The sequence below is a fragment of the Indioceanicola profundi genome (genome assembly GCF_003568845.1).
Lineage (GTDB): Bacteria > Pseudomonadota > Alphaproteobacteria > Azospirillales > Azospirillaceae > Indioceanicola > Indioceanicola profundi.
This window is the reverse complement of record NZ_CP030126.1, coordinates 2,521,978-2,578,373: the sequence shown is the minus strand read 5'-3', so window position 1 is coordinate 2,578,373 and position 56,396 is coordinate 2,521,978. Positions and strand designations below refer to the sequence as shown.

At 68.3% G+C, this 56,396-nt stretch carries 51 protein-coding genes (2 of these 51 only partly in view); 32 read left to right on the top strand and 19 right to left on the bottom strand.

Annotation, left to right across the window (positions count from 1 at the left end; all coding sequences use genetic code 11):
• The 15 genes from DOL89_RS12295 to DOL89_RS12225 form a co-directional block, all read left to right on the top strand.
• A protein-coding gene (locus DOL89_RS12295; RefSeq protein ID WP_119679423.1) for a TRAP transporter substrate-binding protein crosses the window boundary here: on the top strand, positions 1–895 show its 3' portion. 92 nt of this gene lie to the left of the window's left edge; only the last 895 of its 987 coding nucleotides appear in the window; its start codon lies off the left edge, out of view; its stop codon occupies positions 893–895.
• Positions 896–981: 86 nt separating this feature from the next.
• A complete protein-coding gene (locus DOL89_RS12290; RefSeq protein ID WP_225889782.1) occupies positions 982–1,620 on the top strand; it encodes a TRAP transporter small permease in 639 nt (212 codons plus the stop codon).
• Entirely contained in the window at positions 1,617–2,900 is a 1,284-nt protein-coding gene (locus DOL89_RS12285) for a TRAP transporter large permease (protein ID WP_205574575.1), read from the top strand. Before DOL89_RS12290 ends, DOL89_RS12285 begins: the two co-directional genes overlap by 4 nt.
• 13 nt (positions 2,901–2,913) lie before the next feature.
• The gene (locus DOL89_RS12280) at positions 2,914–3,696 is read left to right on the top strand and encodes an enoyl-CoA hydratase/isomerase family protein (RefSeq protein WP_119679422.1); all 783 of its coding nucleotides are present in this window, start codon (positions 2,914–2,916) and stop codon (positions 3,694–3,696) included.
• Between the two features lie 43 nt (positions 3,697–3,739).
• A complete protein-coding gene (locus DOL89_RS12275) occupies positions 3,740–4,954 on the top strand; it encodes a CaiB/BaiF CoA transferase family protein (RefSeq protein WP_225889781.1) in 1,215 nt (404 codons plus the stop codon).
• Complete coding sequence (locus DOL89_RS12270; RefSeq protein ID WP_119679420.1) at positions 4,951–5,694, top strand: 2-keto-4-pentenoate hydratase; 744 nt, start codon at positions 4,951–4,953, stop codon at positions 5,692–5,694. The genes DOL89_RS12275 and DOL89_RS12270 overlap by 4 nt, the downstream gene beginning before the upstream one ends.
• A 147-nt stretch (positions 5,695–5,841) precedes the next feature.
• The gene (locus DOL89_RS12265; protein ID WP_119679419.1) at positions 5,842–6,846 is read left to right on the top strand and encodes an LLM class flavin-dependent oxidoreductase; all 1,005 of its coding nucleotides are present in this window, start codon (positions 5,842–5,844) and stop codon (positions 6,844–6,846) included.
• Between the two features lie 204 nt (positions 6,847–7,050).
• Entirely contained in the window at positions 7,051–7,422 is a 372-nt protein-coding gene (locus DOL89_RS12260; protein WP_119679418.1) for a YciI family protein, read from the top strand.
• Positions 7,419–8,669, top strand: coding sequence for an RNA polymerase sigma factor (locus DOL89_RS12255; RefSeq protein WP_119679417.1), 1,251 nt, complete (start codon positions 7,419–7,421; stop codon positions 8,667–8,669). The genes DOL89_RS12260 and DOL89_RS12255 overlap by 4 nt, the downstream gene beginning before the upstream one ends.
• 109 nt (positions 8,670–8,778) lie before the next feature.
• Positions 8,779–9,207: a VOC family protein gene (locus tag DOL89_RS12250; RefSeq protein ID WP_119679416.1), complete on the top strand. Its 429-nt coding sequence runs from the start codon at positions 8,779–8,781 to the stop codon at positions 9,205–9,207.
• A gap of 38 nt (positions 9,208–9,245) precedes the next feature.
• Positions 9,246–9,767 carry an SRPBCC family protein gene (locus DOL89_RS12245; protein WP_119679415.1) on the top strand — a complete coding sequence of 174 codons (522 nt, stop codon included), beginning with the start codon at positions 9,246–9,248 and terminating at the stop codon, positions 9,765–9,767.
• 64 nt (positions 9,768–9,831) lie between these two features.
• The gene (locus tag DOL89_RS12240) at positions 9,832–10,752 is read left to right on the top strand and encodes a LysR family transcriptional regulator (RefSeq protein WP_119679414.1); all 921 of its coding nucleotides are present in this window, start codon (positions 9,832–9,834) and stop codon (positions 10,750–10,752) included.
• Positions 10,753–10,874: 122 nt separating this feature from the next.
• The gene (locus tag DOL89_RS12235; protein WP_119679413.1) at positions 10,875–11,717 is read left to right on the top strand and encodes an SDR family NAD(P)-dependent oxidoreductase; all 843 of its coding nucleotides are present in this window, start codon (positions 10,875–10,877) and stop codon (positions 11,715–11,717) included.
• A 13-nt stretch (positions 11,718–11,730) separates the two neighbouring features.
• Complete coding sequence (locus DOL89_RS12230) at positions 11,731–12,054, top strand: Atu4866 domain-containing protein (RefSeq protein WP_119679412.1); 324 nt, start codon at positions 11,731–11,733, stop codon at positions 12,052–12,054.
• A 103-nt stretch (positions 12,055–12,157) separates the two neighbouring features.
• On the top strand, positions 12,158–13,003 hold the full coding sequence (locus DOL89_RS12225) for an oxidoreductase (protein WP_119679411.1): 846 nt from the start codon (positions 12,158–12,160) through the stop codon (positions 13,001–13,003).
• A 12-nt stretch (positions 13,004–13,015) separates the two neighbouring features.
• Here DOL89_RS12225 and DOL89_RS12220 read toward each other — a convergent pair whose 3' ends face one another.
• Complete coding sequence (locus tag DOL89_RS12220; protein WP_119679410.1) at positions 13,016–13,909, bottom strand: LysR family transcriptional regulator; 894 nt, start codon at positions 13,907–13,909, stop codon at positions 13,016–13,018.
• 96 nt (positions 13,910–14,005) lie between these two features.
• On the opposite strand from DOL89_RS12220, the gene DOL89_RS12215 reads away from it, so the two are divergent.
• Positions 14,006–14,971, top strand: a complete 966-nt coding sequence (locus DOL89_RS12215) for an SDR family oxidoreductase (protein WP_119679409.1) — start codon at positions 14,006–14,008, stop codon at positions 14,969–14,971.
• Between the two features lie 3 nt (positions 14,972–14,974).
• On the opposite strand, the gene DOL89_RS12210 is transcribed toward DOL89_RS12215, so the two are convergent.
• On the bottom strand, positions 14,975–15,991 hold the full coding sequence (locus DOL89_RS12210; RefSeq protein WP_119679408.1) for an alpha/beta fold hydrolase: 1,017 nt from the start codon (positions 15,989–15,991) through the stop codon (positions 14,975–14,977).
• Between the two features lie 144 nt (positions 15,992–16,135).
• On the opposite strand from DOL89_RS12210, the gene DOL89_RS12205 reads away from it, so the two are divergent.
• From DOL89_RS12205 to DOL89_RS12185, 5 genes are all read left to right on the top strand, one after another.
• Positions 16,136–16,693, top strand: a complete 558-nt coding sequence (locus tag DOL89_RS12205; RefSeq protein ID WP_119679407.1) for an NADPH-dependent FMN reductase — start codon at positions 16,136–16,138, stop codon at positions 16,691–16,693.
• A gap of 287 nt (positions 16,694–16,980) precedes the next feature.
• A complete protein-coding gene (locus DOL89_RS12200) occupies positions 16,981–17,997 on the top strand; it encodes an alpha/beta hydrolase (protein ID WP_119679406.1) in 1,017 nt (338 codons plus the stop codon).
• 89 nt (positions 17,998–18,086) lie between these two features.
• Positions 18,087–18,371 carry a hypothetical protein gene (locus tag DOL89_RS12195; RefSeq protein WP_119679405.1) on the top strand — a complete coding sequence of 95 codons (285 nt, stop codon included), beginning with the start codon at positions 18,087–18,089 and terminating at the stop codon, positions 18,369–18,371.
• An 83-nt stretch (positions 18,372–18,454) separates the two neighbouring features.
• Positions 18,455–18,874, top strand: a complete 420-nt coding sequence (locus DOL89_RS12190) for an organic hydroperoxide resistance protein (RefSeq protein WP_119679404.1) — start codon at positions 18,455–18,457, stop codon at positions 18,872–18,874.
• An 89-nt stretch (positions 18,875–18,963) separates the two neighbouring features.
• Positions 18,964–19,443, top strand: coding sequence for a MarR family winged helix-turn-helix transcriptional regulator (locus DOL89_RS12185; RefSeq protein ID WP_225889780.1), 480 nt, complete (start codon positions 18,964–18,966; stop codon positions 19,441–19,443).
• A gap of 9 nt (positions 19,444–19,452) precedes the next feature.
• On the opposite strand, the gene DOL89_RS12180 is transcribed toward DOL89_RS12185, so the two are convergent.
• Positions 19,453–20,352 (bottom strand): LysR family transcriptional regulator, encoded by a 900-nt coding sequence (locus DOL89_RS12180; RefSeq protein ID WP_119679403.1) that lies wholly within the window; start codon positions 20,350–20,352, stop codon positions 19,453–19,455.
• 105 nt (positions 20,353–20,457) lie between these two features.
• Here DOL89_RS12180 and DOL89_RS12175 point away from each other — a divergent pair, with 105 nt between their 5' ends.
• The 4 genes from DOL89_RS12175 to DOL89_RS12160 all read left to right on the top strand — a co-directional run bounded on the left by DOL89_RS12175 (position 20,458) and on the right by DOL89_RS12160 (position 26,713).
• Positions 20,458–21,633 (top strand): MFS transporter, encoded by a 1,176-nt coding sequence (locus DOL89_RS12175; RefSeq protein ID WP_119679402.1) that lies wholly within the window; start codon positions 20,458–20,460, stop codon positions 21,631–21,633.
• Positions 21,634–21,705: 72 nt separating this feature from the next.
• The gene (locus DOL89_RS12170) at positions 21,706–22,533 is read left to right on the top strand and encodes an aldo/keto reductase (protein ID WP_119679401.1); all 828 of its coding nucleotides are present in this window, start codon (positions 21,706–21,708) and stop codon (positions 22,531–22,533) included.
• Between the two features lie 288 nt (positions 22,534–22,821).
• On the top strand, positions 22,822–25,716 hold the full coding sequence (locus DOL89_RS12165) for a hybrid sensor histidine kinase/response regulator (RefSeq protein WP_119679400.1): 2,895 nt from the start codon (positions 22,822–22,824) through the stop codon (positions 25,714–25,716).
• Between the two features lie 103 nt (positions 25,717–25,819).
• Positions 25,820–26,713 carry a DUF2971 domain-containing protein gene (locus DOL89_RS12160; RefSeq protein WP_162937482.1) on the top strand — a complete coding sequence of 298 codons (894 nt, stop codon included), beginning with the start codon at positions 25,820–25,822 and terminating at the stop codon, positions 26,711–26,713.
• Here DOL89_RS12160 and DOL89_RS12155 read toward each other — a convergent pair.
• The 6 genes from DOL89_RS12155 to DOL89_RS12130 form a co-directional block, all read right to left on the bottom strand.
• On the bottom strand, positions 26,678–27,844 hold the full coding sequence (locus DOL89_RS12155; RefSeq protein ID WP_119679398.1) for a patatin-like phospholipase family protein: 1,167 nt from the start codon (positions 27,842–27,844) through the stop codon (positions 26,678–26,680). The two genes, DOL89_RS12160 and DOL89_RS12155, sit on opposite strands and share 36 nt — an antisense overlap.
• The gene (locus DOL89_RS12150) at positions 27,837–28,361 is read right to left on the bottom strand and encodes a DUF1440 domain-containing protein (protein WP_119679397.1); all 525 of its coding nucleotides are present in this window, start codon (positions 28,359–28,361) and stop codon (positions 27,837–27,839) included. Before DOL89_RS12150 ends, DOL89_RS12155 begins: the two co-directional genes overlap by 8 nt.
• A gap of 61 nt (positions 28,362–28,422) precedes the next feature.
• Positions 28,423–29,505 (bottom strand): PAS domain-containing sensor histidine kinase, encoded by a 1,083-nt coding sequence (locus DOL89_RS12145; protein ID WP_119679396.1) that lies wholly within the window; start codon positions 29,503–29,505, stop codon positions 28,423–28,425.
• Positions 29,506–29,580: 75 nt separating this feature from the next.
• Positions 29,581–32,283: a PAS domain S-box protein gene (locus tag DOL89_RS12140; RefSeq protein ID WP_119679395.1), complete on the bottom strand. Its 2,703-nt coding sequence runs from the start codon at positions 32,281–32,283 to the stop codon at positions 29,581–29,583.
• Positions 32,284–32,525: 242 nt separating this feature from the next.
• Positions 32,526–35,663: an efflux RND transporter permease subunit gene (locus DOL89_RS12135; protein WP_119679394.1), complete on the bottom strand. Its 3,138-nt coding sequence runs from the start codon at positions 35,661–35,663 to the stop codon at positions 32,526–32,528.
• Between the two features lie 21 nt (positions 35,664–35,684).
• Positions 35,685–36,869, bottom strand: a complete 1,185-nt coding sequence (locus tag DOL89_RS12130; protein ID WP_119679393.1) for an efflux RND transporter periplasmic adaptor subunit — start codon at positions 36,867–36,869, stop codon at positions 35,685–35,687.
• Positions 36,870–36,998: 129 nt separating this feature from the next.
• On the opposite strand from DOL89_RS12130, the gene DOL89_RS12125 reads away from it, so the two are divergent.
• Positions 36,999–37,664 carry a TetR/AcrR family transcriptional regulator gene (locus tag DOL89_RS12125; protein ID WP_119679392.1) on the top strand — a complete coding sequence of 222 codons (666 nt, stop codon included), beginning with the start codon at positions 36,999–37,001 and terminating at the stop codon, positions 37,662–37,664.
• 9 nt (positions 37,665–37,673) lie between these two features.
• On the opposite strand, the gene DOL89_RS12120 is transcribed toward DOL89_RS12125, so the two are convergent.
• Together DOL89_RS12120 and DOL89_RS12115 are read right to left on the bottom strand one after the other, a co-directional pair.
• Positions 37,674–40,835, bottom strand: coding sequence for an efflux RND transporter permease subunit (locus DOL89_RS12120; RefSeq protein WP_119679391.1), 3,162 nt, complete (start codon positions 40,833–40,835; stop codon positions 37,674–37,676).
• Positions 40,832–42,031, bottom strand: coding sequence for an efflux RND transporter periplasmic adaptor subunit (locus DOL89_RS12115; RefSeq protein ID WP_162937481.1), 1,200 nt, complete (start codon positions 42,029–42,031; stop codon positions 40,832–40,834). The genes DOL89_RS12120 and DOL89_RS12115 overlap by 4 nt, the downstream gene beginning before the upstream one ends.
• 282 nt (positions 42,032–42,313) lie before the next feature.
• Here DOL89_RS12115 and DOL89_RS12110 point away from each other — a divergent pair, with 282 nt between their 5' ends.
• The 4 genes from DOL89_RS12110 (at position 42,314) to DOL89_RS12095 (ending at position 46,183) form a co-directional block, all read left to right on the top strand.
• Positions 42,314–42,787, top strand: a complete 474-nt coding sequence (locus tag DOL89_RS12110; protein WP_119679389.1) for a (2Fe-2S)-binding protein — start codon at positions 42,314–42,316, stop codon at positions 42,785–42,787.
• On the top strand, positions 42,787–45,078 hold the full coding sequence (locus DOL89_RS12105; protein WP_119679388.1) for a xanthine dehydrogenase family protein molybdopterin-binding subunit: 2,292 nt from the start codon (positions 42,787–42,789) through the stop codon (positions 45,076–45,078). The genes DOL89_RS12110 and DOL89_RS12105 overlap by 1 nt, the downstream gene beginning before the upstream one ends.
• 15 nt (positions 45,079–45,093) lie before the next feature.
• On the top strand, positions 45,094–45,513 hold the full coding sequence (locus DOL89_RS12100) for a hypothetical protein (RefSeq protein WP_119679387.1): 420 nt from the start codon (positions 45,094–45,096) through the stop codon (positions 45,511–45,513).
• Positions 45,514–45,607: 94 nt separating this feature from the next.
• Positions 45,608–46,183 carry a type 1 glutamine amidotransferase domain-containing protein gene (locus DOL89_RS12095; protein ID WP_119679386.1) on the top strand — a complete coding sequence of 192 codons (576 nt, stop codon included), beginning with the start codon at positions 45,608–45,610 and terminating at the stop codon, positions 46,181–46,183.
• 303 nt (positions 46,184–46,486) lie between these two features.
• On the opposite strand, the gene DOL89_RS12090 is transcribed toward DOL89_RS12095, so the two are convergent.
• From DOL89_RS12090 to DOL89_RS12070, 5 genes are all read right to left on the bottom strand, one after another.
• The gene (locus DOL89_RS12090) at positions 46,487–46,840 is read right to left on the bottom strand and encodes a response regulator (RefSeq protein WP_119679385.1); all 354 of its coding nucleotides are present in this window, start codon (positions 46,838–46,840) and stop codon (positions 46,487–46,489) included.
• A gap of 251 nt (positions 46,841–47,091) precedes the next feature.
• Entirely contained in the window at positions 47,092–47,802 is a 711-nt protein-coding gene (locus DOL89_RS12085) for a Crp/Fnr family transcriptional regulator (RefSeq protein ID WP_162937480.1), read from the bottom strand.
• A 315-nt stretch (positions 47,803–48,117) separates the two neighbouring features.
• On the bottom strand, positions 48,118–48,885 hold the full coding sequence (locus DOL89_RS12080; protein ID WP_119679383.1) for an MlaA family lipoprotein: 768 nt from the start codon (positions 48,883–48,885) through the stop codon (positions 48,118–48,120).
• Positions 48,886–48,892: 7 nt separating this feature from the next.
• Positions 48,893–50,275: an alpha/beta fold hydrolase gene (locus DOL89_RS12075; protein WP_119679382.1), complete on the bottom strand. Its 1,383-nt coding sequence runs from the start codon at positions 50,273–50,275 to the stop codon at positions 48,893–48,895.
• Between the two features lie 105 nt (positions 50,276–50,380).
• Positions 50,381–51,058, bottom strand: coding sequence for a hypothetical protein (locus tag DOL89_RS12070; RefSeq protein ID WP_162937479.1), 678 nt, complete (start codon positions 51,056–51,058; stop codon positions 50,381–50,383).
• 186 nt (positions 51,059–51,244) lie between these two features.
• On the opposite strand from DOL89_RS12070, the gene DOL89_RS12065 reads away from it, so the two are divergent.
• Positions 51,245–51,640, top strand: a complete 396-nt coding sequence (locus tag DOL89_RS12065) for a VOC family protein (RefSeq protein WP_119679380.1) — start codon at positions 51,245–51,247, stop codon at positions 51,638–51,640.
• Here the strand turns inward: DOL89_RS12065 and DOL89_RS12060 are convergent.
• On the bottom strand, positions 51,631–53,892 hold the full coding sequence (locus tag DOL89_RS12060; RefSeq protein ID WP_119679379.1) for a mechanosensitive ion channel domain-containing protein: 2,262 nt from the start codon (positions 53,890–53,892) through the stop codon (positions 51,631–51,633). The genes DOL89_RS12065 and DOL89_RS12060 overlap by 10 nt on opposite strands.
• A gap of 257 nt (positions 53,893–54,149) precedes the next feature.
• Here DOL89_RS12060 and DOL89_RS12055 point away from each other — a divergent pair, with 257 nt between their 5' ends.
• On the top strand, positions 54,150–54,824 hold the full coding sequence (locus DOL89_RS12055) for an outer membrane protein (RefSeq protein WP_162937478.1): 675 nt from the start codon (positions 54,150–54,152) through the stop codon (positions 54,822–54,824).
• 81 nt (positions 54,825–54,905) lie between these two features.
• On the opposite strand, the gene nagA is transcribed toward DOL89_RS12055, so the two are convergent.
• Both nagA and DOL89_RS12045 read right to left on the bottom strand, forming a co-directional pair.
• On the bottom strand, positions 54,906–56,087 hold the full coding sequence (nagA, locus tag DOL89_RS12050) for an N-acetylglucosamine-6-phosphate deacetylase (protein WP_225889779.1): 1,182 nt from the start codon (positions 56,085–56,087) through the stop codon (positions 54,906–54,908).
• Positions 56,084–56,396, bottom strand: partial view of a BadF/BadG/BcrA/BcrD ATPase family protein gene (locus tag DOL89_RS12045; protein WP_119679377.1) — the 3' end only. 569 nt of this gene lie beyond the right edge of the window; only the last 313 of its 882 coding nucleotides appear in the window; the start codon falls outside the window, past its right edge; it ends in the stop codon at positions 56,084–56,086. Before DOL89_RS12045 ends, nagA begins: the two co-directional genes overlap by 4 nt.

The following is a 56,396-nucleotide window of genomic DNA, read 5'->3' as shown; positions in this document are numbered from 1 at the left end:
CGGCCATGTGGGTGAGCCGGGTTCCCTCTTCGACCAGAGCGCCCAGGAGTTCGCCCGCCGGGCGAACGAGAAGCTCGGCGACAAGGCCAAGGTCGTGGTCTACGGCTCCAGCCAGCTCGGCGGCGACAGCGAGATGCTGAAGAAGCTGAAGCTGGGCACCATCGATCTGGCGCTCCCCTCCACGGTGATGAGCTCCGAGATCCCCGCTTTCGGCGTGTTCGAGATGCCCTATCTCGTCAATGACCGCGAGCACATGGTGAAGATCCGCGAGCAGATCGTGAAGCCGCAGCTCTTCCCGGCGGCCGAGAAGCGCGGCTACCACATCCTGGGCGTCTGGGAGAACGGCATCCGCCACATCACCAACAACAAGCGCCCGATCGAGAAGCCGGGCGACCTGTCCGGCATCAAGCTGCGCGTGCCCCAGGGCGTGTGGCGCGTGAAGATGTTCCAGGCCTACGGCGCGAACCCCAGCCCGATGGCGCTGTCCGAGGTGTTCGTGGCGCTGCAGACCGGCGTCATGGACGGGCAGGAGAATCCCTTCGCCCAGATCTACCCCTCCCGCTTCCAGGAGGTGCAGAAGTTCCTCTCCCTCACCGGCCATGTCTACACGCCGGCCTACCTGACGGCCGGCCGTAGCTGGAACCGGCTGCCGGAGGATGTCCGCAAGGTGCTGGACGAGACGGCCACGGAGGTCGAACCCTTCGTGCTCGAGACCGCAGCCCGTCTCGACGACGAGCTGCTGGCCAAGCTCAAGGAGGCCGGCATGCAGGTGAACGAGGTCGACAAGGAGGCCTTCGTCGCCGCCAGCCAGGGCGTCTATGACGAGTTCGCGGACGAGGTGCCGGAAGGCCGCGACATGATCGTCAAGGCCCGCAGCCTGGCCGGCGGTTCCTGATCTCCGGGTCGCGGAGGGGCCGGCCAAGGGCCGCGCCTCTCCGCCGCTCTTCGCCCTTTCCCTTCCGCGAACCTGGGAGATATCCCGTGACGTTGGATCGTGTGCGCGCCGCCTTCGAACGGTTGCTCGAGGCCATCGTGCTGGTGCTCATGGCGGGGCTGACCCTGCTGATCATCTGCGGTTTCGTGTTCCGCTACCTGGGCTCCTCGCTCACCTGGTACGACGAGGTGGCCGGGATCGGCCTCGCCTGGCTGACCTACTATGGAGCGGCCCTGGCCGCGCTACGGGGGGCGCATATCGGCTTTCCGGGCATGGTCAACGCCTTCCCCCGGAACCTGCGGGTGGCGGCGACCATCTTCGCCGAATTCTGCGTCTTCGCCTTCTTCGGCCTGCTGGCCTGGACGGGCTGGGAGGTGCTGGTGATCCTGGAAGGCGGCACGCTGGTCAGCCTGCCCTCGGTCTCCCAGCAGCTTACGCAGTCGGTCATTCCGATCGGCGCCGTGCTGTTCATGGTGGCGGAGGCCCTGCGCCTGCCCAAGGTGCTGAAGGATGCCCGCGGTCACGGCTTCATCGACCATGAGCTGGAGGAAGCCCTGGGCGAGGAGCTGGTGCGCGAGCAGGAGAAGGCTGGCAAGCCGGCGAAGCCGGCCGTCACTGTCGTCCAGACCGGCGGCGGCACGGCCCCGCTGCAGCCCGCGACCCTGCGCAATGGAGGCCACGCATGACCATCGGCTACATGCTGGCGGGGTTGATGGGCCTCGTCTTCCTCAACGTTCCCATCGCCGTGGCCCTCGGGCTGGTCGCGACCCTGGCAATCATCATCATGCAGGGCAGCGACATGCTGCCGAACGTGGCGCTGGTGATGTTCGACGGCGCCACCAACTTCCCGCTTCTGGCGATCCCGCTGTTCATCCTGGCCGGCGCCATCATGAACAGCTCCAGCATCTCCCGCCGGCTGGTCGCCTTCGCCCAGTCGCTGTTCGGCTTCATCCGCGGCGGCCTGTCGATGGTGACCATCGGCGCCTCCATGTTCTTCGCGGAAATCTCGGGCTCCGCCGTGGCCGGCGTGGCGGCCCTGGGGACAATTCTGATCCCCGGCATGCGCAAGCGCGGCTACAGCAAGGAATTCGCGGCGGCCATCTGCTCCTCCGCTTCCAGCCTCGCCATCATCATCCCGCCCTCCATCCCCATGATCCTCTACGCGGTCATGTCGGAAACGTCGGTGGTGAAGATGTTCGTGGCGGGCATCCTGCCCGGCATCCTGGGCGCGTTCGGCCTGGCGCTGGCCGCCTATATCCAGGCGCGCCGCTACGACTTCCCGGTGGAGGAGCGGTTCCAGCTCTCCCGCGTCTGGGCGACCTTCAAGGATGCCGGCTGGGCGCTGATGCTGCCGGTCATCATCCTGGGCGGCATCTTCAGCGGCATGGTCACGGCCACCGAGGCCGCCGGCCTGGCCGTCGCGGCGGCGTTGTTCATCAGCATCGTCATCTACCGTGAGCTGGACCTCTCGGCCCTGAACAAGGCCTGCATCGACGGCGGCGTGCAGACCGCGGTGGTGATGCTGCTGGTCGCGGCTTCCGCCCTGATCGGCACCTTCCTGACGGAAGCTCAGGTGCCGCAGCAGCTCGCCATGGCCATCGCCTCCATCTCCGACAACAAGTATGTGGTGCTGGCGCTGCTGAACATCGCCTTCCTGATCCTGGGCATGTTCCTGCACTCCGCCGCGGCCATCATCCTGGTTGTGCCGATCGTGATGCCGCTGGTCCACACGCTGGGCATCGATCCGGTCCATTTCGGCCTGATCGTCACGCTGAACCTCGCCATCGGGCAGCAGACCCCGCCGGTCGCCAGCGTGCTGATCGCCGCCTGCTCCATCGCCAAGTCCGACATCTGGGAGACGAGCAAGGTCAACATGCCCTTCATCATCGCCCTGCTGATCGTGCTGATGATCTGCACCTACGTCCCGTGGCTGGCCCTGGCGCCGGTCCACCTGTTCTACGGTTGAGGAGGGTTCGACGGTGGAACAGGATGAACTGCTGGTCCAGCGCGACGGCGACATCGTCACCCTGGTGCTGAACCGCCCGCACAAGCTCAACGCCATGACCAAGACGCTCTGGCAGGCGTTGGGCGACGCGGTCCTGGCGGCGGATGCGGATGACAGCGTGCGGGCCGTCGTGCTGCGCGGGGCGGGGGGCAAGTCCTTCAGCCCCGGCAACGACATCGCCGAGTTCGAGACCCAGCGCTCGAACGTGGAGCAGGCCAGGGCCTATGGCGCGATCATGCACCGGACCCTGTCGGCCCTGCGCGACTGCCGCCACCCGACGCTGGCCCTGATCGAGGGGATCTGCGTCGGCGGCGGCATGGAGATCGCGGCCACCTGCGACCTCCGCATCTGCGGGGAGGGGAGCCGGTTCGGCGCCCCGATCAAGAATCTCGGCCTCGTCATGGCCTATCCGGAGATCGAGGCGCTGCTGCGCTTGGTCGGCCGGGCGGCAGCGCTGGAAATCCTGCTGGAAGGCCGGGTCTTCGGGGCGCAGGAGGCCAAGGAGAAGGGCCTTGTCACCCGCATCGTCCCGGATGCCGATGTGGAGAAGGAATCCTATGAGGCCGCCCGCCGCATGGCCGAGGGCGCGCCGCTGGTGGCCCGCTGGCACAAGCGCTTCATCGACCGGCTGGAGCGCGGCGGGCCGCTGACGGAGGATGATCTGGAGGAAGGCTACGCCTGCTACGGCACGGAGGACTTCCATATCGGCCGCCGCGCCTTCCTGGCGAAGGAGAAGCCGAAGTTCGTGGGCCGCTGACCCGCACCCCCCGTCCGGGCACCGGAACAAGAGGAATCGCGACGTGCAGGATCAAGCCGAAACCCGCCGCTCCGGCCCCCTGGCCGGCCTCAAGGTGGTGGAGCTGGCGCACATCATGGCCGGGCCGGTCTGCGGGCTGATGCTGGCCGACATGGGCGCCGACGTGGTGAAGGTGGAGAAACTGCCCGGCGGCGACGACAGCCGCCGGATGGTGCCGCCGCTCCAGGGCGACCAGTCCGCCGCCTACATGATGATGAACCGCAACAAGCGGGGCATCGCGCTGGACCTGAAGAGCGCCGGCGGCAAGCGGGTGCTGACCCGGCTCCTGGAAGGGGCCGACGTGGTGATCGAGAATTACCGCCGCGGCACCATGGAGAAGCTGGGCTTCGGTCCGGAGGAGCTGGAGCGCATCAATCCGCGCCTGATCTATTGCGAGGTCAGCGGCTTCGGCCGGTCCGGCCCGCTGGCGGATGCCGGCGGCTTCGACCTGATCGCCCAGGGCATGAGCGGGCTGATGAGCATCACGGGCGAAGCGCCGGGCCGCCCGCCGGTGAAGGTGGGCGCCCCCGTCACCGACATCACCGCCGGCCTGCTGGCCACCATGGGCGTGCTGGCGGCCTTGCAGGAGCGCAACCGCTCCGGCAAGGGGCAGCGGGTCGACACTAGCCTGTTCGAGGCCGGGATCATCCACACCTACTGGCAGTCGGCCATCCGGCTGGCCACCGGCACTGACCCCGGCCCCATGGGCAGCGCCCACCCGCTGAACGGGCCCTATCAGGCGTTCCAGACGGCGGATGGCTGGATCAATATCGGGGCGGCGAACCAGAACAACTGGCTGCGCCTGCTGCAGGCCATCGGCGCGCCCAGTCTGGCGGACGATCCCCGTTTCAAGGACAATGCCGCCCGCATGGCCCATCTGGCCGAGCTGGAGCAGGTGCTGACGGAAATCTTCCGCACCCGCGGCACCGAGGACTGGCTGGAAACGCTGAAAACCGCCGGCGTGCCCGCCGGGCCGGTGCTCTCCATCGGGGAGATGCAGTCCCATCCGCAGACGGTCGCGCGGGAGATGGTGCCCACCGTCACCCATGCCACGCTGGGCGAGATGAAGACGCTGGGCCTGCCGATCAAGTTCAGCCGCACCCCCGGCAAGGTCGCCGGCGGCGCCCCCATCCTGGGCCAGCACAGCCGCGAGGTGATCGAGGAACTCGGCCTCGGCGGCGAGGCGGACGGGCTCTTCGCGGAAGGAGCTGTGGCGTGAGCGCGCTGTCCATGCGTCTGGAGGAAGCGTACCGCGGCGGGCGGATGTTGGACGGGCTGGAGCCGGACGTGGCCCCCGCCGATCTGGCCGCCGCCTACGCCGCACAGGCCGAACTCGCCGCCCGGCTGGGGCCGGTGGGCGGCTGGAAGTCGGGGGCCAAGGGCCTGACCGGGCCGATGGCGGGCAGCGCCCTTCCGGCCTCCGGCTTCGCTGCCAGCCCGGCCCGCATTCCGGCACAGGGGCTGAACCGCCGGGGCGTGGAGGTGGAGGTGGCCTTCCGCTTCGGCCGCGACCTGCCGGCGCGCGAGCGGCCCTACAGCCGGGACGAGCTGATCGCCGCCTTCGACGCCGTGATGCCGGCGCTGGAGGTGGTGGACAGCCGCTTCGCCAACTATCCCGACATTCCCACCGCCTGGCAGGTCGCCGACTTCCAGAACCATGCCCGCCTCGTCCTGGGTGAGGCCAGGCCCGATCCCGCCGGCTTCAACCTGGACGACGTCTTCGCCACGCTGACCGTCGACGGAGAGGTCCGGGTGGAGCAGGCGAACGGCAACCCCGCCGTGGACGCGCTGCGCCCCGTGCTCTGGCTGGTCAATGAGGGGCCGGGCCGCACGCTGGGCATCCAGGCCGGGCAGGTGGTGACCACCGGCACCCTGACCGGCCTGATCTTCGTCCCGCCCGGCAGCCGGGTGGAGGGGGAGGTCCGGCACCTCGGCCGGGTCGAGGCGGTGTTCGATTAGCTTCCAAGGGCCGGCGGCGATGTGCCCTGCGGATGGCTGACCGGCACGATCCGGGACGGTGGGTGTGACCGCCGTCGCAGGACGGGCCGGTATGGCGGCTGTTAGGTTCGGCTGAACGTTCCAGTCGCCCGCAGCAATGGTGCAGCCATGATTCCCTTTTCCGTCCTGGACCTTTCCCCCATCCCGGAAGGGGCCGAAGCGTCCCAGGCCTTCCGCAACACGCTGGATCTGGCCCAGCATGCGGAACGCTGGGGCTACAAGCGCTACTGGCTGGCCGAGCATCACAACATGCCGGGCATCGCCAGCGCCGCCACCGCGGTGGTGATCGGCCATGTGGCCGGCGGAACCAGCACGATCCGCGTCGGCTCCGGCGGCATCATGCTTCCCAACCACGCCCCGCTGGTGGTGGCGGAGCAGTTCGGCACGCTGGAATCCCTCTATCCCGGCCGCATCGACCTCGGCCTCGGCCGGGCACCCGGCACCGACCAGCGCACGGCGCACGCCCTGCGCCGCAATCTGGCCGGCAGCGACGACAGCTTCCCCCAGGACGTGCTGGAGCTGATGGCCTATTTCCGGGAGGCGCATCCCGGCCAGCCCCTGCGCGCCGTTCCGGGCGCCGGGCTGAACGTGCCGATCTGGCTTCTCGGCTCCAGCCTGTTCAGCGCGCAGTTGGCGGCCCAGCTCGGCCTGCCCTTCGCCTTCGCCTCCCACTTCGCGCCCGACCGCATGATGGACGCGCTGGAAATCTACCGCGCCCGCTTCCAGCCCTCCGCCGCCCTGGACAAGCCCTATGCCATGGTCGGGCTGAACGTCATCGCGGCGGATACGGATGAGGAGGCGCGGCGGCTCTTCACCTCGCTTCAGCAGCAATTCGTCAATCTGCGCCGGGGCGTGCCCGGCAAGCTGCCGCCGCCGCTGGACACGATGGAGGGCCGCTGGTCGCAGATGGAGAAGGCGGGGGTGGAGCATGCGCTCGCCTGCTCCGCCATCGGCGCGCCGGACACGGTGCGGCGGGGCATCGAGACCTTCATGGAGCTGACCAACGCGGACGAGATCATGGTGACGGCCCAGGTCTACGACCATGCCGCGCGTCTCCGCTCCTTCGAGATCACGGCCGAAATCCGCGACGCCATCACTGCCCAGGCGGCATGACGGTCCCCTCTCCCCCGCGGGGTGAGGGCAGGGGTGAGGGGGTGGCGGAGCCTTCGCGGGCCTGATCCTGCGAAGGCCGCCCCCTCTCTCGACCCCCTCCCCGCGGGGGAGGGGAGGGTACAATCCAAAACCCCCATTATTTTCCCGCGCACCTGTCGGGGCGGGGCATACTCGAACGTCCTTTGGGCAGAAGGAAGGTTCGACATGCACTACGCACTGCTTTGCTACCACTCCGAAGACGTCGTCTGCTCCTGGACCAAGGAGGAGGATGAGGCCGTCATGGCCAAGCTGGCCGTGGTGCAGGAACGGCTGGCGGCCGCGGGCAAGCTGGGTCCCGTGGTCCGGCTGCTGCCCACCACGGCCGCCACCACCCTGCGCAAGAGCAGCGACCCGCCGCTGGTGATCGACGGCCCCTTCGCGGAAACCAAGGAGCAGCTCCTGGGCTTCTACGTGGTCGACGTCGAGAATCTGGAAGAGGCGCTGGAGATCGCCCGCGACCTCGGCCGGGCCAATCCGGGCGGGTCCTATGAGATCCGGCCCATCGGCCTGTTCTTCCCCGGACAGCCCGCGCCATGACCGACCCCGCCTGGATCGACGCCGCGCTGACGGCGGCCCGGCCCCAGGCGGTGGGGGCCTTGCTCTGCTACTTCCGCGACCTGGACGCGGCGGAGGAGGCATTCCAGGAGGCCTGCCTGCGGGCGCTGAAGCACTGGCCGCAGAACGGACCGCCGCGCGATCCGGCGGCCTGGCTGATCTTCGTCGGCCGCAACGTCGCCTTGGACCAGGTGCGCCGCGGCAGCCGGCAGACGGCACTTCCGCCGGAGGAGGCGCTGTCCAACCTGGAGGATGCGGAAGCCGAGATCGCCGAGCGGATGGATGGCGACCGCTACCGCGACGACGTCCTGCGCCTGCTTTTCATCTGCTGCCATCCGGAGCTGCCGGCCACCCAGCAGATCGCGCTGGCCCTGCGCATCGTCTGCGGCCTGTCCGTCCGCCAGATCGCCCGCGCCTTCCTGGTGGGGGAGAGCGCCATGGAACAGCGCATCACCCGTGCCAAGTCCCGCATCGGCGGGGCCGGCGTGCCCTTCGAAGCGCCGGGGGCGGTGGACCGGGCGGAGCGGCTGGGGGCCGTTGCCGCCATGATCTACCTGCTGTTCAACGAGGGCTATTCCGCGACGGGGGAGGCGGTGGCGGCCCGCGCGCCCCTGTGCGACGAGGCGATCCGGCTGGCCCGGCTGCTGCTGCGCCTGTTCCCGGCGGAGCCGGAGATCATGGGGCTTGCGGCGCTGATGCTGATCCAGCATTCCCGCGCACCGGCCCGGTTCGACACGGATGGCAACATCATCCTGCTGGAGGACCAGGACCGCAGCCGGTGGAATCCCAAGCCGATCGCCGAGGCCCTGGCCCTGATCGACAAGGCCATGCGCCACCGCACGCCCGGCCCCTACCAGATCCAGGCCGCCATCGCCGCCCTGCATGCCCGCGCGGCCCGCGCGGAGGATACGGACTGGGCGCAGATCGATCTGCTCTACGGCGCGCTGGAGCGCATGCAGCCCTCCCCCGTCGTCACGCTGAACCGGGCCGTGGCGGTGGCGAAGGCGCGGGGACCGCAGGCCGCGCTCGACATGGTGGAGCCGCTGGCGTCCAAACTGTCCGGCTATTTCAATTTCTTCGGCGTCAGGGGCGCGCTGCTGCTCCAGCTCGGCCGGGCGGGGGGGGCGAGGGAGGCGTTCGACCGCGCTATCGCGCTGGCCAACACGGCGGCGGAGGCCGCGCATATCCGCCAGCATCTGGACCGGCTGATGAAGGACAGCGTGTCCTGAAGAAATTTTCCGACTCCCTGTCGGCATCGGCCGGGCTCATTCGTCCTTGGGGCAGGCGAACGGAATGATCCGGAGCCCCGCCGGCAAAGGCGGAACAGGGAGACCGAGCATGACCACAGCGGAACTCGAGCAGCCGACCGAAACCGTCCAGCCGGAGGTGAAGGGCGGGGTGGTGCCCTATCTGGTGGTGGAGGGGGCGGTGAAGGCCGGCGACTTCTATGCCCGCGCCTTCGGCGCGCAGGAGGCCGGCCGCCATCCGGTGGATGAGCAGGGGCGGACCATGCACCTCCACCTCTGGATCAACGGCAATTCCGTCATGTTCAGCGATCCCTTCCCGGAACATTGCGGCGCCTCCGTACCCGCCCAGGGCTTCACCCTGCACATGCAGGTGGAGGATGTGGATGGCTGGTGGGAGCGGGCCGTGGCCGCGGGCTGCGAAGTGGTTCTGCCGCTCCAGCTCATGTTCTGGGGGCAGCGCTACGGGCAGGTGCGGGACCCGTTCGGCATCTCCTGGAGCCTGGCGGCGCCGATGCGCTGAACCACCGACGAGCAACGACAATCAGGCAGGAAAGCGAGATGACCCAGGACGCCCTGACGAACAGCAGCGCATCGGACGATGCGGCCTTCACCATCACCCGCGAGTTCGATGCCTCCCGCGAGGCGGTCTTCCGCGCCTGGACGGAGCCGGAGCAGCTTGAACGCTGGTGGGGGCCGGTGGGATTCGCCCTGACCGTGGCCGGGATCGATCCGCGGCCGGGCGGCACGTTCCTCTACCGCATGCGCAACGATGCCGGCTTCGACATGTGGGGCCGGTTCGTCTACCGCGAGATCGTGCGGCCGGAGCGGATGGTCTATGTCAGCTCCTTCTCCGACCCCAGCGGCGGCATCGTCCGGGCGCCCTTCTCCGCCGAATGGCCGCTGGAAACCCTCAGCACCATGGTGTTCGAGGATCTGGGCGGGCGGACGCGGCTCCACCTCCATGGCGTGCCGATCAATGCTGCGGAGGCGGAAATCCGCACCTTCAAGGCGGGGCACGAATCCATGCGCCAGGGCTGGGGCGGGACCATGGACCAGTTGGCAGCACATCTGGCGGGGTGACGGTTGCGGGGATGGAAGCCAGTTCGCCATTGCCCATCCACCGGTTTCACGCCAATGATCCGGCATGGAGCCGAATATCCAGGGCAGCGAATTCGCCCAATTGCGCGCCTTCGTCGCCGTCGCCGACCAGGCGAGCTTCAGCCGCGCGGCGGAGCAGTTGGGCATTTCCCCCTCCGCCCTCAGCCAGACCATCCGCGGGCTGGAGGAGCGGCTGGGCGTCCGCCTGCTGAACCGCACCACCCGTAGCGTCGCCCCGACGCCGGCGGGCGACGCGCTGCTTCAGCGGCTGCGTCCCGCCATGGCGGACATCGCGGCGGCGGTGGGCAGCGTGTCCCGCTTCCGCGACCGCCCCTCCGGCACCGTCCGGCTTCATTGCAGCCGGCTGGCCGGGGTGATCCATCTGGAACCGCTGCTGGCCGTCTTCCATGAGGCCCATCCGGACATCGTGCTGGACATCACGGCGGACGATGCCGTGGTGGATGTGGTGGCCGGCGGATTCGACGCCGCCATCCGCCCAGGCGAGGTGATCGAGCGGGACATGGTGGCGGTCAAGGTGGGGCGGGAGCACCGCCAGATCGCCGTCGCCGCCCCCGCCTATGTGGAGCGGCACGGCATGCCGGCGACGCCGCGCGACCTGCACGCCCATAGCTGCGTCCGCTGGCGCTGGGCGGGACGGCCGACGCCCTATAACTGGGAATTCTGCGAGAACGGCACCTGGTTCGAGGTGGCGGTGGAGGGGCCGCTGATCGCCAATTGCCGGAGCATGATGCTGCGCGCCGCACTGGACGGCGTCGGCATCGCCTTCCTGACCAATCTTGAGGTGGCGGAGCATGTGGCCGCCGGCCGGCTGGTGCCGATGCTGGAGGCGTGGTCGCAGCCCTATCCCGGCTATCACATCTGCTTTCCGCGGCAGCGCCAGATGGCGCCCGCCCTGCGCGCCTTCATCGATTTCCTGCGCGCCGCCGATGGAACGCCGCGGCGCTGATTATATAAGCCGGGCTTAAAAGCCTTGGCATAAGGCGGCCGATTATCCTGCGGGCCGTACCGGGCCATCTTCCTCCCACCACCCCGCCGGCGATTTCCGCCGGCCCTGGCAGGAGACATCGGATGACCCGGAAAATTTGGTTCATCACCGGCATCTCGCGCGGCTTCGGCTATGAGCTGGCCAAAGCCGTTCTCGACAAGGGCGATCTGGTCGTCGGCACCACCCGCGACGGAACCGTTCCGCCGCAACTCGCCCCGCATCAACTCGCCCACGGGGGGTTGACGGTCCTTCCCCTGGAGATGACCGATATCGGCGGCATCGAGCGCACCGTGGCGGAGGCCGCCGGCCTGCATGGGCGGATCGACGTCCTGGTCAACAATGCCGGCTACGGGCTGCTCGGCCCCGTGGCCGGGGGCACGGCGGCGGAGATCGAGCATGTGTTCGCCGTCAACGTCCATGGTCCCCTGGCGGTGATCCGGGCGGCGCTGCCGCTGCTGCGGGCGCAGGGCAGGGGGCACATCGTCAACATCTCCTCCATCGCCGGCATCGCCCCGGCCCCCGGTTCCGGCATCTATGCCGCGACCAAGGCTGCGCTCTGGGCGCTGTCACAGAGCTTGGCGCAGGAAGTGGCCCCGCTCGGCCTCTGGGTCACGGTGGTGTCGCCGGGCTCCTTCCGCACGGACTTCCTGTCCGGCCGGTCCATGCGCCGGACGGCGGGGGACGATGGCGGCTATGCGGAAAGCCGGCGCGTCCTGGACCTGCTCGCCGCTAAGGACGGACGGCAGGACGGCGACCCGGCGAGGGGCGCGCAGGCCATCATCCAGGCCGTGGAGGCCGACGAGCCGCCGCTGGACCTGCTGATCGGCGCCGATGCCTATGACCGCGCCCGCGTCCGGCTGAACCGGCTGGACGAGGATATGGAGCGGTGGGAAGCCGTCGGCCGCAGCACGGCCCATGCGGCGTGAAGGAGGAAGCAGGATGACCATCGCACGCGGCATCGCCACGGCCCTGACGGCCGTGATCTTCGCCACGCTTCCCGCTTTCGCCGAGAAAGGAACGGACATGACCGAGCAGAGCTTTGTCGGGATGTGGGTCACCGCAGACGGGCATATCAGGCACGAGCTGCTGCCCGACGGCCGCTATGTCGAGGCCCGCGGCCGGCGGGAAAAGGCCTATCAGGGCAGCTACACAATCACCGGCAACCATATCGACTATGTCGACGATACCGGCTTCACCGCCGACGGCGACTTTATCGACGGGGTCCTGCATCACGCCGGCATGGTGCTCTACCGCCAGCGCTGACCCCTCGTCCGAACCGGTGATTCAAACGCCCGGCCGCACCCGATGTGGCCGGAACGGGGATGCCCTGCCCAGTGCGCATCCCTGGACACACAGGAGACATGACATGAGCAAGGTCTGGTTCATCACCGGCGCATCCCGCGGCATCGGCCGCGAGGTGGCCAGGGCGGCGCTCGCGGCCGGCGACATGGTCGTGGCCACCGCCCGCAATCCGCAGCAGGTCGAGGCCGCTTTCCCCGGCGAGGCCGACCGCCTGCTGGCCCTGTCCCTCGACGTCACGGAGGAGGGGCAGTCCCAGGCCGCGGTGGATGCCGCCGTGGCCCGCTTCGGGCGCATCGACGTGCTGGTCAACAATGCCGGCTTCGGCCAGCTCGGCGCGTTCGAGGAGGTCGGGGCGGAGGACATCGTCCGGCAGTATGGGACCAATGTGTTCGGCCTGTTCAACGTGACCCGCGCCGTGCTGCCGGTCATGCGGCGGCAGCGCGCCGGGCGCATCTTCAACCTGTCCTCCATGGGCGGGACCAAGGGCTTCGCCGGGGCGTCCGTCTACTGCTCCACCAAATACGCGGTGGAGGGCTATTCCGAGAGCTTGGCGCTGGAAGTCGCCGAGTTCGGCATCCGCGTCACCATCGTGGAGCCCGGCTTCTTCCGCACCGACTTCCTGGATGGCAGCTCCGTGCGCTATGGGAGCAAGGTGATCGAGGATTATGTGCCGTCCTCCACCGCCCGCCGCGCCGCCTACGACCAGTACAGCCACCGTCAGGCCGGCGATCCCGCCAAGCTGGGCCGGGCTTTGGTGACCCTGGCGGGTGCCGCCGAGCCGCCGCTGCGCTATGCCGCCGGCACCGATGCGTTGGAGGGGATCGCCGCGACCCTGACGGCGCGGCTGGAGGAGCTGGAGCGCTGGCGCAGCCTCTCCGCCTCCACCGACATCGTCGAAAGTGCCGCCTGAACAGCCGGGGCGTCAGGGGCTGAGATGGCTTTTCAGCCCCGATGCCAGCCCGTCGAACACGGCGCGGCAGCGCGGGGTGCTGCGCAGATCCTCATGCATCACCAGCCAGGTGCCCAGGTTCAGCGCGAACCGGTCCGGCAACAGGCGGACCAGCCGGGGTTCGCGCCGGGCCAGCGGCACTTGGCAGACCCCGATGCCGAAGCCGGCCCGGATGGCGGCGAGTTGGGCCAGATCGCTGTCGGTGCGCAGCGCGAAGCGGGTCCGCTCCAGCCACGGCATCCGGCGCAGCACGTTGCGGATCGCCGGCGTTTCCCGGTCGAAGCCGATCAGGCTGTGATGCTCCAGCTCCTCCAGGGTCCGGGGCGTGCCGCGGCGGGCCAGATAGGCCGGATGGGCATGCAGCCCCAGCGGGATGTCGCCGATGCGGCGGACCACCAGCGCCTGCTGCACCGGCTCCACCATCCGCACCGCGATGTCGGCGTCGCGCTGCAGGATGTCCTCCACCTCGTTCGACAGGACCAGCTCCACGACCAGTCCGGGATGAAGCTCATGCAGGGTGGTGAGGATGGGGGGAAGCACCTCCGCCCCCACCACCTCGCTGGCGGTGACGCGCACCGTGCCGCGCACGGCATCCCCCTGGCCGGACGCCGCCCGCACCAGGGCCGCCGCCGTGGCGGCCAGCGCCTCCGCATAGGGTTGCAGCTCCAACGCCGCCTGCGTCGCCGCCAGCCCGCGCTGGGAGCGCAGGAACAGGGTGCAGCCCACGGCATCCTCCAGCATCGCCACATGGCGGGCGATGGTGGGCTGGGTCAGGTTCAGCGCGCGGGCGGCCCCCGACAGCGAACCCTCTCGCAGCACGGCCAGGAAGCTTCGGTACAGGTCCCAGCTTGGATCGGTCCGGCTCATAAATTTCTGTATAGCAAGCGCACGGAATTCAACAATTCCTTTCCAAGCCGAACGGGCCATCCTTTTGCCGACCGAGAGGATGGAAGGGACAGGACCATGACACGGAATCGGACGGCGCTGGTGCTGGGGGCTACCGGCGGGATCGGCGGGGAAATGGCGCGGCGGCTTGCCTCAAGCGGTTGGGCCGTGCGGGCGCTGCACCGCCGCCCGGCGGAGGCGTCGCGCGCGACCGGGCCGGAAAGCGGCATCTCCTGGGTCCAGGGCGACGCCATGCGGGCATCGGATGTCGCGGCGGCGGCGGAAGGGGCCGGCCTGATCGTCCATGCCGTCAACCCGCCCGGCTACCGGAAGTGGGAGGAGCTGGTGCTGCCGATGCTGGACAGCAGCATCCAGGCGGCCCGTGCGAACGGCGCACGCATCCTGCTGCCGGGCACGGTCTATAATTACGGCCCCGACGCCTTCCCCCTGATCGATGAGGATGCGCCCCAGAACCCCGGGACCCGCAAGGGCCGCATCCGGGTGGAGATGGAGCGGCGGCTGCGGGTTGCGGCGGGGCAGGGGCCCCGTGTGCTGATCGTGCGGGCCGGCGACTTCTTCGGCCCGCAGGCCGCCAACAACTGGTTCTCACAAGGGCTGGTGAAGCCCGGCCGGCCGGTCGCGACGATCACCAATCCCGGCCGGTGCGGAATCGGGCATCAATGGGCCTATCTGCCCGATGTCGCCGAAACCATGGTGCGGCTGGTGGATCGGGGCGATGCGCTGCCGGATTTCGCCAGCTTCCATATGGGCGGCCATTGGGATGCGGACGGCACCGCCATGGCGAACGCGATCCGCGACGCCGTTCCGGGGCGCAAGCCCAAGATACGGGCCTTCCCCTGGAGGCTGGTCCGGCTGGCCTCCCCGGTCGTGCCGCTGTTCCGGGAACTGGGGGAGATGCGCTATCTCTGGGAAAGGCCGGTGAGGCTGGACAATTCGCGGCTGGTGGCAGCGCTGGGGGAAGAGCCGCATACGCCGCTGGCGGAGGCCGTCCGCACCACGCTGTCCGGCCTCCGCAGCATCTAGGCGTTACTTCCCGGCCCGGGCGGCCAACCCCTTCAGCAGCGCCTCATGGAAGCGGTCCGGCGCTTCCACCTGGGGGGAGTGGCCAAGGTCCGGGAACTCCACCAGCGTGGCGTTGGGGATCGCTTCCGCCGCGCGGCGGCCCAGTTCGGGATAGTTGCCAAGCCGCTTCGCCACATCCTCCGGCGCACGGTTCGCGCCGGGGGCCGTGCGGTCGGTCTGGCCGATCAGCAGCAGGGTCGGCGGCTGGATGCGGGGGAACTCGTGCACCACCGGCTGGGTGAACACCATATCGGAGGTCAGCGCCTGGTTCCAGGCCACGCGCTCCTTCCCTTCGCCCTTGTACATGCCGGCCAGCATGGCGACCCAGCGGTCATATTCGGGCCGCCAGTCGCCGTCATAATAGACGCGCTGCTGATAGGCCTTGATGCTGTCGAAGCTGGTCTTCAGCTCATTCTGGTAGGCTTGGTCGATGGCGGCGTAGGGCACGCCCTCCGCCCGCCAATCCTCCAGCCCGATGGGGTTGACGAGGACGAGCTGCTCCACCGTCTCCGGGAACATCAGGGCATAGCGGGACGCCAGCATGCCGCCCATGGAATGGCCGACGATGGTGGCCCGCTCCACCCCGCGGGAGGTCAGCAGCGCATGGGTGTTGGCGGCGAGCTGGTCGAAGCTGAACTGGTACCGCTCCGGCTTGGTGGATTTGCAGAAGCCGATCTGGTCGGGGGCGATCACGCGGTAGCCGGCCTCGGCCAGGGTGGCGATGGTGGCCTCCCACGTCGCCCCGCAGAAGTTCTTGCCGTGCAGCAGCACCACCGTCCGCCCGTTGGCCTGGCCCGTCGGGGCCACGTCCATGAAGGCCATCTGCAAGTCCTGCCGCTGGGAGGTGAGGGCGAACCGCTCCACCTCGTGCGGGTAGTCGAACCCCTCAAGCTCCGCCCCATAGGCCGGGACATCGGCGGACTGGGCCCACGCCGCGGCGGGGCAGAGTGCGGCGAGCAGGATCGCGAACAGCCTCTTCATCGGATAGACAAGCTCCTTCCAGGTCTGACGGTGCGGGACATGGCGGGTCCAACAGAGTCGGCACCGGCATGGCTATTGTGAAATCCGTGCCGCCTCGCAGTTACTTAGGTGAGGAGCCACAGCGGCTCCGCAAGGAGGAAAGCGATGAGCAAGTTCAAGGTGGCCGTGATCGTCGGCAGCAACCGCCGGGACTCCATCAACCGCAAGCTGGCCCGGGCCATGACCGGGCTGGTGGAGAGCAGGCTGGAGTTCGAGTTCGTCGGGATCGACGAACTTCCCATGTATAACGCCGATCTGGAGGGCAACCGGCCGGACAGCGTCAATCTTTTCACCAGCCGGATCGCGGCGGCGGACGCCGTCTTCGTGGTGACGCCGGAGCATAACCGCTCCATCCCCGCCGTGCTGAAGAACGCCATCGACTGGGGCTCCAAGCCGGCCGGGCAGAATGTCTGGAAGGGCAAGCCGGCGGCCATCACGGGCACCTCCCCCGGCGCCATCGGCACGGCGGTGGGCCAGCAGCATCTGCGCCAGATTCTGGCCGTGCTCGGCAGCACCGTGATGGGCGGGGAGGCTTATATCTCCTTCAAGCCCGACCTGATCGACGCCAGCGGCGCGATCACGAACGACAGCACCCGCGGCTTCCTCCAGGCCTATATGGACGGGTTCGCGGAGCTGGTGTCCAAGCTGGCGCCGGCGCGCTAGGCATCGATTTTCCAGTGCGGTAGCGGCTCAGGGCCGGCGGGAATCGGATATTCCCGCCGGCCCTGATCATTTTGGAAGAGCCGTCCGTCCGCGGTCGCGCGCGAAGCAAGCGCCGGACCAGCAGCCATTCGCCAGATGCATTGCGCGCAATACAACTGCGCTCGATCAAATAGCTTGCCGTCAATCGAATTGTGCGCAATCTTTCCTCTCACCGAACGGCCACGCCATCCTGCGGACCGGTCCAGGGAAGCCCCGAGGGGCGCCCGTCCAAGCGACAGGAGGAAAAGATGAACAAGATTCTCGCCGGTGTTTCCGCCGCCGCACTGCTCACCGCCGCCACTCCCGCCTTCGCGGCGGAGCCGGTGCTGGAGCCCAAGACCCAGGCCTTCATCGACCAGCTCGCCAAGGCCGACCTGGCCCCGATCTACACGCTGAGCTACGAGGATGCCCGCAAGGTCCTCGCCGGCGCCCAGTCCTCCGCGATCCCCAGCGCCGCCACCACGGTGGAGGATACCAGCTTCCCCGTCGGCCCGACCGGAAGCGTGAAGGTGCGCATCGTCCGGCCGGAAGGGGCCAAGGGCACGCTGCCGGTGGTCCTGTACTATCATGGCGGCGGCTGGGTGCTGGGCGACCGGAACACCCATGACCACCTGATCCGTGAGCTGTCCGCCGCCGCCAATGCCGCCGTGGTCTTCGTCGATTACGACCGGGCGCCGGAGGTGAAGTACCCCGACAATATCGAGCAGGCCTACGCCGCCGCGAACTATGTGGCCCAGCATGGGGCCAAGCTGAAGCTCGACGGCTCCCGCATCGCGGTGGCCGGCGACAGCGCCGGCGGCAACATGGCCGCCGCGGTGACCTTGCTGGCCAAGAGCCGCAAGGGGCCGGCGTTCCGGCACCAGGTGCTGTTCTACCCGGTGACGGACGATGTGTCGGAGAACGGCTCCTATACCCGCTTCGCCGACGGGCCGTGGCTGACCACGAAGGCCATGCACTACTTCATCGACGCCAACTACCCCGAGGCGTCCCGGAACGAGCCCACCGCCTTCCCGCTGAAGGCCAGCGTGGAGCAGTTGAAGGGCCTGCCGGAGGCCACCGTCATCGTCGCCGAGAACGATGTCCTGCGGGATGAGGGGGAGGCCTATGCCGCCAAGCTGGCCCAGGCCGGCGTGACGGTCACCTCCACCCGCTACAACGGCACCATCCACGACTTCGTGATGCTGAACGCGCTGGCCGACACGCCCGCCGCCAAGGGCGCCATCGCCCAGGCCGGGGCCGCGCTGAAATCCGCCCTCGCCAGGTAACCACGACCGATTTCCCCACCAGGGTGCGCCCGGCGGATGCCGCCGGGCCACCGATCCCGACCATACCCATCCGAGAAGGAAACCAAGCCATGATCCGCAATGCCCTGATCGCCGCCGCCATCTTGATCTCCGGCCCGGCCTTCGCCGAAACCTCCGTCCCGGTGCAGGACAGCGCCAACGCCGTCCAGGCCGCGGCCTCCGTGCCGACCTCCATCCCCGCGGAAGCCCGCAGCCGCATTGAGAACCTGCTGAAGAACGCCGACGCGGCCGAGACCGCAGGCGACCAGGTCCTCTCCAGCGCGTGGCAGCGGCTGGCCCGGGATGAGATCGAAGCGGCGGTGAACACCTCCGCCCAGATCGCCGAAGCCCGCTGACCGCCCGCCCCCCGATCCCCTGTTCGAACCTCGATCCTGCAACGCGGCGGCTGCGGTCGCCGCACCTGGGAAGGAATGAAGCCATGAAGACCCTCTACTCCACCACCGCGACCGCCACCGGAGGCCGGGACGGCCGCGCCGTGACCGATGACGGGCTGCTCTCCGTCGCCCTCGCCACGCCCAAGGAGCTGGGCGGCAAGGGCGGGGCCACGAACCCCGAGCAGCTGTTCGCCGCCGGCTATTCCGCCTGCTTCATCGGCGCGCTGAAATTCGTTGGCGCCCGCGACAAGATCGCCGTGCCGGCCGACGTGACCGTGACCGCCCAGGTCGGCATCGGCCCGCGCGATGATGGCGAGGGTTTCGGTCTTGCCGTGGACCTCACCGTCAACCTGCCCGGCGTGGACCGCGCCCAGGCGGAGGAGCTGGTGGCCCGCGCCCACCGCGTCTGCCCCTACAGCCATGCCACCAAGGGTAACATCCAGGTGACGACCACCATCGCCTGACCCGCGACCCTGCAGCTCCTGCGCGGTTCCATATTGCGCGATCCCCTGGAAAGCCGGGGGATCGCGCGTTATTGATTAAGGACCCCGCCATGACCCCGACCGACATGCCCTCCGACCGGAACGATCCGCTGCTTCTGTCCAACCAGGTCTGCTTTGCCCTTTATTCGGCGCAGCATGCGATGACGCGCGTCTACCGGCCGATCCTGGAGGAGCTGGGGCTCACCTATCCGCAGTACCTGGTCATGCTGGTGCTGTGGGAGGAGGAGGGCTGCGCCGTGAAGCAGTTGGGGGAGAGGCTGGGCCTGGACAGCGGCACGCTGACCCCGCTGCTGAAGCGGCTGGAAAGCCAGGGGCTGGTCCGGCGGTCGCGCGATCCGGCGGATGAGCGCATTGTGCGCATCAATCTGACGCCCGAGGGCAAATCGCTGAAGGGCAAGGCGCAGGCGGTGCCGAGCCATGTGCTGGCCGCGTCCGGCCGCACCCTGCCGGAGCTGGGGGAGCTGCGGGAGGATTTGAAGCGCCTCCGCCTCGCCCTCGAGGATGCGGAGCGGAAGCTCGACCTCCGCTGATCGGCGCCTTTAGGCAAGCAATGCCCGCAGCCGCGGCGTCATGAAATCCAGGAAGGCCTGGATGCGCCGGGGTGCGCGCTCCCGCCCGATATAGAGGGCGTGGATCTCCTCGCTGTCCACCAGCGTGTCGTCCAGCACGCTGACCAGCCGACCGGACTCCAGATCCGCGCGCACATGAAACTCCGCCAGCCGCGCCAGTCCAAGCCCCAGCACCGCCAGGTGGCGCACGGTCTCCCCATTGTTGGCGACGATGTGCCCATGCACCTCCCGGTTCACCAGCCGCCCGCCGGCCTGCAACGGCCAGACGGCGGCGGCCCGGCGGAAGTTGAAGCCCAGGCACTCGTGATGCTCCAGGTCGGCGGCCGTGCGCGGCGTGCCCCTGCGCGCCAGATAGTCGGGGGAGGCCACGATCCGCCGGCGCACATCGCCCAGCCGCACGGACAGCAGCGCCGAATCCGGCATCTTGCCGGTGCGGAAGGCGATGTCGACCTGGGCCGAATACAGATCCACGATCTCGTCCGTCAGGCCGAGGTCCAGCCGGATGTCCGGATAGGCTTCCCGGAAGGCGGGCAGCAGCGGCAGCAGGCAGTGCCGGCCGAAGGGCACCGACACATTGATGCGGATCAGCCCGGAGGGGGAGCGCGCACCGCCCGCCACCTCCACCTCCAGCGCGTCCAGCTCCTCCAGCAGCCCCTCCGCCCGGTCCCGGTAGAGTTCGCCCTCGGCCGTCAGGCGCAGATGCCGGGTCGACCGCTCGACCAGCCGCACGCCCAGCCGGTCCTCCAGCCGGGTGATCAGCTTGGCGGTGGAGGAGGGCGTCATGCCCAGTTCCCGCCCCGCGGCACTGAAGCTGCCGCGGGCAACGACGCGCAGGAACACCCTCATCTCCCAGGCGCGGGTATCGCTCATCAGGCCACCTTGTCACTGGTGGACAAGATGATAGGAAACTGGACGGTATTCCCGCCAGCGGAATGATGGCGCATCTCATGGGCCTGCACAGTTGGAGTGATTTCCATGCCTCTCGCCTTATTGGCCCTGGCCATCAGCGCCTATGCGATCGGAACCACGGAGTTCGTGATCGTCGGCCTGCTGCCCACCGTGGCCCAAGATTTGAACATCACCCTGCCGCTTGCCGGCCTGATCGTCAGCATCTACGCGCTTGGCGTCACCTTCGGCGCCCCGGTGCTGACGGCGCTCACCGGCCGGTTCCGGCGCAAGCCGCTGCTGCTCGGCCTCATGGGGCTGTTCGTGGCCGGCAACCTGCTGGCCGGCTTCGCCCCGAACTATGAAATCCTGCTGGTCGCACGGGTGCTCAGCGCCTTCGCGCACGGCGTCTTCTTCTCCGTCGGCGCCACCATCGCCGCCGATCTGGTGCCGGAGGACCGGCGCGCTTCCGCCATCGCCATGATGTTCTCCGGCCTGACCATCGCCATCGTCACCGGCGTGCCGCTGGGCACCTGGATCGGGCAGAATTTCGGCTGGCGCGCCACCTTCCTGGCCGTCTCCGCGCTGGGCGTGATCGGCGGGATCGGCGTCGCCGCCCTGGTGCCGGGCAAGCTCAGCCAGCCGGCCCCGGCCAGCCTGGGCAACCAGGTCCGGGTACTGGACCAGCCGCGCCTGCTGCTGGCCTTCGCCATCACGGCGCTGGGCTATGGCGGCACCTTCGTCGCCTTCACCTATCTGGCCCCGATCCTGGAAACCATCACCGGCTTCTCCAACAGCACGGTCAGCCTGGTCCTGGTGCTCTACGGCGCAGCCATCGCGGTGGGCAACATGGTGGGGGGCAAGCTCGCCAACCGGAATCCCGTCCGCGCCCTGGTCTGGCTGTTCGCGCTGCAGGCGCTGGTGCTGTTCGTCTTCACCTTCACGGCATCGGCCAAGATCCCGGCCCTGATCACGCTGGCCTTCATGGGGGCCCTGGCCTTCGCCAACGTGCCCGGCCTCCAGCTCTATGTTGTGCAGTTGGCCCAGCGCCATTCGCCGGGCGCGGTGGATGTCGCCTCCGCCCTGAACATTGCGGCCTTCAACCTCGGCATCGCCGCCGGCGCCTTCTTCGGCGGTCAGGTGGTGGCCTCTCCGCTCGGCATGGCGGCAACGCCCTGGGTGGGTGGGCTGTTCGTCCTGGGCGGGCTGGTCCTGACGCTGTGGAGCGGCGCGCTGGACCGGCGGCCGGCCCTTCAGGCGGCCTGATCCCTGTTCAATCCGATTTCATACGGCTATCCCTGGGACCATCGGGGTTCCAGGGATGGAAAGGAGAGTTCAATGCATATGGTATCCGCCAACGGCGCGCAGATCCCGGCCATCGGCTACGGCACCTTCCGCGTCGGCGGGGAGGATGTGCTGCGGATGGTGCCGCATGTCCTGTCCCTCGGCTACCGCCACATCGACACCGCCCAGATCTACGGCAACGAGGCCCAGGTCGGGGAGGGCATCCAGGCCAGCGGGGTCAAGCGCGGCGACATCTTCCTGACCACCAAGGTATGGGTGGACAAGTACCGCCATGACGACTTCCTGGCGTCGGTGGATGAGAGCCTGCGCAAGCTCCGCACCGACTATGTGGATCTGCTGCTGCTGCACTGGCCGAACGAGGCCGTGCCGCTGGCCGAGCAGATTTCGGCGCTGAACGCGGTCAAGGCGGCGGGCAAGGTGCGCCATATCGGCGTCAGCAACTTCAACACCGCCCTGATGGCGGAGGCGGTGCGCCTCAGCGACGCGCCCATCGTCACCAACCAGATCGAGTACCATCCCTATCTGGACCAGACCAGGGTGCTGGAAGCGGCGCGGAAGGCCGGCATGTCCGTCACCGCCTACTACGCCATGGCCGACGGCAAGATCCTGGCCGACCCGGTCCTGAAGGAGATCGCCGCCCGCCACGGCAAGAGCGTCGCCCGGCTCGTGCTGCGCTGGGTGGTGCAGCAGGACGGCCTGATCGTCCTGTCCAAGACGGTGGGGGAGGCCCGCGCGGCCGAGAACTTCGCCATCTTCGACTTCGAGCTGTCAGCGGAGGAGATGGCGGCCATCCACGGGCTTGCCCGGCCGGACGGCCGCATCGTCAGCCCGGCGGGGCTGGCCCCGGCCTGGGACAGGTGATCCGCGGAACCGGTCCGGCCCATCCGATGCGCTGGACCGGTCCAAATCCTGGAAAGACGGATTAATCCCAAAGGATATGCCTGCTTGCGTTGTACCGCACTGCATCCGTCCTTATGCTCGAGTGTCAGGCAGCCCGCGCTGCGGCACCCATTTCCGTTCCCAAGCGTTCAGGACTTCATGGGTCGTGAAGGCCGCTTCCGGCGGCTGGCGGCCAATCTGCTTGGCAAGGGGTGTCCGGGCAGGCTCGTTCGGTGAAGCTGCGTACGGTACGGAAAAGGTCAGCCTGGGATGAGAACCCGTCCAGCCGGGGATGCCGGCAGTCCCGATTTTCTGATGGGCGGCGGTGAGATGGGCGCGCGCATGCGCGCCCATGACTGGACGACTTCTCCGCTCGGCCCGCCGGAAGGCTGGCCCCCGGCGTTGCGCACGGTGGTCGGCCTGATGCTCAGCTCCCAGTTCCCGATGTTCGTGGCCTGGGGGGCGGAGCTGGCCTTCCTCTACAATGACGGCTACCGCCCGATCTTCGGGGCCAAGCACCCGATGGCGCTGGGCCGCCCCTTCGCGGAAGTCTGGTCGGATATCTGGCACGACATCAGGCCGCTGGTGGACCGCGCGCTGGCCGGCCAAGCCTCTTTCCATGAAAATCTGCCGCTGGTGATGGTGCGCCACGGCTATCCGGAGGAAACTTACTTCACCTTCTCCTACAGCCCGCTCCGCGACGAGACCGGGCAGGTGATGGGCATGTTCTGCGCCTGTACGGAAACGACGGAGAAGGTGCTGGCGGAGCGCCGGCTGCGCTCCACAGAGGCGGAGCTGCGGGAGGCGAATGCCCGGCTCGCCGCCGAGGGGAAGCATCTCCGCGAACTTTTCCGGCAGGCGCCCGGCTTCATGGCCGTTCTGCACGGCCCGGACCATGTGTTCGAACTGGCCAATGCCGCCTATCACCAGCTTGTCGGCCGGCGCGACCTGGTCGGCGAATCGGTGCGCGAGGCGCTGCCCGAAGTGGCGGGGCAGGGCTTCTTCGAGCTGTTGGACCGCGTCTACCGGTCCGGCGAGTCCTTCGTCGGCCAGGGGGAGCCGATCACCATCCGGCGCACCCCCGGCGGCCCGCTGGAGGAGCGGTTCGTCACCTTCGTCTACCAGCCGATCAAAGGCGCGGACGGCCGGGTGTCCGGCATCTTCGTCGAAGGCAGCGACGTGACGGAGGCCAAGCGCGCTGAAGAGGCGTTGCGCGCCAGCGAGGAACGGCTGCGGGTGGCGCAGGAGGCCGGCGGCGTCGGCACGTTCGAGCTGCGGAGCGACGGCACCATGGAGGTGTCGGAAGAGTTCTGCCGCCTCTGGGGCATCGAACCGCGGCCGACGGTGGCTCTCGAAAAGCTGGCGGAAATCGTCCATCCCGACGACCGTTCCAAGCTCACCACCCTGCGGGCCGGTCCACCTGCGGCGGACGGGCTGCGCTATGTCGAATACCGTATCGTCCGCCCGGATACGGGCGAGGAGCGCTGGATGGCGCGGCGGGCGGAAATGGTCGCGAGCACAGCGGAGGAGGGACCGCGCGTGGTGGGCGTCTGCTACGACACCACGGAGCGCAACCGCGCCGAGGAGGCGTTGCGGGAGCTGAACGCCACGCTGGAACGCCGGGTGGAGGAGCGCACGGCCGACCGCGACCGCATGTGGCGGCTATCCACCGACATCATGCTGGTGACCCGGTTCGATGCAACCATCACCGCCCTGAACCCGGCCTGGACCGCGCTCCTCGGCTGGAATGAGGACGAGCTTCTCGGCTCCAGCTTCCTCGATCTGGTGCATCCCGACGATCTGGACGCCACGAGGGCGGAGGCGGGAAGGCTGGCTCAGGGCCATACCACGCTGCGGTTCGAGAACCGCTACAGGCACAAAGACGGGTCCTATCGCTGGATTTCCTGGATCGCGGTGCCCGATGAAAGCCTGATCCATGCCGTGGGGCGCGACGTCACTGCCGAGCGGGAGCGTGAAACAGCCCTGCGCCAAGCGGAGGAGCATCTGCGTCAGGCGCAGAAGCTGGAAGCGGTGGGCCAGCTCACCGGCGGGGTGGCGCACGACTTCAACAACCTGCTCCAGGCGCTGGGCGGCTGCCTGACCATGATCGGCCGGCGTACGGAGGAGCCGAGGGTCAAGCCGCTGCTGAACGCCGGGCAGCAGGCGGTTCAGCGGGGCGCCAAGCTGGTGCAGCAATTGATGGCCTTCGCCCGGCGCGAAAGCCTACGGCCGGAGCCCATCGACGTGCGCGACCGGGTGCTGGGCATGTCCGGGTTGCTGGAGCGGGCGCTCAGGGCCGATATCGGCGTCAGCACGACCTTCGGCCCCGACCTCTGGCCCGTGGAGGTGGACCCCACCCAGTTCGAGCTGGCGCTGATCAATCTGGCCGTCAATGCCCGCGACGCCATGCCGACCGGCGGCCAGTTGACGATCGAGGCGGCGAATGTGGTGCTGCCGCCCGGCAACCCCATCGGGCTTGCGGGGGAGTTCGTCCGTCTGTCGGTGGCGGATACCGGCGAGGGCATGCCGGCAGAGGTTCTGGCCAAGGCGTTCGACCCATTCTTCACCACCAAGGAGCTGGGGAAAGGCTCCGGCCTCGGGTTGGCGCAGGTCTATGGCATGGCGCGCCAGACCGGCGGCACCGCCCGGATCGAGAGCAAGGTGGGCAGGGGCACCACGGTCATCCTGTGGATGCGACGCTCCGGAACGCCGGCGCGGACGGCGGCGGCGGTATCCGGCAGCGCTGCGCCCATCGGGCGCGGCAGCGGGCGCGTGCTGCTGGTGGAGGACGATCCGGTCGTAGCCTCGACAATCGCGGCGGCGTTGGAGGATGTGGGGTACGAGGTCGCCCACGTCGCCACGGCGGACGAGGCGCTGCCGCTGCTGGCGGGCCGGGCGCGCGTGGACGTGCTCTTCTCCGACGTGGTGATGCCGGGCCGGCTCAGCGGCGTCGATCTCGCCCACGAGGCGCAACGGCTGCGTCCGGGGCTTCCGGTCGTTCTCACCACCGGCTACAGCGAGGATGTGGCGCGCGCCGGCGGCGTGCAGGTGCTCTCCAAGCCTTATCAGGTCGAGGATCTGCTCCGCGCCCTGGCCTCCGCTTTGGCGGCGGCGCGGGAGGGTGGACGGCAGGAGAAGGATCAAGGCGGTCCGGGGGACAGGTGACGACCGGCATTCCGGCCTGTTGGCACCAGCCCTTGTGAGCAGGACGCGGGACTGCCGGACCTCCGGCGAATCTGCGGGCTGCCGATTTGCCGCTGGTGCCTGGATGTTCAGTCTCTCGGACAAGCCTATGGACGAGGTTCTCGACCATTTCTGCCGTACCTGGTACGACCGCCTGGCTGCCGACAGGGCAGGGGACAGGACGGTCTACCATTATACTGGACCGGACGGGTTGCTGGGCATATTGGGGGACCGCCGTTTCCGCGCCACCAATGTGGCGTTCCTCAACGACAGCACCGAATACTACCTCAGCCTGGAGCGCATCGGACAGGCGGTGACGCGCCTCGCCCGCGGGGCGGAGAGTTCGGACCGACCCTTCCTGGACGGGGTCAGGGACCGGCTCAAGCAGTCGGAGGAGACGATCCCGGCCGTCTATGTCGTCAGCTTCTCCGGCGCAGCCGATTTGCTGTCCCAGTGGCGCGGCTATGGGGAGCTGGAGAGCGGCTATGCGCTTGGCTTCGACATCAAGGGGCTGACGACCGGGCTGAAATGGCCGCAGGCGCTGATGGCCCCCTGCCTCTACGATGGGGATGTCCAGGACCGGTTCGCGGACGATCTGGTCGGGATGGTGGCCGACCTCTGGCGCAACTCCGCACGGGCGGCCTCGACAGATGAGGAGCTGCTGGACGAGGCGTTCGGCCGCCTTGCCTGGTTCGCGGCCTTCTTCAAGCATCCGGGGTTCGCGGAGGAGCGGGAGTGGCGGCTGGTGCGGCTGATCGGGCCGGATGAGGTGGGGGAGCTGCATTTCCTCCCGCGCGCCACCTGCATCGCCAGCTACCTGCCGGTATCCTACGATCCCGCCACCCTGCGCGAGGTCTGGATCGGCCCGTCGCGCCACCAACATCTGTCGGTGCCCGCCGTGTCCGCCCTGCTGCGCCAGCAGGGCTTTTCCGAGCAGGTCCGCCTATCCCGCTCGACCGTGCCGTTCCGGCTGGTCTGACGGGATGTACTCCCGGTTCGTCGCCGCCGCTCCCGCGGGGGTGGCGGCGCCAAAGCTGTGGACATGCACGCCGGCGGGGCGCTGTCCGAATTTCAGGCTCCGCAGCCGGTCGATGGCGTCATCCATGTCCCGCTCCCCCGCCGTCCAGCGGCGGCGCAGGGTCGGGGCGGAGAAGTCGAAGGCCTTGGTGCCGGAATCATCCGCCGTTTCGGCATAGGCGAGGTGGAACAGCTCCACCCGACGGCTCGACGCCAGCTCCCGCAGCTCGGTGGGAAGCGATGCCCGCGCGGCGGGCGGCATCCGGTCCATAAGCTCCGCCAGCGTGGCCCGCAGCCGCCCGATCTCCGCCTCCGCACGGACCGTGGCGCGGGTCTGGCTGGCGAACAGCAGGTCATAGCGCCGCTCCAGCGCCTGATCGATGCTGGAAGGCACCCGTCCCGGCGGCGCGTAAAGGTCCAGCAGGAAACAGGTGAGGTCGCCGCTTTCCTCTTCCAGTATCGGCAGCAGCGGCGCGTTCATCGATAGCCCGCCGTCGCCCAGCCAGCGGTCCCCGATCCGGACCGGCGGGAAGTCGGGAAGGAAGCCCGAGCTGGCGAGCAGATGCTCCATCCCGATGCGCTCCCGCGCCGTGTCGAACATCACCGGTTCCCCGGTCGCAAGATCGGTGGCGCAGACGGTCAGGCGCATCGGCCCGCGGTTCAGCCGGTCGAAATCCACGAATTCGTGCAGCAGCCGCTTCAACGGTTCCAGCCCGTACATCGCCTGACGGGCAGGATCGCCTGGCATCAACGCCCCCGGCCAGGCTGCCCGCATCGTGAACAGGGCGGGATGGCCGGTTAACCGGGTGGACAGTACGGAGGCCAGCGACGTCAGCCGGCTCAGCGGTCCGGGGCCGGGATCGAGGGAGGCGGCGGGCCAGACCAGCCGGCCCCAGAACTTCATCAACTGTTCCACCCGCAGATCCGCCGGGGTGCTGGCGATGACAGCCGCCGTCACCGCGCCGACGGAGCTGCCGGCGATCCATTCAGGCTCCAGCCCCGCCGCGCGCAGGCGGGCATAGGCGCCGGCATGATAGGCGCCGAGCCCGACGCCGCCGCCCAGGACCATGAACGTCCGCAGCCGCTCAGCCATGCCGCCGCCCTCCGCGTTCGGCGGCAAGGGCCGTCACGTAGCCCCAGACGACATGCGCCGCCAGCATCAGAAGCACGCGGCGGCGCGGATGCCGGCTGGCCGGCGGCAGCAGCCGTGCCGCCGGAACCCAGCCCAGATAGCTCAAAGCCCAGACCAGCAGGCCATAGGAGATGCCGGCCTGCGCACGCCCGGCCCGTGGCCAGGAGCGTCGCCATGCCGGATAGCCGGCCCCGGCAAAGCCGCCGAAGCCGAAATGGGCGGCCAGGGTCGGCAGCGGATCGAAGGCGGCGACCATCCGCTCCGGAATGCCCATCCTGGGCAGGATGCCGTGGGTGATCGGGTTGGGTGGCAGCGGATACTGCTCCCGGGCGGGCAGGACCGCGTGCATGGTCACCATCGCCGCCGTCATGGGCACGGTGGCTGCGAAGCCGCCGATGGCGCCGGACAGGCCGTTGCCGCCCGGCGGTTCCGCGGAAATGGTGGTGGGGCGAAGCTGAGGCTGGGCGTCGTCCGGCATGAATCCCCTTCCGGTGCGGATTCCCGACCGCACCCGGTGATTCAACGCCCGGCGGGCAAGTTCATCCCGGCGTCGGCGCGCCGATTCCTCCGGTGTCGTGGCCGGTCTGGGCGGAACTGACGGTGATGGTGGACCCGGCCGTCCGGTCGAGCGTCACGGATGCGGCGATCTGGCGTGACAGGCCGTAGACCAGCTTCGTCCCCAGCGATCTGGAGGATGTCCAGTCCACATCCTCCGGCAGGCCGACCCCGTTGTCCGACACCTGTAGACTCCAGCCTTCGCCTGTGGGGCCGAACCGCACCTGGATGCGGCCCGCCCGACCGTCCCTGAAGGCATGCTTGAAGGCGTTGACCACAAGCTCGTTGGCTACCAGCGCCAAGGGAAGGGCAAGGTCCGTGCGCAGGACCATGGGTTCGGCATGGAACTCGAAGGCGACCCTGTCGGCCACCTGGCTGGTGCTGACCACCTGCTCGCACAGCTCCTTCAGGAACTGGGAGAATTCAACCGTCTCCAGATCCTCGACCCGGTGCAGATGCTCGTGCATCCGCGCCGCCGTGGCGACGCGGGCGCACGCATCCTCCAACTGACGGCGGGCCGTGGCATCGGCCACCTCCTGCGCCTGAAGGCGGAGAAGCCCGATCGCCATCATCAGGGAGTTCTTGACCCGGTGGTGGACCTCCTTGATCAGCCCGTCCTTCGCGGCGAGCGCCTCGGCCAGCCTCTCCTCGATCCGCTTCCGCTCCGTGATGTCCACCGCGATCAGCACGGCTCCGACCATCCGGCCCTCATGCTCCAGGGGAGCGTTGGAGCAGGCTACATGGATCGGCGTTCCGTCGCGGCGGAAGAACATGTCCTCATGCTTTTCGAGCTGCGTTCCCGATCCGAACACATGGCCCAAGGGGCATTCCGACATGGGGTAGGGGCGTCCGTCGGGGCGGTGATGGTGCACCAGGTCGTGCAGCAGCTTCCCGGCAAGCTCTTCCCGCGTCCAGCCGAAGGTCCGTTCCGCCGCGGAGTTGGCGTAGACGGTGCGCCCTTCCGCATCCAGGACGAAAATGGAATCGGCCGCCTTCTCGACGACGAGCGTACTCAGGTCAACGGGTTGGGACGCCTCGCTGCCCCCAATCGGCAAATGGATCGGCATGGCGCTTCTCTCTCCCCGAGGAGTTCAGAGTAACGACTCAGACACTGCTCTTCCATACCACTTCGGAGTAGGAGTTCACCGCTGTCTGACGCGCCGCAGCAATCCTTGCAGGGATTCGACGAAATCGGCCTTGGCGAAAGGCTTGCGCACGGACAGGGCGTTGGAGAACCGGGGCGGCAGAACATCCCGGCCGTGCCCGGTCGCGAACAGCACCGGAATCGATCGTTCCGCCATCTGGTCCGCGATGGGGAAGATCAGCTCGTCCCGGACCTTCACATCCAGGATGGCGGCGTCGACGGGACCTGACTCCAGGTGGTTCGCCGCCGCCTCCAGGCTGGCGGCGGGACCGATAACCTCATGCCCCATCTCGCGCACGAGCTGGACCACCTCCATGGCGATCAGGGCATCGTCCTCGACGACCAGGATGCGGCAGGACCGGACCACGGCCTGTCCTTCCCCAATCGCGCTGGCAGGTCTGCCAGCCGTCTCGCGCCGGCTGACCCTGCTGAGATGGCCGGCAGGGATGGTGATCCGGCATTGCAGCCCGTCCGGCAGCCAGTCCAGCTCGACCGAACCGTCGAGCTGGTGACCGACGGTCTGGCGGATGACGATCGAGCCGAAGCCGGTGCGGGTCGGCGCGACCACACCGGGGCCGCCCTGCTCGCGCCATGTCATCAGAAGCGCGCCGTCCGCCGTGTTGCGGGACCAGGACAGAAGGACGGACCCGCCCGGCGCGGAGAGTGCGCCATACTTGGTCGCGTTGGTGCCAAGCTCGTGCAGGGTCATGGCGATCGCCTGGGTGGCGTCCGCGTCCAGGCCGACGGCCGGCCCATTCAGCTCGATCCGGGTGCCGCCGCTCTGCTGGAAGGCGGCCAGCTCATCGCGGGCAAGCTCACCCAGATCCACCGATGTCCAGCGGCTGGCCGCCAGGGCCGTGTGGGCGCGGGCAAGCGCGCCGATGCGGCCCTCGACCGCCTCGATGAAGCTCTCTCGGCTATCCGCCCGCGTCAGGCGCAGCATGGCCTGGACCACGGCCAGCATGTTCTTGGCCCGATGATCCACCTCGCGCGATAGCAGGTACTGGCGCTGCTCGGCCTCCTTCTGCTCGGTGATGTCCTGGACCACGGTGATGATCTCGCGCGGGCGCCCGTCGGGACCGCGGGTTATCGAGACATGATTGTTGACCCACAGCCAGGAGCCGTCCGGACGGCATATCCGCTTCTGGATGAAATAGGGTTCGCCGGTCTTCAGCAGGCCCGCCAGCTTCTCTTCTCCGCGGGGGCGGTCGTCCGGGTGGATCAGATCCTGCGTCCGCCGGCCGATCAGGTCGTCGGCGCCGCGGCCGGTGATCTCGCAGTAGCGGCCATTGACCAGTAGAAGCCGGCCCTGCGTATCGGTCTGCGCGATGCCGACGCTGGCTTGGTTGAAGATGGTGGTCAGCCGCGCCTCGCTCTGGCGGAGCTTTTCTTCGGCGTGCCGGCGGACGCTGGTGTCCACGACCAGCACATAGATGCCCCGGACCTCACCGTCCTCGCCGATGTCCGGCAGGTACTGGGTGTCATTGTGGCGCAGATGCCCGTCCTGATGGGGAAGGAAGCCTTCCAGCCGAACGGCACGGCCGGACAGCGCCTCCTTCAGCATGCGCAGGCGGGCATGAAAGGCGTCCTGGCCGATGACTTCCACCAGATGCCGCCCGACGATGTCCTCCGCGGGAAGGCCGAACCAGTCCTGGTAGGCCCTGTTGGCGAAGCGGTAGATGAGATCCCTGTCCAGATAACCGATCAGGACGGGCAGCCCGTCGGTCAGCAGCCGCAGCCGCTCCTTCTCCTGGCGGAGCGCGTCCTCGGACAGCTTGTGCTCATGGATGTCTTCGAGCACGCCGTACCAGCGCACGATCCGGCCAGCCGCGTCCCGCCTGGGATAGGCGCGGGCGCGCACCCAGCGGTAACCGTCGGCCGCGGAGTGCAGGCGGTACTGGACGTCGACCGGCTCGCCCCTGGCGGTGCTGTCCGCCCAGGCCTTCGCGATCCGGGCATGGTCGTCCGGGTGCAGCGCCGCCAGCCAGCCCTCGCTCAACGCCTCTTCCCGGCTGTAGCCGGTGAATTCCACCCACCGCGCGCTGACGCTGGAGATGGAGCCGTCGGGCTCCGCCGTCCAGGGGATCTGCGGGCTCAGCTCCACCGTGTAGCGCAGATGCTCCTCGCTTTCGCGGAGCGCCCTCTCGACCTGCCAGCGCTCGATGGCGATGGCGGCCCAGCGGAGCAGCACGTCGCGGCGCTGCATCTCCTGTTCCGTGGGAACCGCCGGCGCAGTGCGGAAATACACGGCGAAGCATCCCATCACCCGCCCGGTGCTGGGCGACAGCATCGGCTTGGACCAGCAGGCCCGCAGCCCCAGCAGAAGCAGCATGCTCTTCAATCCGCTGGTCAGCGGATCGGTTTCGATATCGGCCACGACGACGGCCTGACCGCGCGCGCAGGCACTGCCGCACGCCCCGTTGCCATCGATGGCGGACTGCCCTTCGAGCGCGATGCCGAGTTCCGGAAGGCTGGGCACCACCGCATCGTGCATGATGCTCCGGCTGTCGTCATGCAGCGCGATGCAGCAGACGGAGTCGGGGATATCGTTCTCCGTCAGGCGGCAGACCGCCTCGAGAATCCGGGTGAGGGGAGCGCCCGCGGCAACGAGTTCGAGCACATGATGCTCATCGAGTTCGGACGATGCGCCGCGCACTTCTTCCTCAACACCGCAGGCCATGCAGATCGGGTCCCGGACCATGCCAACGTCCTCGCACACGACTTCGGCAGCCGCAGCGGCTTATGGTTAACACGATTGGAGATGCTGATGTTGCTGCAAAATAGTTGAGCAACTCCTGATCGACCTCCCTCCGGTTCATGTCACTCAGGAATAGGAACGTCATGGTAGGATCTGCCACTGGATTTGCACGCTATGGATAACACAACGCCGCCGCCCGCAGGGTGCAGGCGGCGGCGTCAGGCTTGGCCGGCAAGGCCGTCTGGTCAGTCGGAGCCGACTGGCACGGGGGCAGCGCTGCCGGCGCTGGTCCGGCGGCTGAACAGCTTCATGACGGCCACGAAGAAGACCGGCACGAAGAAGATCGCCAGCACCGTGGCCGAGATCATGCCGCCCATCACGCCGACGCCGATGGCGTTCTGGCTTTCCGCACCGGCCCCGCTGGCGGTGGCCAGCGGAAGCACGCCCAGCGTGAAGGCCAGGGACGTCATCAGGATCGGGCGCAGGCGCTGACGCGACGCTTCGATGGTCGCCTCGATCAGCCCCATGCCCTCGTCGTACTGCGCCTTCGCGAACTCCACGATCAGGATGGCGTTCTTGGACGCCAGACCTATGGTGGTGAGCAGGCCGACCTGGAAGTACACGTCGCTGGGCAGCCCGCGCAGGGTCGCCGCGATAACCGCGCCGACGACGCCCAGCGGCACCACCAGCATCACCGCCGCCGGGACCGACCAGCTCTCATACAGGGCGGCCAGACAGAGGAAGACGACCAGCATAGACAGGGCGTAGAGGGCGGGGGCCTGCGAACCGGACTGCCGCTCCTCGTAGGAGAGGCCCGTCCACTCGATGCCGACGCCCGGCGGCAGCTTGGCCACCAGCTCCTCCATCGCCGCCATCGCCTCGCCCGAGCTGATGCCGGGTGCGGCGCCGCCCTGGATGTTCATGGACGGCACGCCGTTGAAGCGCTCCAGCTTCGGCGACCCATAGGTCCAGTGCGAGGTGGTGAAGGCGGAGAAGGGCACCATCTCCCCGTCATTGTTGCGGACGTACCAGCGCTCCAGATCGCTCGGCAGCATGCGGAAGGGCGCATCCGCTTGGAGGTAGACGCGCTTCACGCGGCCATTCTCGATGAAGTCGTTGACGTAGGTGGAACCCCAGGCCGCACTCAGCGTGGTGTTGATCTCCGTCAGCGACAGGCCGAGGGCGCGCGCCTTCTCCCGATCGACCTCGATCCGGTACTCCGGCGTGTCCTCCATGCCGTTGGGGCGGACGCCGGCTAGGCGCGGGTCCTGGGCCGCCATGCCGAGAAGCTGGTTGCGGGCCTCCAGCAGTCGGGCGTGGCCCAGACCGCCGCGGTCCACGAGCTGAAGGTCGAAGCCCGTGGCGTTGCCGAGGCCGGGCACCGATGGCGGCAGGATCGTGAAGACCATGGCGTCACGAAGCTTCGACAGGGCCCCCATGGCGCGGCCGGCAACGGCATCGGCCTTCAGCGCCGCACCTTCGCGCTCTTCCCACGGACGCAGACGGACGAAGGCCAGGCCCATGTTCTGGCCGCGACCGGCGAAGCTGAAGCCGTTGATGGTGAACAGACCCTCGACCGCTTCCTTCTCCGTCTCCAGGAAGTGCTTCTCGACGGCGTAGGTGGTTTCCCTTGTGCGCTCCTGCGTGGCGCCCGGCGGGGCCGTATAGACCACCATGAGCTGCCCGCGATCCTCCGTCGGCAGGAAGGAGGTCGGCATGCGGGTGAACAGGAAGGCCAGACCGGCCAGGATCAGCACATAGGCGACGCCGTAGGTGCCGAGACGCCGGACGGCGCCGCGCACCACGCCCTGGTAGGCGTTGCTGCCGCGGTCGAAATTGCGGTTGAACCAGCCGAAGAAGCCGCGCCGCGGCCCGTGATCCACATGGGGCTTCAGCATGGTGGCGCAGAGCGCCGGCGTCAGCACCACCGCGACCAGCACCGACAGGGCCATGGCCGAGACGATGGTGATGGCGAACTGGCGGTAGATCACGCCGGCCGACCCGCCGAAGAAGGCCATGGGCACGAACACGGCGGACAGGACCAGGGCGATGCCCACCAGGGCGCCGGTGATCTGGTCCATGGATTTGCGGGTGGCCTCCTTGGGCGGAAGCTTCTCCTCCGCCATCACGCGCTCGACATTCTCCACCACGACGATGGCGTCATCGACCAGAAGGCCGATGGCCAGCACCATGGCGAACATGGTCAGCACGTTGATGGTGAAGCCGAAGGCCGCCAGCACGCCGAAGGTGCCCAGCAGCACCACCGGCACGGCGATCGTGGGGATCAGCGTTGCCCGGAAGTTCTGCAGGAAGACATACATCACCACGAAGACCAGGATGACGGCTTCGATGAGCGTATGCACCACGCCTTCGATGGACAGCTTCACGAACGGCGTGGAATCGTACGGATAGATGATCTCCAGCCCCTGCGGGAAGAAGGGCTTCAGCTCCTCCATCCGCGCCTTGACCGCTTCGGCCGTGTCCAGCGCATTCGCGCCGGCGGCCAGCCGGATGCCGAGACCGGCAGCAGCCTTGCCGTTGTAGCGGGCTTCCACCGCATAGCTTTCCTGGCCCACCTCGATCCGCGCCACGTCGCGCAGGCGGACCTGGGACCCGTCCGGATTGACGCGCAGAAGGATGTTCGCGAACTCCTCCGGCGTCTGCATGCGGGTCTGCGCCGTAATGGTGGCGTTCAGCTCCTGGTTCGGCACGGCGGGCAGACCGCCGAGCTGGCCGGCGGACACCTGGGCGTTCTCGGCCCGGATGGCGGCGGTCAGGTCGTTGATGGTCAGGTTGAAGCTGGTCAGCTTGTCCGGGTCCACCCAGATGCGCATGGCATGCTGCGGGCCGAACACCTGCACCTCGCCGACGCCGGTGACGCGGCTGATCGGGTCCTGGACGTTGGACGTGACGAAGTCGGCGATGTCGCCGCGCTCCATCGACCCGTCGCCGGAGATGAAGCCGATGATCAGCAGGAAGTCGTTGCTGGACTTCGTGACGGTCAGGCCCAGTTCCTGCACCTCCTGGGGGAGCTGCGGCATGGCAAGCTGCAGCTTGTTCTGCACCTGCACCTGGGCGATGTCGGGATCGGCCTCCGGCTCGAAGGTCAGGGTGATCGCGACGTTGCCGGCGGAATCGCTGGTGGCCGACATGTAACGCAGATAGTCGATGCCGGTCATCCGCTGCTCGATGACCTGGGTGACCGTCTGCTCGAGCGTCGTCGCCGACGCGCCGGGATATGTCGCGCTGATCGTCACCGCCGGCGGGGCGATCTTGGGATACTGCTCAATGGGCAGCGCCCGGATCGAGAGCAGGCCCGCCAGCATGATGACGATGGCGATGACCCATGCGAACACGGGCCTATCGATGAAAAACCTTGCCATGATGGCTGTCCTTCCCGGGGCTTACTGTGCGGCCGCCGGCTGCGGTTCGCGGCCGGCCACCTGCGGGCCGCCGACGGGTACGGGCTTCACGGGCGCGCCGGGCTGGATCTTCTGAAGTCCGTCGACGACGACGCGCTCACCGGGGTTCAGGCCTTCGGTCACCAGCCAGTCGGTGCCGGCGGCCAGCTCCGTCTTGACGGGGCGGGGCGCCACGGTGCCGTCGGGGTTGACGATCCAGACCTGGGCGCCGCCGTCCGGCGTGCGGGTCACGGCCCGCTGCGAGACGAGGATGGCGTTCTCCCGCTCGCCCTGCGCCACGCGGGCGCGGAGGAACAGGCCCGGCAGAAGCTCGTGGTTGGGATTGGGCACGACGGCGCGGAGCTGCACCGAGCTGGTGCCCGGATTCACGGTCACATCGGCGAACTGCAGCTCGCCCTTGTGCGGATAGGGGCGGCCCTGGATGTCCAGGGTCACGGGCGCACGGCCCTCCACCGTCTCGATCCGGCCCTCGGCGGCATCGCGGCGGAGCTGCATCAGCTGCTCGACCGACTGGTTGATGTCGACATAGATCGGGTCGATCTGCTGCACCGTGGCCAGGGCCGTGGCCTGATTCGCGGTGACCAGCGCGCCCTCCGTGACCGACGACTTGCCGATCAGGCCGGAGATGGGGGAGTAGACGCGTGTATATTCCAGATTGATGGTCGCCGTCTCAACGGCGGCGCGGGCCGCCAGCTCCTGCGCTTCCGCCTGGCCCAGCGCCGCGATAGCGTCGTCATAGGCCTGCTGGCTGACATTGCTGCGCTTCACCAGCTCCTCGTACCGGGTGGCGCGGGCGCGGACGGCCTTCAGATTGGCTTCCGCCTGGGCCAGATCGGCCTTGGCGCTCTGCAGCGCGGCCTCATAGGGGGCCGGGTCGATCTGGTAGAGCTGCTGCCCCTCCTTGACGGTGGAGCCTTCCTCGAACAGCCGCTTCAGGATGATGCCGCTGACCTGGGGACGGATTTCGGCGACGCGGAACGGAGCCGTGCGGCCGGGCAGTTCGGTCGAGACCTCCAGCCGGCGCGGCTGGATTTCCACAACGCCGACCTCAACCGGGCCGGCCGCCGGCGCGCCGGCCTGGTTCTGCTCCTGCTCGCCGCAGCCGGACAGGAGGGCGGCCAACGCGGCAAGGCCCACAAATCGGGCCATCACGTTCGATGTCGACATTTCAGCTTCCCTTGACAATCGGACCGGGGGCCGCAGGCCGCCATTCTCCGAACTGGACGCGAACTGTACTGCTCAGTACACTGGGATGTAAAGTATGTCCGGAGCGTTCGTCCGGCAAGGAGCTTTGGAATGTCCGTTGAGAGAAGCAGGAATGCATCCTGCATCGGCCCGCGGGGACAGGCGCGCCGGCGCGCCCTGCTGGATGCCGCGGCCGCCCTGTTTGTGGAGAAGGGTTTCGAGAAGACGACGCTGAGCGATATTCTGGAACGTGCCGGCGGCTCTCGCGCGACGCTCTATGAGCTGTTCGGGGATAAGGATGGCCTCTTCCGGGCCATGATGGAAGAGAGCAACAGCCGGATTCTGGGCGAGATGGCGGCGTGTCAGGCGAATAGCTGGCGCACGCCGGAGGAGGCGCTGACCCAGTTCGCCATCAGCTTCGTGAAGGCGCTGATGGATGAGGAGGGGCTGGCCGTTCTGCGCATCCTGGTGACGGAGGCGGAGCGGATTCCAGCCGTGACCGAGAGTTTCTGGAAGATCGGGCCGGAAACGGCCACCCAGCGGCTGGCGGACTATCTTCGTTGCGCCTCTGAAAAAGGGTATCTGCGCATCGAGGAGCCCACTCTGGCGGCGCGCGCCTTCATCGGCATGATCACCAGCAACATGATGCTGCAACGGCTGGTCCTTCCCCACCGGCCGATCCGGATGGAGGAGGTGGAGCCTGCCATCCACGTCGCCGTCCGCCTGTTCCTGGACGGCGCCCGCCCCGGCGTGGAGCAGGAGGGGGCGGCGGCCTGACCGGCGGCGCTACTCGGCCGGGCGGTGCCGCCGGTCCAGCTCCTGCGGGCGGGACGAGCCGAAGTGGCTGGACAGCCGCTCCGACAGGGACTCGATGCCGGCATAAAGGCCGGGGATCACCAGGATGCCGATGGTGGTGGCCGCCACCATGCCGCCCAGCACGGTCACGCCGATGGCATGGCGGGCGCCGGCGCCAGCGCCCGACGCGATGGCCAGCGGGATCACGCCGACGATGAAGGAGATCGCCGTCATCAGCACGGCCCGGAACCGCTGCACGGCCCCGATCACGGCGGACTCCTGGATCGAGTGGCCGGCATCCCGCTGGGTGCGGGCAAACTCGACGATCAGGATCGCGTTCTTGCTCGCCAGCCCGATCAGCAGGATCAGGCCGATCTGGGAATAGAGGCTGTTCTCGGTCCCCACCAGCCATGACAGTGCCACGGCGCCCAGCGCCGCCACGGTCAGCGACAGGATGATGGGCACCGGCAGGGCCCAGCTTTCATACTGCGCCACCAGGAACAAGTAGGCGAAGATCAGGGCGATGGCGAAGATGGCCGGGGCCTGGGCGCTGGACTGCTGCTGCTGGAAGGCGGTGCCGGTCCATTCGAACCCGTATCCCTCCGGCAAGGTCTCGGCGGCCACCTGCTCCATGGCCGCGATGGCGGCGCCGGCGCTTCCGCCCGGTCCGGGCTGCGCGTTGATCTGCGCCGCCGGATAGAGATTGTAGCGCGACAGGGAATAGGGGCCGAAGGAGTTCTCGATGCTGGCGACCGAGCGGACCGGCAGCATATCGCCCGCGGCATTGCGGACATAGAGCTTCAGGATCTGCTCCGGCGCGGCGCGGAAGGGGGCGTCGGCCTGGAGAAGCACCTGATAGACGCGCCCGCCCAGCGTGAAGTCGTTGACGTAGCGCGAGCCGAACATGGCCCCCACGGTGGCGTAGATGTCGCCGACCCCGACCTGGAACGCCTCCGCCCGCGTGCGGTCGACGCGGAGATAGACCTGCGGCACATCGGCGGAGAAGGTGGTGGAGGCGTTGCCGACAGCCGGATTTTCATTGGCGGCGGCGGCGAAGGCCCGGGCCACCTCGGCCAGTTCCGCCGGGGACTGGCCCGACTGGGCCTGGAGCCGCAGCTCCAACCCGCCGACGGAGCCGACGCCGGGGATGGGCGGCGGTGGGAAGGCGCCGATGATGGCGCCTGGAATGGTGGCGAACCGCTGCTGCAGGCTGCCCAGGATGCCGCCGAGCTGCTCCTCCGCCGATGTCCGTTCGTCCCATGGCTCGAGCGAGGCGATGGCGAGGCCGCCATTGGGCTGGACGGAGCCTTGCAGGATGCTGAAGCCGGCGACGGTGACGGCATTCTCCACGCCCGGCGTGTCGGCCAGAATCTGCTGCACCTCGCCCATGATGTTCTCGGTGCGCTGGAGCGAGGCGGCGTCGGGAAGCTGCACATCCACGAACAGGGCGCCCTGATCCTCCGCCGGGGCAAGAGTGGTCGGCAGGCCGATGAACAGGAACGCCGCGATGCCGGCGAAGGCGGCGACGGCCAGGAACGCCACCGCGGCCCTGCGCGCGATCCACTCGACTATCCGCGCGTAACCCGACCGGGTCCGGTCCAGCCCGTGGGAGAACCAGGCCAGCGGCCCCCGTCGGTGCGGTGCCGTGTGGCGCAGCAGCACGGCGGCCAGGGCGGGCGCCAGGGTCAGCGCCATCACCGAGGACAGCACCAGGGCGGAGGAGATGGTGACCGCGAACTGGCGGTAGAGCTGCCCGTTGATGCCGGGCAGGAAGGCCGTGGGCACGAACACGGCCAGCAATACCAGGGTGGTGGCGATGATCGGGCCGGTGACCTGCGACATGGCTCGGCGGGTCGCCTCCACGGGGCCGAGATTCTCGTCCTCCTCCAGATTGCGCTGGACGTTCTCCACCACCAGGATGGCGTCGTCCACCACGAGGCCGATGGCCAGGATCAGAGCCAGCAGGCTCACTGTGTTCGCCGAGTAGCCCGCCGCCAGCAGCACCGCGAGCGTGCCGATCAGGGAGACCGGGATGGTCAGGGCAGGAACCAGGGTGGCGCGCCAGCTCTGCAGGAAGATGTAGGTGACCGCGACCACGATGGCGAAGGTGATCAGCAGGGTGAGGATGATCTCCTCTACCGTCGCCCGGACGAAGCGCGTCGCGTCGTAGACGACGGCGTACTCGAGCCCCTGCGGGAAGGTCGCCTCCAGCCGCTGAAGCTCGGCCGCCACCTGGTCGGCCGTTTCCAGCGCGTTGGCGCCGGGCGACTGGGAGATTTGCAGCATGGTGGTGGGCACGCCGTTGAAGTCGGCCTGCGCCTGATAGCTCTGCGCGCCAAGCTCGACCCGGCCGATGTCGCGAATGCGCACGATGGCGCCTTCGTCGCCCGTCCGCACGATGATGCCGGCGAAGGCCTCTGCATCCGGCAGCCGGCCCTGGGAGGTGATGGTGAGTTGCTCCGCCTGTCCCGCGGGCGCGGGCGACCCGCCCACCTGACCCAGCGAGGCCTGGAGGTTCTGGCGCTCGATCGCGGCGACCACGTCGCCCGGCGTGATGGAAAGGGCCGCCATCCGATCCGGGTTCAGCCAGACCCGCATGCCGTAATCCGCGGTGCCGATGGTGGCCGCTTCGCCGACGCCGTTCACACGGGAAATGGAATCGGCGACGGTGGTGCCGACATAGTTGCTGACGGTCAGCGGGTCGGGGCCGCCTTCCGCGGCGAAGAAGGCGATGGCCATCAGGAAGTCGGGCGACCGGGCGCGCACCGTGACCCCCTGCTGGGCCACGGCGGGGGGAAGCTGGGATGTCGCCAACTGCACCCGGTTCTGTACATTCACCTGCGCGATATCGGGATCGGTCCCCACCTCGAAGGTCACGCTCAGCGAATAGACGCCGGCGTTGGAGCTGGTGGAGGACATGTAGAGCATGTTCTCCACGCCGTTGATGGCGGCCTCGATGGGCGCGCCGACCGTGTCCGCGATCACGTCGGCGCTGGCGCCGGGATATGTCGCCGAGACGTTCACCGTCGGCGGGGTGATGTTCGGGTACTGGGTGACCGGCAGGAAGAAGAAGGCGATGGCGCCGGCCAGCACGATAACGATGGAAATGGCCGCCGCGAGCCGCGGCCGGGAGATGAAGGTGCTGGAAATCATTGGCCGCCATCCTGGCCGGCCGATGCCTCGCCCTGTGCCCCGCCGGAGGCGTCAGCCACCCCCTGTTCGGCGGGCTGGACGCGAGCGCCGTCGCGCAGGCGCTGGGTGCCCTGCACCACGATGACCTCGCCTGCCTCCAGCCCTTCCTGCACGGCCCAGCCGCCGGTCAGGCGGGCGCCCGTGGCGATGCGGCGGCGGCTCACCGTGTCATCCTCCGCCACGACGAAGACATAGGGCCCCTCGCGGTCACGCTGCACGGCGGAGAAGGGGACGACTGGAAGCCGTTGCGGGTCCTTGGGCGACACCACGAGCGAGACGAACTGGCCAGGAAGCAGAATGGAATCCGGATTGGGAAACAGCACGCGGACGGGAACCGTGCCGGTGTTCGGGTCCACTTCGCTTCCGATGAAGTCCAGCGTGCCGGTCAGCGGGTAGATCTGGTTGTTGGGCAGGCGGACCTGGAATGCCAGGCTTTCAGCGGCGACGGCATCACCGCGGGCCTGCGCCTGCCGCACCTCGATCAGTTGCGTTTCGGTCAGGGAGAAGACGACCCGTAGCGGATCGATCTGGACGATCCGGGCCAGCGGACCGCTCTGCGGACCGACGAGCGCGCCGATGGTGAACAATGCGCGCCCGATGCGGCCGTCGATGCTGGCGGTGATCTCCGTATAGGACAGGTTCTGTCGCGCCAGATCCACATTGGCCCGGCGCTCCATCAGGTCGGCCTGCGCGCCTTCGAATGCGGCGATCTCCTCCTCGAGCCGGGCCTGGGCCACGGTGTTGTTCTCCCGCAGCTCCCGGGAGCGGGCCAGGCTGCGCTCCGCCTCCACGGCGGCGGCCTCCGCCCGCCGGAGCTGCGCCTCGGCGGCGGCAAGCTCCGCCTCGTACTGCGCGCGGTCCAGCCGGAACAGGAGCTGGCCGGTCTCGACGGCTGCCCCTTCCTGGAACGCCACCTCCGCGATGTAGCCCTGGACCCGTGCCAGCACGTCCAGCGACCGCACCGCCTCTACCCGCCCGACGAACTCGTTGGGCGCTTCGGCGGGCGCGGTCGTCACCGTCTCCACCACCACGGCGGGGGGCGGCGGTGCGGGCTGCTGTGCTGCGGCGGGAACGGCCGTGACCATCAGGAAGGCAAGCGATGCCGCGCCCAGAAGGGAGCGGACAGGCATGGATGCTGGACTTGTGGTGCTTGCCATCGACGGAACCCCGGCGCCTGTGATGCTTGACGCAACAGGAACCCGGTGCGGTTCGTTCCTGTGCAGCCGCACAACCGGCGCTGGCGAAACAGGCGGGTCTGCCAAGGGCGATGGCCGCCATGCGGCAGGATTGGCCCTCCTCGTGCCTGCCATCCGAAGCAATTGGCCGCAGGCATGAAACCCCGCCCCCGGAATTCGGGTTTATACCCGAACCGCGCCGTTCCGCGCGGCTGGCCGGCCCGTGCGGCCATGTTCCTATCTGTCGGGAAAGGACGAGCCTCGATGATCACCCTGACCGTTAACGGCGAAGAACGCCGCTTCGATGGCGATCCGGAGATGCCGCTGCTCTGGTATCTGAGGGATGAGATCGGCCTGACCGGCAGCAAGTTCGGCTGTGGCCAAGCCCTTTGCGGCGCCTGCACCGTGCATGTCGACGGCGCGCCCGCCTTCTCCTGCATCACCCCGGTCTCGGCCGCCGAAGGCGCCGAGGTCACCACGATCGAAGGCCTGTCGTCCGACGGCAACCACCCGGTCCAGGTCGCCTGGCGGGAGCTGAACGTCTCCCAATGCGGATACTGCCAGGCCGGGCAGATCATGCAGGCGGCGGCCCTGCTGTCGACCACGCCGGAGCCCACGGACGAAGATATCGACAACATGATGAGCGGGAATCTCTGCCGTTGCGGCACCTACCCCCGCATCCGTGCCGCGATCAAGCAGGCGGCCAAGAGCGATACCGCCCAGGGAGGGACGGAGTGATGCGCGACGTGACCCTCATCAATGCCAGCCGCCGCGGCTTCCTGACCGGGCTCGGGGCCGGCGCTTTCGTCATCGCCGTCGGGCTGCCCCGGCTGGGCCGCGCCCAGGACGAGGAGAAGAAGGAGTTCGGGCGCGATGCCATGCCGAATGGCTGGCGCGACGATCCCAACGTCTTCATCTCCATCGCCGAGGACGGCACCGTCACTCTCACCTGCCACCGTTCCGAAATGGGGCAGGGGGTCCGCACCTCCATCGCCATGGTGCTGGCGGACGAGCTGGAAGCCGACTGGGACCGGGTCCATGTGGCCCAGGCGGACGGCAACGAGGAATATTACGGGAACCAGGACACCGACGGTTCCCGCAGCCTGCGCCACTTCTTCATGCCCATGCGCCGGGCCGGCGCTGCGGCCCGCACCATGCTGGAGCAGGCGGCCGCGGCCCAGTGGGGCGTGCCGGTCGGGGAGGTCAGGGCGCAGAACCACGCAGTGGTGCACCAGGCGTCCGGCCGGTCGCTGGGATATGGCGAGTTGGCGAAGGCCGCGGCGCAGTTGCCGGTGCCGGAAGGCGACGCGGTGCGACTGAAGTCGCCGGATGCCTTCCGCTATATCGGCAAGGACAATATCGGTCTGGTGGATAATTGGGACATCACCACCGGCCACACGACCTACGGCATCGACGTCCGGCTGAACGACATGCTCTACGCCGTGGTGGCCCGCCCGCCGGTCTATGGCGGCAAGGTCGCCAGCTATGACGACGCCGCAGCGTTGAAGGTGCCGGGCGTGGTCAAGGTCGTCGCCATCGATGCGCCGGAGATTCCCTCCGAGTTCCATCCGCTGGGCGGCGTCGCCGTGATCGCGCGGAACACCTGGGCGGCGATCAAGGGGCGGGAGCAGCTCAAAATCCAGTGGGAGGACGGGCCGAACGCCGGCTACTCCTCCCCGGCCTACCGCAAGCAGCTCGAAGAGGCCGCGCGCAAGCCCGGCAAGCTGGTGCGCGCCCAGGGCGACTTCGACGGCGCCATCGCCAAGGCGGCGAAGCGCGTCACCGCGGAGTACTACATCCCCCATCTGGCCCAGGCGCCGATGGAGCCGCCGGCCGCCGTGGCCCGCATCGTCGACGGCAAGTGCGAGGCCTGGGCCTGCACCCAGGCGCCGCAGGTCACAAAGCTGCGCCTTGCCGAGCGGCTGGGCCTGTCGGAACAGGACGTCACGGTGCATGTGACCCTGCTGGGCGGCGGATTCGGGCGCAAATCCAAGCCGGACTTCGTGCTGGAGGCCGGGCTGCTGAGCAAGGCCATGGATGGCGCTCCGGTGAAGGTCACCTGGACCCGCGAGGACGACCTGCACCACAGCTACTATCACACCGTCTCGGTCGAGCGGCTGGAGGCGGGGCTGGACGAGAAGGGCAGGCCGATCGCCTGGCTGCACCGCAGCGTGGCCCCGACCATCGGGGCGATCTTCGCGCCGGACCCGAAGCACCAGCTTCCCTTCGAGCTGGGCATGGGCCTGACCAATACGCCCTTCGACATCCCGAACTTCCGGGGGGAGAATCCGGAAGCGCCGGCCCATGTCCGCGTCGGCTGGTACCGATCCGTTTCCAACATCCCGCACGCCTTCGCCATCCAGTCCTTCGTCAACGAGTTGGCGCACGAGGCCGGGCGCGATCCCAAGGACTACCTGCTGGAACTGATCGGGCCGCCGCGGAAGATCGACCCGACCGAGATCGGCGATGTCTGGAACTATGGCGAGAACCCCGAGCTGTACGTCATCGACACCGGCCGGCTGCGGCGGGTCGTGGATGCCGCGGCGAAGGGGATCGGCTGGGGCCGGCAGGTTCCGAAGGGCAGCGGCCTCGGCATCGCCGCCCATTACAGCTTCGTCACCTATGTGGCCGTGGCGGCGGAGGTGGCGGTGGCCGAGAACGGCGCCGTGACCATCCCGCGGGTGGACATCGCCGTGGATTGCGGCCCGCACGTCAACCCCGAACGCATCCGCTCCCAGATGGAGGGGGCGGTGATCATGGGTCTGGGGCAGGCGCTGTCGGCGGAGATCACCTTCGAGAACGGGCGGGCGCAGCAGAACAATTTCGACACCTACGAGCTGGCCCGCATGAATACCTCTCCGCGGGAAATCCATGTCCACCTGATCCCGGCGGACAGCCCGGACATGCCGCTGGGCGGTGTCGGCGAGCCTGGCCTTCCGCCGGTCGTGCCGGCCATCACCAACGCCATCTTCGCCGCCACGGGGAAGCGCATCCGCCAGCTCCCCATCGGCGACCAGCTCACCGCCTGACCGAAGGAACATGCCATGAAGACCTTTATGACGCTGGCGATCGCGGTCGGGGGCATCCTGGCCTTCGGGCCGGCCCAGGCGCAGGCCCAGTCCTGCGGCGAGCGCATCGCCGAGCTGGAGACGGTGCTGGATGAGAAGGCGGAAGCCTCCATCTCCGCCTCCTCGGGCGGGCAGGGCGTCGCCGGCGCCCGCGAGGGCGTAGCGGTCAACGCCGAGAACCAGGACGAGCCGGTGGAGGCCCCCGCCGTGCCCTATCAGGAGCCGGAAGAAGAGGAGGAAGCCGTCGAGCAGGCGGAGGAAGCCGGAGGCGGGGGCGACCGCGTTCTACAGGCCAAGGCCAAGCTGAACCAGGCTCGCTCCTTCGACCAGGAAGGCAACACCACCGCCTGTGAGGAGGCGGTCGCGGAGGTGGAGCAGGTGCTGGAAGCCGATTAAGGACAGCGGGCGCCCGGCTGCATTCGCTGCCGCAACATCCGGGCGCCCCGGTGGTTGGAGGGGCCGTTCCAACCATTCCTGGAGTGAGTTTCCCATGGCAGACGAACTGAAGGGCCGCAAGGTCGCCGTCCTGGCCACCGACGGCGTCGAACAGGTCGAGCTGACCGAACCGGTGAAGGCGCTGAAGGAGGCCGGCGCCACCGTTCATGTGATCGCCCCGAAGGGCGGGCAGATCCAGGGCATGAACCACCATGACAAGGGCGACATGATCCCGGTGGATGCGGCGCTCGACAGCGCCGATCCGTCCTCCTACGACGCGCTGGTGCTGCCGGGCGGCGTGATCAATCCCGACCAGTTGCGGCTGGAATCCAAGGCCATCGACTTCGTGCGCCACTTCGTCCAGTCCGCCAAGCCCATCGGGGCCATCTGCCATGGCCCCTGGACGCTGATCGATGCCGGCGGGGTGAAGGGCAAGCGCATGACATCCTGGCCCTCCCTGCGCAACGACCTCACCAATGCGGGCGCCACCTGGGTGGATGAGCAGGTGGTGACGGACAACGGGCTGGTGACGTCCCGCAAGCCGGACGACATCCCGGCCTTCACCCGCAAGGTGATCGAGGAAATCCGCGAGGGCCGTCACGACAATCGTCGTCAGCAGGCGGCGGAGTAAATCCGGACTCCCTCGGGAGGGGGCGAGATCGCCCCTATCCCCGAGCTTAAACTGGGGCAAGCCGTCGCGTTCGCCTGATACTTGGGATTCACCCGGAATCAGGCGAGTGCGGCGGCTTTGCCGTTGCCGATGGCATGGGTGGGATGACACCATCCCCGTCCGATCGGCATTATTCCGGCAGTTAGGCTGTGTCGGAGATTTCTCCGGAAAGACAGTCGCGTGTCAAAACGCGACAGGGAAAGGCCTGGGGCCAACGACCGCGACGGCTACAAGCTCGCGGGCACCAGCCGCCGAAAGAGCCGATCAGGAAATGGATGTGAACAGCTTCCGCAGAGCGGCCGGCTCCCAGGGTTTCTGCAGGATCGGCTCAGGCCCCGGTGGTATTTCCCATCGCGAACAGCCGGTCATCCAGGCAAAGGGAATGCCCTCGGCGCGCAATATCTCTGCCAGGCCTTCCGCCGCGCCATCGGCAAGCCGGTAGTCCAGCAGAACATAGTCGGGGCGTTTCTCAAAAAGAACGTTCCGGGCGGCCTGGGCCGACCTGACCGGGCCCAGGGTTTCCAGACCCACATCATGGGCACAGGCCTGCAAACCCAGGGCAACAAGGATATCATCTTCTGCGAGGAGCACGCGTTTGCGATTGAGCAGATCACTCATATCCGCACCTCACCGTAGCCCATCGTCATGCCCTCCCGGTTAGGGAGAGACCTCATCAGGCGGCACCGTGGTGCGGATAGCGCTTCTGGTCTGTCCGATAGCGCACCGACTTACCTCTTCGTGAACGTTATACACGGCCAGATGCCAGCAGCCGGATCGCTTGCCGCGCACTTGCCCGATGCGCGCTGTTCAGAACAACCATGTCTTCCGGTTCGACAGCCCGGATCGCTTTCCCCCGATTTGGATGCCGCTTACCCCAGCACCCTGTCCACTTCCTGGCGGATTGCCTGATAGCACTCGCAGGATGCGCCCTCCAGGCGGGAGCGATCGAGCACGTTGACGAATCCGCGCTCTTGGGCAATCGCCCCCGACTTCGCCAGCGTGTTGACCGCGACCGTCACGCCGGCGCGGCGGACGCCCAGCATCATGGCCATGAACTCATGGGTGATCGGCATCCGGTCGACATGCGCCCGGTCGTGCATCATCAAGAACCAGCGCGCCAGGCGCTCATCCAGCGTGTGCCGGATGTTGCAGGCGGCCACTTGGCTGGTCTGCACCAACATGGTGTGCACAAAGCGCAGGATGCGGGCCGGCACGAGCCCACCCCGCTCCATCTCCGCCCGCAGGGCCTCGGCACTCATGCGCAGGGCCCGCCCAGGCATCTGGACCATGGCTTCGGTGTTGGTGGTCTCGGCCCCAAGGGCCGCGGCAAAGCCGACCAGCCCCTCACGGTCGATCAGCCCGACCTCGATCTCCTGGCCGCCCTCCAGCGGGGCCAGCTGGGAGACGACACCGTCCTCGACAAAATAGACATGGCGGATCGATTCGCCGGCCTCGTGCAGGACTTGGTGAAGAGGCAGTTCCACCGGTTCCAGAACGCCCAGCAGACGGTCACGATCTGCCGCCGTCAGGGCCAGCAGGATACGGTTCTGCACGGGAGCGGATGGAATGGAATGCGGCACGGGCGCGCTCCCTGCACATGGTAGGCGGGAGCACACGCATCTCTCAGCCGCTCCCGCCGGTTGTTCCTGGGAGCGATGAGGGCAGTATGGGCGGTTAGGCGGCGCTTTCCAAGATCAAGCATCCCAGCCCGGCTGTGGGCGGAGCGCTGGCGGCGCGGATGGTGGAGGGTGGGCTGCCGCCCATCGCCCGCGCTTGCGCAGCACCGTCTCGGTGATGCTGTTGGTCTGGTTCATCTCGTAACGGCTTCAGTCAAATAATCTTCCAGCCGTTCTGCATCTCCGCCAGCAGAAGGAGAGTGGCCGCCTTCCCCGCGCTCACTGCAGAATCTGTAGCCGGCGCGCCTGGGTATAGGCGAACCGGACCAGTTGGTATTCGAAGGGCGAGCCGGTCTGGTGGTAGCGGAAGCCGGTGCGGTAGCGGACATCGATGGGGCGCAGCCCGTATTGCGCGACCTCATATCCGTCGCTGTGGTCCACCACGTCCGGCACGACGTCGAAATTCAGGACGAAGCTGTCCATCACCCGCCCGACGCCGTCACGCAGGTTCGACGGACCCAGCAGCGGCAGCATGAGATAAGGGCCCTCGGGAACGCCCCAATAGCCCAGCGTCTGGCCGAAATCCTCCTTCTGCCGGCTGATCCCCGCTTCCGATGCCACATCGAACAGACCCAGAAGCCCGATGGTGGAGTTCAGGGCGAAGCGCACCAGCGTCTGCCCGGCCTTCTTCGGCCTGAGCTGCAGGACGGCATTTGTGAAGTTTCCGACCTCTCCCAGATTCAGGAAGAAGGAGGAGACCCGCCGGCGCAGGAAGCTCGGCGTCACCTCCTGATAGGTGTCCACGACGGGCAGCAGGATCGCCTCGTCGACACGGGCGTTCAACTTGTAGAGACCGCGGTTCGTCCTCTCGATGGGATCGTAGATGAGGATGGGGTTGGCCTCGTCGGCATCGCTGGACAGCTCCGACAATTGCCGACGCGGCGGTTCCGGCGGTACGCCGGCGTCCGGCTGGGAGGCGCACCCCGCCAGCAGAAGCAATCCCGCAAGGCAGGCCAATGGCCGCCATCCATCCGTCCGTGGTGGCATGGGCAGCTCAACCCTTGAAGAAGTTGACGATGTCGGCGACGACGGCGCGGTGCTCCACGTTCCCAAGATGGCCGCCGTTCGGATAGACGTGGAGCCTGGACCCGAACAGGCGCTGGAGTTCCTGAAGATCCCCAGGGGCGAGGATGACGTCGTCGCGGTTCGTGAATGCGGCGACGTGCCCGGCGTCGGTCAGGAACCCTGCGATGCTGGTCAGGCTCGCCTGCCGGATCAGCGCCTCGCGGTCCGGGTCCGGTCCACGCCCGTAGAACTCCGAATAGATGTCCCGGAAGTAATCCAGGAAGCTGGTCCGGATGCTGACAGCGAAATAGTCCTGAAGCGGCGTGGTGGACAGGAATGGCCTGTTGCGCGGGAAGATGTAGCCGCTGTTGCTCATCACGTCGGCGGTGAAGATCAGGTTCGCTGAGGACAGGCGGAAGGACAGGCCGATGGCGGCCGCCAGATCGTCGTCGTCGGGATCGATCTGCTCATACAGCGTCAGGGCCGGGTTCGCGCCGTCGAACTCCAGCGCGTCGGTGGTGCGGAGCACGCTGGACACGCGCTCGGTCGCCTGATCCAGATAGGTGGTGAGATCGTCCACCCCGTGGGGCAGCCTTTCGGTCAGCATCCGGTCGATGGTGCGGATGGAGCTGTACAGGCTTATGGGCGGGTTCAGCAGCAGCACGCGGCCGAACCGGAAATGCGGGTCCTGCCCGTCCAGCATCGCCACGAAGGCCGCATGCCAGCCGCCGAGGCTGTAGCCGGTCAGGTGGAAGCCCGTGATCCCGACGCCGTCCTTCCCCAGATCCTCCTCGACCGCACGCATCGCCCGCAGCAGGTCCGCCGCATCCTGCGTGGCCCGGCCGGGAAGGCTGGTGGCGGAGGCGGTGACGATGAAGTTCGGATGGGTGGGGGAGGGCAGCAACGCCACATGCATGCCGGCCGCGTACAACGCCCGGCCCAACGTCGCCGCCACTCCGGCGCGGTCGTCCGCCCCGGTTCCCGCGATCACGAAGGCCAGGGGCGCCGGGCCGGGCTGCGTCATCGCGGTATAGTTCAGTCCGCGATAGTACCAGAATCCTTCCGGCACCTGCCGGTCCGGGAAAATGCTGATGGTCCTGCGCTCGGTCTCCTCCGGCTCCGGCAGGATCGCGCGCTGCTCCGGCGGCGTGCGGATGATGGTCGCCAGCCAGGGATTGTCGATGGGGTAGTCGTAGGCCGGCGGTTCGGCCGCGATATCCGGGACCCGAGCCCTGTCGGGAGCGGAACTGCAACCGGCGGCAAGGAGCAGGAGGAGAAGGGCGGCCGGGCCGCTGAACCATGCGCTCCGGGGCCGACCTGCCGGAATCCGCTTCTCCGTCAGGCTGGACGCGGGGCTGCGTCGGTGGGGCATCGGTCCGTCCTGGTATCGTCTGGCATTCCGCCGGTCCCCTGTTGAACGCCGCGGCTGCGCTGTTGTTCGCCTGTCACGGAACTTCAATCCGCGCGGGCCGGCCGTTCACCGTAATCCCGCCTGTCCGCGGGCGGCAGGAAGGTGCCGCGCCTGGGGATAGCGTTCGGCCAGATAGGCCAGCACGGTCCAGTACAGGTACAGCTCTTCCAGTTCGCTCGGCCGGGCGATGCCGAAATCGAGGCCGAGCGTGTTCAGCAGAACCTCGTCCAGGATGAATGCCGCCACGGCGATCCAGCCGGGGGCGATCACGGCGGAACCCGGCATGACCGATCCCAGCCGCGGCAGCAGCGGGCGACTGCGGAAAGCGCAGAAGGTGGCGGCCAGGGTCGCGGTAAGGACGCCGACCTCCAGCAGGATGCGCGGCTTCTGATCGAACCAGGCGGAGGTGTTGTGCAGATTGGTCTCCCCCTGGTCGTTGAGCGCGTTCCAGCCCTCGGGCGTTGCCCAGCCGAACAGATGCTGGCCGTAGCTCACCTCCTCCAGCAGCACATAGGTGCAGCCGGCAATGGCCAGGACGAACCACAAGGCGAGGGGGGAATGCTCGGCCCGGCTCCACCGGTAGGCGCGGATTGCGGCGATCACGCCCAAGCCCAGAAGGACGGCCTGGAACATCTCCACCGGGGCCAGTTCGTCCGCGGTCAGGGGAAGGCCCAGCCCGATCTCGAGCGCCAGGGCCACGACAAACACCAGCAGGGGCGCTGCCCAGAAGATCATTTGCATCATGGCTGTCCGAATCACGGAAGCACGGCGCGGCCCTTGCCGCCCGTCGATACGATCCCAGCTTTTCCGGGTTGGGGTCGGCTGTGACCGGGGTCACAGTGGGCGGCATGCCCTGCATGCGCATCCGAACCTTCCCCAGGAGCCGGTTCCGTTTAAAACAGAGCGGTTCATTCGAGCAGGAGCAGACCAATGGCCAAGGCGATCCATTCCATGATCCGGGTGCTGGACCTGGACCGGTCCATGGCATTCTACGGCAGGGCCTTCGGGCTGGAGCTTGCGGACCGGTACGATTTCGACGGCTTCACGCTGGTCTACCTCCGCAACGCGGAGGCGGATTTCGAGGTGGAGCTGACGCTGAACCATGGCCGTACCGAGCCCTACGACATCGGCGACGGCTACGGCCATCTGGCCTTCTCGGTCGATGACGCGGAGGCGGAGCACAGGCGCGCCGTGGAGCAGGGTTTCGAGCCCACCCCGCTGAAGCAGCTCAGCCAGGACGGGAAGCCCCTGGCGAAGTTCTTCTTCCTGACCGACCCGGACGGCTACAAGATCGAGGTGTTGCAGCGCGGCGGCCGCTACACCTGACCCGGCACCCGGAGCCGGGCGCGATCCGGCTCCGCCCCCTGGTCGGAAAGCTGTTCCTGCGGGGTATGCAGCTTGAGCTGGGGCAGGGGGATTTCGATCCCCATGCTGTCGAAACGCTTCTTCAGGCGGCGGTTGAACTCCCGCCCGACATTCCATTGCTGGATCGGGCGGGTCTTGATGCGCGCCTTGACCAGCACCGCATTCTCCAGGAACCCGTCGACGCCCAGCACCTCCAGCGGTTCCAGGATCAGGTGCTTGAAGTCCGGGTCGCTGCGCAACTCCTCGTCCAGCTCGCGCATGACGGCGATGATCCGGTCGGTGTCCTCCCGGAACGAGACCCGGACGTCGAAGACGTAGTGGCTGAAGCCCTTGGTCATGTTCGACAGCATGGTGACCGACCCGAAGGGAATGGTGTGCACCGTTCCATCCAGATCGCGCAGGCGCAGGCTGCGGATGCTGATCGCCTCGACCAGCCCGCCCTTGCCCGACACGTTGACCACGTCGCCCACCGACATCGCGTCCTCCAGCAGGAAGAACAGCCCGGTGATCAGGTCCTTGACCAGCGCCTGGGACCCGAAGCCGATGGCAAGGCCGAAGACGCCGGCGCCGGCCAGCAGCGGCGTCACATCCACGCCGATCTCCGCCAGGATGGTCAGCCCGGCCACCGTGATGATCGAGATCAGCAGGGTGCTGCGCAGCAGGGGAAGCAGGGTGCGGACGCGGGCGCTGGGCTCGATGGATTTGCCCTGCCGGTCGGATCGGGCCAGCCTGCGTTCGATGGCGCCGCTGGCGAACTCCCACACCACATAAGCGATGCCGATGATCAGGGCGATGGTGGCGGCGGAACCGGCGATGCGCTCGCCCGCCGGCGAGGCCAGCCAGCCGGGGATATCGACTCCCCAGGCCATCAGGATCAGGCCCACCGCCAATATGCCTACCGCCAGCTGCAATACCTGCAGCAGGCTGGCGACCCGTCCCGGCATGCGGCCCGCCGGGGCGGCCCCCTCCGCCGATCCTGCCAGCTTGTCGCGCGTCCGCTCCAGAATGCCTTGCAGCACGACCAGCGCCACCAGGATCGCCAGCGTTCCATAGACCGCGCGGCGCACCAGCCATGCGCCGTCCGGAATCTCTAGGAAATAGACGGCGTACATCGCCGCCACATAGCCGATGGCGAGGATATGCCAGATCCGGCCGAAGCGCTGCCGCGCCAGGGCGAGCGAATACAGGGATGTCTGCAGGCCGGCTTCATCCGTCTGACCGGAGGCGGAGCCGGAACCCGCGATCCATTCCCCGACCCGCCGCCTGTTCCGCAGGATGGCGACCACGGCCAGTACGCCGACGACAAGCCAGAGCAGCTTGAGCACGGCCGACTGCGCGGACGGCGGAAGGCCGAGGAGGTCGGCGGTAGCCGTCGCCGAATAGCCGTAGATCAGCACGCCGCCGATGCGGCGGCCCCATTTGTAGATCTCCCGCGCGGCCCCGTCGCCGATGGATACCAGCCTGAGGTTCGGCGAGGCCGGCGTCAGGATGGCCCGGCTCACCGTCACCAGCATCTGATAGACGATGCCGCCGTTGAGGATCGCCAGCGCCGCAAGCCGTGACGTCCGCGGCGGGTCCAGCAGCGCCAGCGCCCCGTACCCGGCCGCGGCGAAGGCAAGGATCGGAATCAGGTCGAGCAGGGTCCGGGCGGCCAGCACGCCTGCGCGCCCCATGAGACCTGCCGGTATACGGCTGCTCATCGAGCGTCTCAACCCGGACAGCAGGCGTCGTGCCGCCCATCCGGCGCCGAAGCCCAGGGCAATTGCAAAGGCCAGCTCCCCGCCCAGGATGGCGCCGTTTCTCAGCCGCTGACGGTCGCGGAACTGCTCCTCGATCCAGTCGCCGGCCTGGGTCAGTCCTGCCATCGTCCAGCCGACGATCCACAGCTCGTCCCGCAGCCCGCCGACCTGCTCGGAGATGGCATCGACCAGCTGCGACCCGATCGCCTCGGACGGGCGCTCCACCTCCTGCGGCGGCTCGGCGGCAGCGGCCAGCAGCTCCAGTCTCCGGATCAGCTCCTCCCGCTGTCCAGGGTCCTGGAGGAGAGCGGTCAGCTGGCGGATTTCCTCCGGAGATGGCGGCTCGCGCGCCGGTTCCCCCGCTTCGGGGGCCGTGGCCGGAATGCCGGGCAGAGTCTGCGCATGGCTGGGCTGCGGCGCATGGCAGGACAGCAGCAGAAGGCCGAGAAGGATCGTGGCGAGAAGACGGGACATGCGGGTCCGCTGTGATCGGGGAAAGGCGCCGGCCCGTGGCCGGAACAGCTTGGCGTCACGCTCCCCAACAGCCGATCCGCTGACATGGCATGGGCGGCGGGGCCCGTCCGACCGCCCGGCTGCGGGTACGCCCACCCCTTTTCCTATCGAAGGTATATTGTTGCGGATGTGCAACGATCCTTTGTTTTGCTGGATTTTCGTTGGAGCGATCCGAAGGTTTGGGCGTTGGAGTGCCACCCGTAACAATGGAGACTTCCATGGGCCGTATGTCCCGTACACTTCCCGCCCTCGTCGCCCCGGTTCTGCTGATGTCGGCTGTGCCGGCCATGGCGCAGCAGAGCGGCGCCACCGATCCGGGGATCTACATCCGGGGCGGTCTCGGCTACTCCATCTCCGGCGAGGACGAGATCGACTACTCCCCGCTCTGGAGCCTTGGCGTCGGGTACCGCTTCACGCCGAACATCCGCGTCGACGTGATGGCCGACTGGCGCGACCGTTACATCGTGGAAGGCGGCCGCGGCGTGGTGCCGGGTGCAGCCGATCTGGACAGCCAGGTCGAGAACCAGGCTTACATGTTCAACGCCTATTACGACTTCGCGACCATGAATCTCGGTCCGGTGGCAGGCGTTCGTCCGTATGTCGGCGTCGGCGCTGGCCTGTCCACGACCAAGGTCGATGACGCCACGGTCTTCGTGGACATCGACAATGACAATCTGGAAGGGGAGTTCCGCGACTTCTTCGGCGATGAGGACGACCAGTTCGCCTGGCAGCTCATGGCCGGCGTCGCCTTCGACTTCTCCACCAACATGTTCGCCGATATCGGCTACCGCTATGCCGATCTGGGCGAGGTCGGGCTGAGTTCCACCCAGGGCGGCATCGACTCCGATCTCAACGTGCATGAGATCATGGTTTCGGTCGGCTACAAGTTCTAAGCGCCAACTGGATGCTTCGCCGGCCATGGCCGGCGTCGGACTGGACGGGCGGATGCGCTGGGCGTATCCGCCCTTTTTCTTTCAGCCCCGCCGTCCCGCGACCCAGGTGTCCAGGACCCGGACTTCGCCGTCCAACAGCACCAGATCGGCGACATGGCCGGGCGCGATCCGGCCCAGACGGTCGTCCAGCGTCAGGAAACGCGCCGGGTACAGGCTGGCCATGCGCAGAGCCTCCCCCAAATCCAGCCCCAGAAGCGTGACGCAGTTGCGCACCGCCGTGGCCATGTCGATATCCGCCCCGGCCAACACCCCGTCCTGTGTCTCCAGCCTGCCGTTGCGGCGGTGGATGGTGCGGCCGTACAGGGGGAAGCTGGTCACGTCCGTGCCCGTCGGCGGCATGGCGTCGGTCACCAGGAACAGGGTTCCCGCCGGCTTCGCCGCCAGTGCCAGCCGCAGGATGGCCGGATGCACATGCACCCCGTCCACGATCAGGCCACAGAAAGTATCCGGGGTGGACAGCGCCACCCCGGCGATGCCCGGCTCCCGGCTCATCAGCGGCGGCATGGCGTTGAACAGGTGGGTGAACCCCCTCAGCCCGGCTCTAACGGCGGCAAGGGTGCGATCGAAGCCGGCCGCCGAATGCGCCCCCGCCACCACCACCCCGGCCGCTGCCAACCGCGCGATCTGCGCGTCCGTCACCATCTCCGGCGCCAGCGACACCAGTACCCGGCCCGGCGCGAAACGGGCGGGCAGTGCGCAAAGCGCCTCGATATCCGCCTCGCCGGGCGTGCGGATGAAGCCTTCCTCATGCACGCCCTTGCGGGCCGGCGCCAGGAACGGCCCCTCAAGATGCACGCCGATCACGCCGCTGCCGGGGATTGCTGCGGCTTCGGCCGCTGCCGCTGCCGCCTGCGCCATGCGGTCCGGCGCGTCGGTGATGAAGGTCGGCAGCAGCGACGTGGTGCCGAAACGGCGGTGTGCGGCCGCGATGGCCAGGCAGGCCTCCGCCGTGGGGCTGTCGTTGAACAGCACCCCGCCGCCGCCATTCACCTGCGTGTCGATGAAGCCGGGCGCAAGCAGGCTGCCGGCCGGAAGCCGCTCCACCGGCAAGCCGGGGGGAAGGCTGCCTTCGGGCGGCAGGTCCAGGATGCGCCCGCCCTCCAGCAGCACGGCGTGGCCGTCCAGAAACTCCTCGCCCGTGAAGATGCGGGCTCCCGCCAGCGCGTGCCGCATGGCGTCGACTCCTCTGTCCTGCGGGATCATGGGGCGGCTCCGGCGGCGACGCGGGCCAGCAGCATGGCCCCGTCCATGGCATCGCCTTCCGGTTCCGTCAGGCTGGGAAGCAGCCCGGCCGGCAGCCAGGGGCGGAGCGGCACGGCCAGCCCGCCCATCAGGCAGACCTTGGGCGCTCCCAGCTCCAACAGCCGGCGGCAGAGGGCGGAAAGGGCCTCGCCGGCTGACGCGACGATACGGGCGGCAACCGGGTCGCCCTCCGCCGCCGCGGCCAGCGCGGCCGGTGCGAAGCGGGCGTAGTCGCCGGGCGTGGCCCGGCCGGCCCAACCGACCACAATG

What these genes read in the sequence shown, in the direction of transcription:
- DOL89_RS12070 (WP_162937479.1), bottom strand. Translation starts at nt 51,058, where the DNA reads ATGATGCAAATGATCTTCTGGGCAGCGCCCCTGCTGGTGTTTGTCGTG.
- DOL89_RS12195 (WP_119679405.1), top strand. Translation starts at nt 18,087, where the DNA reads ATGATCCGCAATGCCCTGATCGCCGCCGCCATCTTGATCTCCGGCCCG.
- DOL89_RS12230 (WP_119679412.1), top strand. Translation starts at nt 11,731, where the DNA reads ATGACCATCGCACGCGGCATCGCCACGGCCCTGACGGCCGTGATCTTC.
- DOL89_RS12200 (WP_119679406.1), top strand. Translation starts at nt 16,981, where the DNA reads ATGAACAAGATTCTCGCCGGTGTTTCCGCCGCCGCACTGCTCACCGCC.
- DOL89_RS12235 (WP_119679413.1), top strand. Translation starts at nt 10,875, where the DNA reads ATGACCCGGAAAATTTGGTTCATCACCGGCATCTCGCGCGGCTTCGGC.
- DOL89_RS12140 (WP_119679395.1), bottom strand. Translation starts at nt 32,283, where the DNA reads ATGGTCCGGGACCCGATCTGCATGGCCTGCGGTGTTGAGGAAGAAGTG.
- DOL89_RS12135 (WP_119679394.1), bottom strand. Translation starts at nt 35,663, where the DNA reads ATGGCAAGGTTTTTCATCGATAGGCCCGTGTTCGCATGGGTCATCGCC.
- DOL89_RS12075 (WP_119679382.1), bottom strand. Translation starts at nt 50,275, where the DNA reads ATGCCCCACCGACGCAGCCCCGCGTCCAGCCTGACGGAGAAGCGGATT.
- DOL89_RS12150 (WP_119679397.1), bottom strand. Translation starts at nt 28,361, where the DNA reads ATGCCGGACGACGCCCAGCCTCAGCTTCGCCCCACCACCATTTCCGCG.
- DOL89_RS12155 (WP_119679398.1), bottom strand. Translation starts at nt 27,844, where the DNA reads ATGGCTGAGCGGCTGCGGACGTTCATGGTCCTGGGCGGCGGCGTCGGG.
- DOL89_RS12110 (WP_119679389.1), top strand. Translation starts at nt 42,314, where the DNA reads ATGATCACCCTGACCGTTAACGGCGAAGAACGCCGCTTCGATGGCGAT.
- DOL89_RS12115 (WP_162937481.1), bottom strand. Translation starts at nt 42,031, where the DNA reads ATGGCAAGCACCACAAGTCCAGCATCCATGCCTGTCCGCTCCCTTCTG.
- DOL89_RS12185 (WP_225889780.1), top strand. Translation starts at nt 18,964, where the DNA reads ATGACCCCGACCGACATGCCCTCCGACCGGAACGATCCGCTGCTTCTG.
- DOL89_RS12170 (WP_119679401.1), top strand. Translation starts at nt 21,706, where the DNA reads ATGCATATGGTATCCGCCAACGGCGCGCAGATCCCGGCCATCGGCTAC.
- DOL89_RS12225 (WP_119679411.1), top strand. Translation starts at nt 12,158, where the DNA reads ATGAGCAAGGTCTGGTTCATCACCGGCGCATCCCGCGGCATCGGCCGC.
- DOL89_RS12065 (WP_119679380.1), top strand. Translation starts at nt 51,245, where the DNA reads ATGGCCAAGGCGATCCATTCCATGATCCGGGTGCTGGACCTGGACCGG.
- DOL89_RS12210 (WP_119679408.1), bottom strand. Translation starts at nt 15,991, where the DNA reads ATGAAGAGGCTGTTCGCGATCCTGCTCGCCGCACTCTGCCCCGCCGCG.
- DOL89_RS12180 (WP_119679403.1), bottom strand. Translation starts at nt 20,352, where the DNA reads ATGAGCGATACCCGCGCCTGGGAGATGAGGGTGTTCCTGCGCGTCGTT.
- DOL89_RS12260 (WP_119679418.1), top strand. Translation starts at nt 7,051, where the DNA reads ATGCACTACGCACTGCTTTGCTACCACTCCGAAGACGTCGTCTGCTCC.
- DOL89_RS12220 (WP_119679410.1), bottom strand. Translation starts at nt 13,909, where the DNA reads ATGAGCCGGACCGATCCAAGCTGGGACCTGTACCGAAGCTTCCTGGCC.
- DOL89_RS12090 (WP_119679385.1), bottom strand. Translation starts at nt 46,840, where the DNA reads ATGAGTGATCTGCTCAATCGCAAACGCGTGCTCCTCGCAGAAGATGAT.
- DOL89_RS12245 (WP_119679415.1), top strand. Translation starts at nt 9,246, where the DNA reads ATGACCCAGGACGCCCTGACGAACAGCAGCGCATCGGACGATGCGGCC.
- DOL89_RS12265 (WP_119679419.1), top strand. Translation starts at nt 5,842, where the DNA reads ATGATTCCCTTTTCCGTCCTGGACCTTTCCCCCATCCCGGAAGGGGCC.
- DOL89_RS12130 (WP_119679393.1), bottom strand. Translation starts at nt 36,869, where the DNA reads ATGTCGACATCGAACGTGATGGCCCGATTTGTGGGCCTTGCCGCGTTG.
- DOL89_RS12215 (WP_119679409.1), top strand. Translation starts at nt 14,006, where the DNA reads ATGACACGGAATCGGACGGCGCTGGTGCTGGGGGCTACCGGCGGGATC.
- DOL89_RS12120 (WP_119679391.1), bottom strand. Translation starts at nt 40,835, where the DNA reads ATGATTTCCAGCACCTTCATCTCCCGGCCGCGGCTCGCGGCGGCCATT.
- DOL89_RS12160 (WP_162937482.1), top strand. Translation starts at nt 25,820, where the DNA reads ATGTTCAGTCTCTCGGACAAGCCTATGGACGAGGTTCTCGACCATTTC.
- DOL89_RS12145 (WP_119679396.1), bottom strand. Translation starts at nt 29,505, where the DNA reads ATGCCGATCCATTTGCCGATTGGGGGCAGCGAGGCGTCCCAACCCGTT.
- DOL89_RS12175 (WP_119679402.1), top strand. Translation starts at nt 20,458, where the DNA reads ATGCCTCTCGCCTTATTGGCCCTGGCCATCAGCGCCTATGCGATCGGA.
- DOL89_RS12055 (WP_162937478.1), top strand. Translation starts at nt 54,150, where the DNA reads ATGGGCCGTATGTCCCGTACACTTCCCGCCCTCGTCGCCCCGGTTCTG.
- DOL89_RS12250 (WP_119679416.1), top strand. Translation starts at nt 8,779, where the DNA reads ATGACCACAGCGGAACTCGAGCAGCCGACCGAAACCGTCCAGCCGGAG.
- DOL89_RS12095 (WP_119679386.1), top strand. Translation starts at nt 45,608, where the DNA reads ATGGCAGACGAACTGAAGGGCCGCAAGGTCGCCGTCCTGGCCACCGAC.
- DOL89_RS12100 (WP_119679387.1), top strand. Translation starts at nt 45,094, where the DNA reads ATGAAGACCTTTATGACGCTGGCGATCGCGGTCGGGGGCATCCTGGCC.
- DOL89_RS12080 (WP_119679383.1), bottom strand. Translation starts at nt 48,885, where the DNA reads ATGCCACCACGGACGGATGGATGGCGGCCATTGGCCTGCCTTGCGGGA.
- DOL89_RS12125 (WP_119679392.1), top strand. Translation starts at nt 36,999, where the DNA reads ATGTCCGTTGAGAGAAGCAGGAATGCATCCTGCATCGGCCCGCGGGGA.
- DOL89_RS12255 (WP_119679417.1), top strand. Translation starts at nt 7,419, where the DNA reads ATGACCGACCCCGCCTGGATCGACGCCGCGCTGACGGCGGCCCGGCCC.
- DOL89_RS12165 (WP_119679400.1), top strand. Translation starts at nt 22,822, where the DNA reads ATGAGAACCCGTCCAGCCGGGGATGCCGGCAGTCCCGATTTTCTGATG.
- DOL89_RS12190 (WP_119679404.1), top strand. Translation starts at nt 18,455, where the DNA reads ATGAAGACCCTCTACTCCACCACCGCGACCGCCACCGGAGGCCGGGAC.
- nagA (WP_225889779.1), bottom strand. Translation starts at nt 56,087, where the DNA reads ATGATCCCGCAGGACAGAGGAGTCGACGCCATGCGGCACGCGCTGGCG.
- DOL89_RS12205 (WP_119679407.1), top strand. Translation starts at nt 16,136, where the DNA reads ATGAGCAAGTTCAAGGTGGCCGTGATCGTCGGCAGCAACCGCCGGGAC.
- DOL89_RS12240 (WP_119679414.1), top strand. Translation starts at nt 9,832, where the DNA reads ATGGAGCCGAATATCCAGGGCAGCGAATTCGCCCAATTGCGCGCCTTC.
- DOL89_RS12105 (WP_119679388.1), top strand. Translation starts at nt 42,787, where the DNA reads ATGCGCGACGTGACCCTCATCAATGCCAGCCGCCGCGGCTTCCTGACC.
- DOL89_RS12060 (WP_119679379.1), bottom strand. Translation starts at nt 53,892, where the DNA reads ATGTCCCGTCTTCTCGCCACGATCCTTCTCGGCCTTCTGCTGCTGTCC.
- DOL89_RS12285 (WP_205574575.1), top strand. Translation starts at nt 1,617, where the DNA reads ATGACCATCGGCTACATGCTGGCGGGGTTGATGGGCCTCGTCTTCCTC.